This window comes from Pseudomonas sp. GW823-FHT03E05 (genome assembly GCF_058796855.1).
In genome coordinates this window covers 1-57,671 of the sequence record NZ_JBXAJB010000001.1, presented here as the reverse complement: position 1 = coordinate 57,671, position 57,671 = coordinate 1, and the positions used below count along the sequence as shown (strand labels likewise).

The 57,671-nt window shown below is 65.6% G+C and carries 32 protein-coding genes (1 of these 32 running past the window's edge); 15 read left to right on the top strand and 17 right to left on the bottom strand.

Annotation, left to right across the window (positions count from 1 at the left end; all coding sequences use genetic code 11):
* The 3 genes from AC1RCO_RS00160 to AC1RCO_RS00150 all read right to left on the bottom strand — a co-directional run.
* Nucleotides 1–119, bottom strand: partial view of a PepSY domain-containing protein gene (locus AC1RCO_RS00160; RefSeq protein ID WP_492617205.1) — the start only. It extends 1,360 nt beyond the left edge of the window; only the first 119 of its 1,479 coding nucleotides appear in the window; the start codon lies at nucleotides 117–119; the stop codon falls past the left edge of the window.
* Nucleotides 120–172: 53 nt separating this feature from the next.
* The gene (locus AC1RCO_RS00155; RefSeq protein ID WP_492617204.1) at nucleotides 173–2,341 is read right to left on the bottom strand and encodes a TonB-dependent receptor; all 2,169 of its coding nucleotides are present in this window, start codon (nucleotides 2,339–2,341) and stop codon (nucleotides 173–175) included.
* 118 nt (nucleotides 2,342–2,459) lie between these two features.
* The gene (locus AC1RCO_RS00150) at nucleotides 2,460–2,843 is read right to left on the bottom strand and encodes a DUF2946 family protein (RefSeq protein WP_053152829.1); all 384 of its coding nucleotides are present in this window, start codon (nucleotides 2,841–2,843) and stop codon (nucleotides 2,460–2,462) included.
* A 497-nt stretch (nucleotides 2,844–3,340) separates the two neighbouring features.
* Here AC1RCO_RS00150 and AC1RCO_RS00145 point away from each other — a divergent pair, with 497 nt between their 5' ends.
* Entirely contained in the window at nucleotides 3,341–12,028 is an 8,688-nt protein-coding gene (locus tag AC1RCO_RS00145; protein WP_492617203.1) for a glycoside hydrolase family 94 protein, read from the top strand.
* Between the two features lie 68 nt (nucleotides 12,029–12,096).
* A complete protein-coding gene (locus tag AC1RCO_RS00140; protein WP_011062348.1) occupies nucleotides 12,097–12,834 on the top strand; it encodes a Crp/Fnr family transcriptional regulator in 738 nt (245 codons plus the stop codon).
* A gap of 14 nt (nucleotides 12,835–12,848) precedes the next feature.
* On the opposite strand, the gene AC1RCO_RS00135 is transcribed toward AC1RCO_RS00140, so the two are convergent.
* The 3 genes from AC1RCO_RS00135 to AC1RCO_RS00125 form a co-directional block, all read right to left on the bottom strand.
* Nucleotides 12,849–13,760 carry a universal stress protein gene (locus AC1RCO_RS00135; RefSeq protein WP_011062349.1) on the bottom strand — a complete coding sequence of 304 codons (912 nt, stop codon included), beginning with the start codon at nucleotides 13,758–13,760 and terminating at the stop codon, nucleotides 12,849–12,851.
* Between the two features lie 92 nt (nucleotides 13,761–13,852).
* Nucleotides 13,853–14,926 carry an NAD(P)-dependent alcohol dehydrogenase gene (locus tag AC1RCO_RS00130; RefSeq protein WP_053152835.1) on the bottom strand — a complete coding sequence of 358 codons (1,074 nt, stop codon included), beginning with the start codon at nucleotides 14,924–14,926 and terminating at the stop codon, nucleotides 13,853–13,855.
* A 149-nt stretch (nucleotides 14,927–15,075) separates the two neighbouring features.
* Nucleotides 15,076–16,209, bottom strand: coding sequence for an MFS transporter (locus tag AC1RCO_RS00125; protein WP_065363183.1), 1,134 nt, complete (start codon nucleotides 16,207–16,209; stop codon nucleotides 15,076–15,078).
* 99 nt (nucleotides 16,210–16,308) lie between these two features.
* Here AC1RCO_RS00125 and AC1RCO_RS00120 point away from each other — a divergent pair, with 99 nt between their 5' ends.
* Complete coding sequence (locus AC1RCO_RS00120; RefSeq protein ID WP_019094669.1) at nucleotides 16,309–17,073, top strand: AraC family transcriptional regulator; 765 nt, start codon at nucleotides 16,309–16,311, stop codon at nucleotides 17,071–17,073.
* A gap of 352 nt (nucleotides 17,074–17,425) precedes the next feature.
* Here the strand turns inward: AC1RCO_RS00120 and AC1RCO_RS00115 are convergent, their stop codons facing one another.
* From AC1RCO_RS00115 to AC1RCO_RS00105, 3 genes are all read right to left on the bottom strand, one after another.
* Nucleotides 17,426–18,868 carry a mechanosensitive ion channel family protein gene (locus AC1RCO_RS00115; protein ID WP_019094668.1) on the bottom strand — a complete coding sequence of 481 codons (1,443 nt, stop codon included), beginning with the start codon at nucleotides 18,866–18,868 and terminating at the stop codon, nucleotides 17,426–17,428.
* 133 nt (nucleotides 18,869–19,001) lie between these two features.
* A complete protein-coding gene (ycaC, locus tag AC1RCO_RS00110) occupies nucleotides 19,002–19,628 on the bottom strand; it encodes an isochorismate family cysteine hydrolase YcaC (protein WP_011062354.1) in 627 nt (208 codons plus the stop codon).
* A gap of 146 nt (nucleotides 19,629–19,774) precedes the next feature.
* A complete protein-coding gene (locus tag AC1RCO_RS00105) occupies nucleotides 19,775–20,650 on the bottom strand; it encodes a pirin family protein (protein ID WP_011062355.1) in 876 nt (291 codons plus the stop codon).
* Between the two features lie 97 nt (nucleotides 20,651–20,747).
* Between AC1RCO_RS00105 and AC1RCO_RS00100 the strand changes: the two genes are divergently transcribed.
* Both AC1RCO_RS00100 and dkgB read left to right on the top strand, forming a co-directional pair.
* On the top strand, nucleotides 20,748–21,656 hold the full coding sequence (locus AC1RCO_RS00100) for a LysR substrate-binding domain-containing protein (RefSeq protein WP_026020155.1): 909 nt from the start codon (nucleotides 20,748–20,750) through the stop codon (nucleotides 21,654–21,656).
* Between the two features lie 221 nt (nucleotides 21,657–21,877).
* The gene (gene dkgB / locus AC1RCO_RS00095; RefSeq protein WP_065363181.1) at nucleotides 21,878–22,681 is read left to right on the top strand and encodes a 2,5-didehydrogluconate reductase DkgB; all 804 of its coding nucleotides are present in this window, start codon (nucleotides 21,878–21,880) and stop codon (nucleotides 22,679–22,681) included.
* Between the two features lie 76 nt (nucleotides 22,682–22,757).
* Here dkgB and AC1RCO_RS00090 read toward each other — a convergent pair whose 3' ends face one another.
* The 5 genes from AC1RCO_RS00090 to AC1RCO_RS00070 form a co-directional block, all read right to left on the bottom strand.
* Nucleotides 22,758–23,204, bottom strand: coding sequence for an ANTAR domain-containing protein (locus tag AC1RCO_RS00090; RefSeq protein WP_065363180.1), 447 nt, complete (start codon nucleotides 23,202–23,204; stop codon nucleotides 22,758–22,760).
* Between the two features lie 327 nt (nucleotides 23,205–23,531).
* Complete coding sequence (locus AC1RCO_RS00085; protein WP_015636409.1) at nucleotides 23,532–24,248, bottom strand: MgtC/SapB family protein; 717 nt, start codon at nucleotides 24,246–24,248, stop codon at nucleotides 23,532–23,534.
* A 204-nt stretch (nucleotides 24,249–24,452) separates the two neighbouring features.
* Nucleotides 24,453–27,218 carry a magnesium-translocating P-type ATPase gene (mgtA, locus tag AC1RCO_RS00080; RefSeq protein ID WP_019094664.1) on the bottom strand — a complete coding sequence of 922 codons (2,766 nt, stop codon included), beginning with the start codon at nucleotides 27,216–27,218 and terminating at the stop codon, nucleotides 24,453–24,455.
* A gap of 548 nt (nucleotides 27,219–27,766) precedes the next feature.
* Complete coding sequence (locus AC1RCO_RS00075; RefSeq protein WP_011062360.1) at nucleotides 27,767–29,104, bottom strand: lysine N(6)-hydroxylase/L-ornithine N(5)-oxygenase family protein; 1,338 nt, start codon at nucleotides 29,102–29,104, stop codon at nucleotides 27,767–27,769.
* Between the two features lie 149 nt (nucleotides 29,105–29,253).
* Nucleotides 29,254–29,736, bottom strand: a complete 483-nt coding sequence (locus AC1RCO_RS00070) for a sigma-70 family RNA polymerase sigma factor (RefSeq protein ID WP_026020154.1) — start codon at nucleotides 29,734–29,736, stop codon at nucleotides 29,254–29,256.
* Nucleotides 29,737–30,062: 326 nt separating this feature from the next.
* Here AC1RCO_RS00070 and AC1RCO_RS00065 point away from each other — a divergent pair, with 326 nt between their 5' ends.
* The 5 genes from AC1RCO_RS00065 to AC1RCO_RS00045 all read left to right on the top strand — a co-directional run bounded on the left by AC1RCO_RS00065 (nucleotide 30,063) and on the right by AC1RCO_RS00045 (nucleotide 35,464).
* Nucleotides 30,063–31,235, top strand: a complete 1,173-nt coding sequence (locus AC1RCO_RS00065) for an efflux RND transporter periplasmic adaptor subunit (RefSeq protein WP_015636412.1) — start codon at nucleotides 30,063–30,065, stop codon at nucleotides 31,233–31,235.
* Nucleotides 31,236–33,209, top strand: coding sequence for a MacB family efflux pump subunit (locus AC1RCO_RS00060; RefSeq protein WP_315869296.1), 1,974 nt, complete (start codon nucleotides 31,236–31,238; stop codon nucleotides 33,207–33,209).
* A 7-nt stretch (nucleotides 33,210–33,216) separates the two neighbouring features.
* A complete protein-coding gene (locus AC1RCO_RS00055; protein ID WP_492617202.1) occupies nucleotides 33,217–34,608 on the top strand; it encodes an efflux transporter outer membrane subunit in 1,392 nt (463 codons plus the stop codon).
* 100 nt (nucleotides 34,609–34,708) lie between these two features.
* A complete protein-coding gene (locus AC1RCO_RS00050; RefSeq protein WP_210483512.1) occupies nucleotides 34,709–35,008 on the top strand; it encodes a DUF3349 domain-containing protein in 300 nt (99 codons plus the stop codon).
* Between the two features lie 18 nt (nucleotides 35,009–35,026).
* Nucleotides 35,027–35,464: an SMI1/KNR4 family protein gene (locus AC1RCO_RS00045; RefSeq protein ID WP_404673954.1), complete on the top strand. Its 438-nt coding sequence runs from the start codon at nucleotides 35,027–35,029 to the stop codon at nucleotides 35,462–35,464.
* 10 nt (nucleotides 35,465–35,474) lie between these two features.
* On the opposite strand, the gene pvdP is transcribed toward AC1RCO_RS00045, so the two are convergent.
* The gene (gene pvdP / locus AC1RCO_RS00040; protein WP_015636417.1) at nucleotides 35,475–37,103 is read right to left on the bottom strand and encodes a pyoverdine maturation tyrosinase PvdP; all 1,629 of its coding nucleotides are present in this window, start codon (nucleotides 37,101–37,103) and stop codon (nucleotides 35,475–35,477) included.
* Nucleotides 37,104–37,310: 207 nt separating this feature from the next.
* On the opposite strand from pvdP, the gene pvdM reads away from it, so the two are divergent.
* Genes pvdM through pvdO form a run of 3 tightly spaced genes read left to right on the top strand, consistent with a single transcriptional unit; the run spans nucleotide 37,311 to nucleotide 40,942 of the window.
* Nucleotides 37,311–38,684 (top strand): pyoverdine-tailoring dipeptidase-like protein PvdM, encoded by a 1,374-nt coding sequence (gene pvdM, locus AC1RCO_RS00035; protein WP_492617201.1) that lies wholly within the window; start codon nucleotides 37,311–37,313, stop codon nucleotides 38,682–38,684.
* A gap of 21 nt (nucleotides 38,685–38,705) precedes the next feature.
* Nucleotides 38,706–40,001 (top strand): pyoverdine-tailoring periplasmic protein PvdN, encoded by a 1,296-nt coding sequence (gene pvdN / locus AC1RCO_RS00030; RefSeq protein WP_011062369.1) that lies wholly within the window; start codon nucleotides 38,706–38,708, stop codon nucleotides 39,999–40,001.
* Between the two features lie 47 nt (nucleotides 40,002–40,048).
* The gene (pvdO, locus tag AC1RCO_RS00025; protein WP_410036914.1) at nucleotides 40,049–40,942 is read left to right on the top strand and encodes a dihydropyoverdine dehydrogenase; all 894 of its coding nucleotides are present in this window, start codon (nucleotides 40,049–40,051) and stop codon (nucleotides 40,940–40,942) included.
* A gap of 54 nt (nucleotides 40,943–40,996) precedes the next feature.
* Here pvdO and AC1RCO_RS00020 read toward each other — a convergent pair whose 3' ends face one another.
* Nucleotides 40,997–41,860: a formyltransferase family protein gene (locus AC1RCO_RS00020; protein WP_019094655.1), complete on the bottom strand. Its 864-nt coding sequence runs from the start codon at nucleotides 41,858–41,860 to the stop codon at nucleotides 40,997–40,999.
* Nucleotides 41,861–42,060: 200 nt separating this feature from the next.
* Between AC1RCO_RS00020 and AC1RCO_RS00015 the strand changes: the two genes are divergently transcribed.
* Entirely contained in the window at nucleotides 42,061–43,713 is a 1,653-nt protein-coding gene (locus AC1RCO_RS00015; protein ID WP_019094654.1) for a cyclic peptide export ABC transporter, read from the top strand.
* A 95-nt stretch (nucleotides 43,714–43,808) separates the two neighbouring features.
* Complete coding sequence (locus AC1RCO_RS00010; RefSeq protein WP_015636423.1) at nucleotides 43,809–46,283, top strand: TonB-dependent siderophore receptor; 2,475 nt, start codon at nucleotides 43,809–43,811, stop codon at nucleotides 46,281–46,283.
* A 495-nt stretch (nucleotides 46,284–46,778) separates the two neighbouring features.
* On the opposite strand, the gene AC1RCO_RS00005 is transcribed toward AC1RCO_RS00010, so the two are convergent.
* Nucleotides 46,779–57,671: amino acid adenylation domain-containing protein (locus tag AC1RCO_RS00005; protein ID WP_492617200.1), on the bottom strand; the 10,893-nt coding region annotated here is incomplete at its 5' end.

Sequence of the window (57,671 nt, the reverse complement as noted above, 5' to 3'; positions counted from 1 at the left end):
GGGGTCAGCTTGGGGTAGCCGACATACAGCATCACCACCCCGGAGATAAACCACAGGGCCATGAACAGGCAGGCAACGATGCCCAGCCAACGGTGCCAGAGGTACAGGTAACGCTTCATCACGGGCAACTCGCAGATGCGCGGGGCGCCACCGGGCGCCCCGCTGGCTCAGGTTAAAAGCGCGTTTGCAGCGCCAGTTCGAAGGTCCGCGGCGCCCCCAGGTACAGCTGGCTCGGTGCGGTGGTGCGGGCGTAGACCTGATCGGTGAGGTTGCGCACCCGCCCGGTGATCCGCGTATCGGCGTTCACCTGATAGCCGACAAAGGCACCGAAGATCGTGTAGGCCGGCGCGTAGCGGCTGTTGGCCGCATTGGCGTACATCGAAGACACGTAGCGGGCGTCGCTGCCCACCTGCCAGGACGGCGCCAGGTCATAGGTCAGCCACAGGTTGCCGATCTTGTCCGGGGTATTGGTGGGCCTGTTGCCCTTGCGCGATACCGGGCGCCCGCCGACGTTTTCATAGAACTCGTCGTATTGGGCATCGACGTAGGCGAAGTTGCCTTCGGCTAGCAGCCTGGGCGTCACCCGCAGCGATGCCGCCAGTTCCACGCCCCGGGAAGACTGCTGCCCCACCGGCTGGCTGCTGCCGGGGTTGCTCGGGTCGGCGGTGGACAGGTTCTTGCGCTCGATGCGGTAGGCGGCCAGGGTCGCCGAGCCGCGGCCGTCGAGGAAATCGAACTTGCTGCCGACCTCCCACTGGTTGCCGGTGCTCAGGTCGAAGTCGCGCACCTGGCCATAGCTGGCGGTGGTCAGGATGCCCGCCGGCGGGTCGGCGGCGGTGCTGTATTGCACGTACACGTTGGCCGCCGGGGTCAGCTCGTAGACCAGCCCCAGGCGCCCGGTGGTCGGGCGGTACTTACGCTGGAAAAACGCCGGGTTGGCCTCGGTGACGGCGCGGTAGTTGGTCACCTGCAGGTCGATCTGGTCGTGGCGCAGGCCGCTGAGCAGGGACAGGCGCTCGCTCAGTTGCAGGCGGTTTTCCAGGAACAGGGCCCAGGTGTCCACCTGGTTGCGGCGGTTCTTGTCGAAGCCGCGCTGCATGCCGGGCAAGTCCCAGAAGCTGCCCGGGTCGAAATCGCCCGGATCAACGCCGGGCAGTGAGCCCGACACCGAGCGCGGGAAGTTGCTCATCACGTTGTGGCTGTAGTCGATGCCCGCCGACCATTGGCTGTCCAGGCCGAACAGCGTGTTGTGATGCAGCAGCTCGAAGCGGTTGCCGTTGAGCTCCTGGGCGTGGCGCTGGAGCAGGATGCCGGAACGCACCACCTGGCTGTTGTCGCTGTTGTAGGCGTAGGTCTCCAGGTTGCGGTATTCGCGGTCGGCGTTGTAGTGGTACAGGGTGTTGCGCAGCGAAGTACGGTCATCGACCTGATAGTCGATGATCGAGCGCAACCACTGCACCCGCTGTTCGTAACGGCCATCACGGACGTTGTAGTTCTCGAAGCGCCGGCTCTTGTCCACCTCCATCTTGCCCCCCAACGGGTTCAGCGCCGGGGTGCCCCAGTAGGGGCTGTCGACGCGCTCGTCCTGGTACTCGTAGGCCAGGGTGTGGGACAGCTGGTCGTTGAAATCCGTCAGCAGGGAGAAGGCCGTGGTCCAGGCGTCGCGCTGTTCACGGTCGACATAACCGTTGCTGGTGGTGTGGCTGAGGTCCAGGCGCGCGTAATGCCGCGGGCCGGCCCCCTCGTTCAGCGCGTGGTTGAAGCCGAAGGAGGTTTCAGTGCTGTCGTAGGAGCCATAGCTGACCCGCCCTTCATTGAACGACTCGGTGCGCGACGGCAGCTTGGTGATGTAGTTGATCGAACCGCCCACCGCGCCGGCGCCGTAGAGAAAGCTCGACGGCCCGCCGACGGCCTCGACCCGGTCGTAGATCCAGCTGTCCACCGGGCGCGCGGCGATGGAGTCGTACTGCACGCTGATGCCATTGAACAATTGGGTGATCTGCGCCCCGGAGAAGCCGCGATAGGACACGAAGCCCGGCACCCCGGGGGACGAGGCCGCGTTCATCCCCGGCACGCTGGCCAGGATGTCCTGGGTATTGGCGGCGCCACGCTGCTCGATCTGCTGGCGGTTGACCACACTGACCGAAGCCGGGGTTTCCCGGGGCGTCAGGCCCAGGCGCGAACCGGTGCTGCCCTGGGTATCGAGTTGCAGGCCGATCTTGCGTTCTTCGTCGGTGCTGATGCGCATCTGCGGCAACTCCAGCGGGGAGTCGGCCAGGGCATTGAACGACAGGGCGCAGCACAGCGCCGCGCAGTGGGGGGAGCGATTGAGGTGTTTCATGGACTCGGACTCGAAAAAAAATCATCGAACAGCGTCCGGCAACAGTCGCCGGAGCGACCGTGCAGCTAGTGCCGGAGGACGAGAAAGCGCGACCGCCGATGACGGTCGCCGGAGCGAGTCAGCCCAGAGGAGGTGCCCGGGGATTGAGCGCAGGCCAGCAAGAACGCGGCGGCGCCTTGCTGCGCTGCTCGCCCCCCAGCCGTGGCGGGCGTTGGCGGCGCAGCATCCAGCCCAGGCAAAACAGCAGCGCGATGCCCAGGCTCACGGCCGAGCACAATGGGCACATGAACGTGCTCAACCCACCGGCGGCGGCCTGATCGCTGAAGTCGCCGTCCAGGGCCGGGCCCGGGTTGCCCATGGCGGAACAGAATTGCCCGCCGACGCCATTGAGCTCCAGCCCGGCCATCTGCCCGTGGCCCAGGCCACAGACGAACACGTTGAACAGCACGCAGAAATACAGCGTCCAGGCAATGTGGGGGCGATGGGGGGAGGCATGGGTCATGGCGGCAAGATTAACAGTGAAAAAAGCGGCGGAAAATCACCCATGCAGGGCAAGCGAGACTCATGGGCCTGCCAGCGGTGAGGTTGTGGCGAGCTTTATAGCCGACTCCCGAAGAGTGCAGTGTCGGACCAGAACTAAAAAGAAGGCGCATCGCCTCACCTTCAAAGCAGCTCCCAGCCCATACGGTCCCTGTAGCCGCCGCAGGCTGCGAACGACTGCGATGCAGGCGCCGCTCTTGAGAGTGCTGAAGGTCCTGCGGCCCTTGTCGCAGCCTCGCAAGCTCGGCAGCGGTTACAAGCAGCGTCACCCTTCATCCTTATCGCCAGGCTATGTGCCCCAGCGCACAGACAACCCTCGCCTCTGCCCGGCAACCTCAAGGTTGCAGATTTTTGCCTGACACGCTCGTCGCGACGGTGCCTCGATTTGACCGCACGCCCCGCTCCCGGCCCTCCCTCGCACCCCGTGCCGAGGGACGGCTCTGTTATGCCAAGGAAAACATGGACAGTCATTGGACCCACGCATTCCTGAGGTTCTGGCGGCTGCCCGCCGCCCGATACGGCCAATGGAAGGCCTCGCGCAACAGCGTCGAATACCAGGCGCCGCTGCGCTCGGAGCTGTTCAGCACTGAACAGATGGCCCGCCACGGCACCCTGCTGGCGCAACAGCATCGCCTGAGCCCGAGCCGCACCCCGGACTGGCTGCTGGCCCGCCTGGCGGACAACGCCAGCGCCCTGGCCAGTTGCTGCAAGAGCCTGACCGCCGCCACCCACGCCTCACCCCGGGCCACCCCCGCCGCGGAATGGCTGCTGGACAACTACTACCTGCTGGAAGAACAGATCCGCATCACCCGCACCCACCTGCCCCGGGGCTACAGCCGGCAGTTGCCGCGCCTGGCCAACGGCCAGTCGGCGGGCCTGCCGCGGGTCTATGACATCGCCCTGGAAACCATTTCCCACGGCGACGGCCGGGTCGACACCGACAGCCTGGGGCGCTTCGTCGACAGCTACCAGAGCGTCACCCCGCTGATGCTCGGCGAGCTATGGGCAATCCCCATCATGCTGCGCCTGGCCCTGATCGAGAACCTGCGCCGGGTGGCCTTCCGGGTCATGGCCAACTGGAGCGAACGCAACCTGGCCAACGACTGGGCCGACCGCCTGATGGAAACCGCCGAGCAGGACGCCAAGAGCGTGGTGCTGGCGGTGGCCGACATGGCCCGCTCGGCACCGCCCATGACCGCCGCCTTCGTCGCCGAGCTGGCGCGTCGCCTGCAAGGACAGAACGCGGCCCTGGTGCTGCCCCTGGCCTGGATCGAGCAACTGCTGGGGGAAACCGGGCTGAACATCGAGCGCCTGGTGCAGCTCGACGCCCAGCAGCAGGCCGCCGACCAGGTCTCCATCAGCAACAGCATCTCCAGCTTGCGCCTGCTCTCGGCCAGCAACTGGCGCGAGTTCGTCGAGCTGATGAGCCGGGTCGAACAGGTACTGGAACAGGACCCCGCGGGGGTCTACCGACGCATGGATTTCGCCACCCGCGACCATTACCGCCATGTGCTCGAACGCCTGGCCCGGCACTGCCGCCACAGTGAAGAACAGGTGGCCCGCCAGTGCATCGAGCTGGCCCGCGCCCAGTACCGCGCCGAGGCGCCGGAAGCCGTGGCCGGCCACGTCGGTCACTACCTGATCGGCGCTGGCCGGCGCACCCTGGAACAGCAGATCGGCGCCCGAGTCCCCCTGGCTGAACGTGGCCGCCGCCTGCTGACCCAGGCGCCCCTGGGCTTTTTCCTGGTGCCGGTGATCCTGCTCTCGGCCCTGTTCGCCTGGCCCTTCCTCAGTGCCCTGTATCAGGAAGCGACTTCCGGCCACTACTGGCTGGGGCTGTTGGCGGTGCCGGCGCTGCTGCTCGCCAGCCGGCTGGCCATCGGCCTGATCAACGGCCTGGTGACCCTGACCGTGGCCCCCGGCATCCTGCCGCGCCTGGATTACAGCGAAGGCATTGCTCCCCGAGCCCGGACCCTGGTAGCAGTACCCTGCCTGATCGGCTGCACGGCGGATGTCGAGGAGCTGGTGGAAGGGCTGGAAGTGCGCTTCCTGGCAAACCGCGACGCCCAGCTGTATTTCGCCCTGCTCAGCGACTTTCTCGACGCCCCCAGCGAAACCCTGGACGCCGATGCCGGCCTGCTGATGCTGGCCCGGCAACGGATCGAGGCGCTGAACCTGAAGTACCCCGAAGAAGCCGTGGAGCGCTTCTACCTGCTGCACCGGCCACGCCTGTGGAACCCGGCGGAACATTGCTGGATGGGCCACGAACGCAAGCGCGGCAAGCTCGAAGACCTCAATGCCCTGCTGCGCGGCCGGGGTCGGGAGCGTTTTTCGCTGATCGTCGGCGATATCCAGGCACTGCCTGAAATCACCTACGTGATCACCCTGGACAGCGACACCCAGTTGCCCCGGGACGTGGCCCAGCAATGCGTGGGGGCCATGGACCACCCCCTGAACCGGCCCCTGGCCGACCCGTTGAGCGGGCGCATCGTCAGCGGCTACGGGATTCTCCAGCCGCGGGTCGGCATCAGCCTGTCGAGCACCGCCCGTTCGGCCTATGCCCGGCTGTTCGCCAGCGACGCCGGGATCGACCCCTATACCCGCGCCGTATCGGACGTCTATCAGGACCTGTTCCAGGAAGGCTCCTTCGTCGGCAAGGGCATCTATGCCGTAGACACCTTCGAGCAGACCCTGGGCGGGCGCTTCGCCGACAACCGGATCCTCAGCCATGACCTGATCGAGGGCTGCTACGCCCGCTCCGGGCTGCTCAGCGATGTGCAGCTGTTCGAGGAATACCCGGCCCGCTACAGCGCCGACGTCAAGCGCCGCCAGCGCTGGATCCGCGGTGACTGGCAACTGCTGCCGTGGCTCCTGCCCTGGTCGCCCAAGGCCGGTGGAGGCCTGGAAAGCAATCGCCTGAGCCCCCTGGCGCGCTGGAAGATCCTCGACAACCTGCGCCGCAGCCTGGAGCCCATGGCCCTGCTGGGCATGCTGCTGTGGGGCTGGCTGGGGGCCACCCACCCCGTGGCCTGGACCCTGGCGGTGCTGATTCTGCTGCTGGTGCTGCCGCTGTCGGCGGCCTTTCGCGAGCTGCTGGAAAAGACCCCGGATGTGCCCCTGCAACAACACCTGGTGGCCGCCTTGGGCACAGCCGGCCAGCACCTGTGCCGGGCGCTGCTGCCCCTGGCCTGGCTGCCCCATGAGGTGGCCTACAGCCTGGGTGCCCTGGGACGCGCGCTATGGCGCATGAGCATCAGCAAGGAGTATCGCCTGCAATGGCAACCGTCCCGGGAAGCCGAACGCGGCCCCGATGACAGCCTGCTGGAGCTCTACCGGCGGATGTGGGTCGGCCCGGCCCTGGCGTTGCTCCTGGCCGGGCTGTCGTGGCCGCGCCCACAGTTGCTGGTGGCCGTGCCCCTGCTGCTGGCCTGGCTGGCCGGCCCGGCCCTGGCCTGGTGGCTGAGCCGCCCCGCCAGCCAGGTGGCCTTCGTGCCCAACACGGGCCAGCGGCGTTTCCTGCAGAGCCTGGCCCGCCGCACCTGGGCCTTTTTCGACCAGTACGTCGGCCCCCAGGACAACTGGCTGGCCCCGGACAACCTGCAGGAGCAACCCCAGCAGCGGGTAGCCCATCGCACGTCCCCCACCAACCTGGGCCTGGCCCTGCTGGCGCACCTGGCGGCCCATGACTTCGGCTACCTGAGCAGCAGCCGGCTGCTGCAGCGCCTGGAACGGATGCTCGCCAGCATGGGCCGGCTGGAGCGCTATCGCGGGCACTTCTACAACTGGTACGACACCCAGAGCCTGGAGCCCTTGCCACCGCGCTATGTGTCCACGGTGGACAGCGGCAACCTGGCCGGGATGCTGCTGACCCTGCGCCCGGGCTTGCAGGGCCTGATGGACAGCCCGCCGTCCCCGGTGCAGATCGCCAACGGCCTGCTGGACTGCCTCGACGTGCTCCAGGACGCCCTCACCGCAGCGGGTCAGGACACCGCGGCCGTACTGCGCTGGCGCCTGGAAACCCGCGCCGTGCATGAACACCTGAGCCTGCATGCCGGGGTCAGCGCCGAGGGCCTGCTGGGCCTGTTGCAACGCATTGGCGAGAGCGCCGTCGACTCCCACGGCGAGGCATCCGATGACAGCGCCTTCTGGCACCAGGCGCTGACCGCGCAATGTCGCGACCTGCATGACGAATTGCTCTGGCGCACCCCACCGCCCATGGCCGACGGTCGCCGCTTCGGCCTCCTCAGTTGGCGCCAGCTGGCCGAGCTGGACACCGACTATTGGCTGCCCCGGCACCATGGGCGGATCGCCGCGCTACGGAAACTGGCGCTGGAACGCTGCACCGCGGTGAACCAGTTGCTGGAGCAAGTGACCGGCATGGCGCAGATGGATTTCTGCTTCCTCTACGACACCCGGCGCCATCTGCTGGTGATCGGCTACAACGCCGACGAGCACCGCCTGGATGCCGGCTACTACGACCTCTTGGCCTCGGAAGTGCGCCTGACCCATTTTGTCGCCATCGCCCAGGGGCAGTTGCCCCAGGAAAGCTGGTTTGCCCTCGGCCGCCTGCTCACCAGCAGCGCCGGTACCCCGGTGCTGCTGTCCTGGACCGGTTCGATGTTCGAATACCTGATGCCGATGCTGGTGATGCCCAGTTACCAGGGCACCCTGCTGGACCAGACCTGCCACGCCGCCGTGGCCCTGCAGATCGAGCACGGCCAGCAACTGGGCCTGCCCTGGGGCGTGTCCGAGTCGGGCTACAACACCCTCGACAGCCAGTTCAACTACCAGTACCGGGCGTTCGGCGTGCCGGGGCTGGGGCTCAAGCGTGGCCTCGGCGCGGAACGGGTAGTGGCGCCCTACGCCAGCGTCCTGGCGCTGATGGTGGCGCCCCAGGCAGCCTGCCAGAACCTGCAGCGCCTGGCCCAGTTGGGCCTGCAGGGCCGCTTCGGCCTCTATGAAGCCGTGGACTACACCGAGTCGCGCCTGCCCCGGGGCCAGAACCATGCCGTGGTGCAATCGTTCATGGCCCACCACCAGGGCATGAGCCTGCTGTCCCTGGCATGGCTGCTGCTGGACCAGCCCATGCAGCGGCGCTTCGAATCCGACCCGCAGTTCCAGGCCATCGCCCTGCTGTTGCAGGAACGAGTGCCGAAAACCGCCGCCCAGTACCTGCATGCCGCCGGTGCCCCGGCGGCCGACGAAGCCGCCCGGGCCCACGAGAACAAACTGCGGGTGTTCGCCGACCCGGACCGCAAGCGCCCGGCGGTGCAACTGCTTTCCAACGGCCACTACCACGTCATGCTCAGCAGCGCCGGCGGCGGCTACAGCCGCTGCAACGAGCTGGCGGTGACCCGCTGGCACGAAGACCCGACCCGCGATCACTGGGGCCAGTTCTGCTACCTGCGGGACGTGGCCAGCGGCACGTTCTGGTCCGCCGCCTACCAGCCGACCCGAGGCCGCCCTTCAAGCTTCGAGGCGATCTTCACCGACGCCCGGGCCGAATTCCGCGTGCGTGAACAGGACTTCGACAGCCACACGGAAATCGTCGTGTCCCCCGAAGACCCCATCGAGCTGCGCCGCCTGCACATCTGCAACCGCGCCCGGGTACGCCGCAGCATCGAGCTCACCAGCTACGCCGAAGTGGTGCTGGCCCCGGCTCCAAGCGATGCCGCCCACCCGGCCTTCAGCAACCTGTTCATCGAGACCGAGCTGCTGCCCGATTGGCAGGCCATCGTCTGCAGCCGCCGTCCACGTTCCCAGGAGCAGCCGGTGCCCTGGATGTGCCACCTGCTGGCGGCTCACGGCGTGGACATCGACGCGATTTCCTACGAAACCGACCGCGCGCGCTTTATCGGCCGTGGCCGCGACCTGGCCGCGCCCCAGGCCCTGGACCCACAGACCGAACGGCTCTCGGGCAGCGCCGGGCCGGTGCTCGACCCGATCGTGGCGATCCGCTGCCGGATCACCCTCGACCCCGGCCAGAGCGCCACCATCGACCTGGTGACCGGGGTCGCCGAAAGCCGTGAACACTGCCTGCAACTGATCCACAAATACCGCGACCGGCACCTGGCGGACCGGGTCTTCGACCTGGCCTGGACCCACAGCCAGGTGCTGTTGCGCCAGCTCAACGCGTCCCTGGCCGAGGCCCGGCTGTTCCAGCAGATGGCAGCTTCGCTGCTCTACGCCAACGCCACCCTGCGCGCCGACAACAGCCTGCTGCAGGCCAACCGGCGCAGCCAGTCCGGGCTCTGGGGCCAGGGCATTTCCGGCGACCTGCCGATCGTCCTGCTGCAAGTGGGCGACCTGGCCAACATTGCCCTGGTGCAGCAGTTGATCAAGGCCCACGCCTACTGGCGGCAAAAAGGCCTGGCGGTGGACCTGGTGATCTGGAACGAGGACCAGGCGGGTTACCGCCAGCAGCTCCAGGACCTGATCATGGGCCTGGTGACCTCCGGCAGCGAAGCCAGCCTGATCGACCGCCCGGGGGGCATCTTCGTGCGCCCGGCCCAGCAACTGTCCGGCGAGGACCGCACGCTGATGCTGGCGGTGGCGCGCCTGGTGGTCAGCGACAGCCGCGGCAGCCTCGCCGAGCAAGTCCACCGGCGCCGCGCCGACCCTTCGCTGCCGCGCCTGGAAGCGCCCCTGGTACGCCTGCCACCACCCGCCAGCCGAGCCAGCACCGCTGCAGCGCCAGAGCTGATCCTGGAAACCCCCTACGGCGGTTTCAGCAGCGACGGCCGTGAATACCTGATCACCCTCAACCCCGGGCAGCCGACGCCCGCGCCCTGGGCCAACGTGCTCGCCAACCCGCTGTTCGGCACGGTGATTTCGGAAACCGGCGGCGCCTACAGCTGGCGTGAGAACGCCCACGAATACCGCCTCAGCCCGTGGCACGACGACCCGGTCAGTGACCCCAGCGGCGAGGCCCTGTACCTGCGCGACGAAGACAGCGGGCGGGTCTGGTCGCCCACTCCCCAGCCCTGCCCCGGAAGCGGCAGCTACCGCACCCGCCACGGCTTCGGCTACAGCGTCTTCGAGCATGAAGAGGACGGCATCCACAGCGAGCTCACGGTTTATGTGGCGCTGCAGGCGCCGATCAAGTTCTCGCGGCTGAAGATCCGCAACCTCAGCGGTCGGCCACGGCGCTTGTCGGCCACCTGCTATGTGGAATGGGTGCTGGGAGAGTCCCGCAGCCGCTCGGCCATGCACGTGGTCAGCGAAAGCGACCCGGTGAGCGGCGCACTGTTCGCCCGCAACCCCTACAACATGGAGTTTTCCGGGCACGTGGCGTTTCTCGATACGGACGCCGAGGTCAGCAGCTTCACCGGCGATCGCAGTGAGTTCATCGGCCGCAACGGCAGCCTCGCGGCGCCGGCAGCCTTGACTCGGGGGCGCCTGTCCGGGCGCTCCGGTGCCGGTTTCGACCCCTGCGCGGCGATGCAGGTGAGCCTGGAACTGGAGGACGGCCAGAGCCGGGAGGTGCTGTTTCGCCTGGGGGCCGAAGTGGATGCCAAGGCCGCCACCCGCCGGGTCCTGCAGTACCGCGGCAGCCAGATGGCGCAGGCCGAGCTTGCGGCCGTGCACCAGCATTGGCAGCGCAGCCTCGGCGCGGTACAGGTGCGCACACCGGACCCGGCCATCGACGTCATGGCCAACGGCTGGCTGATGTACCAGACCATTGCCTGCCGCTTCTGGGCCCGCAGCGGTTTCTACCAGTCCGGCGGAGCCATCGGCTTTCGCGACCAGTTGCAGGACAGCATGGCGATGATCCACGCCGAGCCGGCCCTGGCCCGCGAGCACCTGTTGCTGTGCGCCGCCCACCAGTATCCCGAGGGCGACGTCCAGCACTGGTGGCACCCGCCACAGAATCGCGGGGTGCGCACCGGCTGCTCCGATGACTTCCTGTGGCTGCCCCTGGCCACCAGCCGCTATGTACAGATCACCGGCGACCACAGCGTGCTGGAGGTCGAAGTGGGTTACCTGGAAGGCCGCCTGCTCAATTCCGGGGAAGAGTCCTACTACGACCTGCCCCAGGCCAGCGGGCTGCGGGAAAGCCTCTACCTGCACTGCCGGCGCGCCATCGAGCACGGCCAGCGGCGCGGGGTCCACGGCTTGCCGCTAATGGGCACCGGGGACTGGAACGACGGCATGAACCGAGTCGGTGAACACGGCCTGGGGGAAAGCGTGTGGCTGGGCTTCTTCGGCCATGAAGTGCTGCAACGCTTTGCCGTCACCGCCGAGCAGCACCAGGACCCGGACTTCGCCCGAGAGTGCCGCGCCCAGGCCCTGGCCTTGCGCGCCGCCCTCGACAGCCAGGCCTGGGACGGCCAGTGGTATCGCCGCGCCTGGTTCGACGATGGCCAGATCCTGGGCAGCGCCAGCAACCAGGAGTGCCGCATCGACTCCATCGCCCAGAGCTGGTCGGTGCTGTCCGGCGCCGCCAGCGATGCCCGCCAGCACCAGGCCATGGCCTCCCTGGACCAGCACCTGGTGCGTCGCGACAGCGGCGTGGTGCTGCTGCTCGACCCACCTTTCGCCCACAGCTCCCTGGACCCGGGCTACATCAAGGGCTACGTGCCCGGGGTGCGGGAAAATGGCGGCCAGTACACTCATGCCGCGGTCTGGGCCAGCATGGCCTTCGCCCGCCTGGGGGACAGTGCCCGGGCCTGGGAGCTGCTGCACATGATCAACCCGGTAAGCCGGCGCAGTGCCGAACAGGTCGCCACCTACCGGGTCGAGCCCTACGTGATGGCCGCCGACGTCTATGGCGTGGCGCCCCACACCGGGCGCGGCGGCTGGAGCTGGTACACCGGTTCGGCGGGCTGGACTTACCGGCTGATCGTCGAGTCGCTGCTGGGCCTGCGCCGCGAAGGCCAGAGCCTGTACATCGAACCGGTGATCCCGGCGCATTGGCCGGGCTACAGCCTGGACTATCGGTTCGGCGAGACGCTCTACCGTATTGAAGTGCGGCAGAACCCCGGCGCCACCCTCAGCCTGAGCCTGGACGGCCGGCCGCTGGTGGGGCTGGCCATACCGCTGCTGGATGACGGCAGTACGCGCCGGGTGCTGCTCACCTGGCCCGCGGCCCTGCCCGCGCAGGCCGGGCATACCCCGACAGCGACCCATACGGAGCCGGCACCATGACAGACACCCGGCCACACCCTGGACTACCCTGAGTGAGCGCTGACGCCTTGCCATCCGGTGGTTCTGAGATGTTCGACAACCTTGGGCACGGGCCCAATCACTTGCTCAATGCACTGCCGGCGGCGGTGCAGGAGCGCCTGCTGCCCCACCTCAAGCCGGTGGCCCTGAGCCTGGGCCAGGTGCTCTACGAGTCCGGGGACATACCGCGCCACGTGTACTTCCCCACCGATGCAGTGGTGTCGCTGCTGTACCTGATGGAAAACGGCGCCTCGGCGGAAATCGCCGTGGTGGGCAACGAAGGGCTGGTGGGGGTGGCCCTGGTCATGGGCGGCGAAAGCACCACCAGCCGGGCCATCGTGCAGAGCGCCGGGCACGCCTTGCGCCTGCCCGGCCAGCGCCTCAAGGACGAGTTCAACCGCCACGGCGAAATGCTCCTGCTGATGCTGCGCTACACCCAGTCGCTGATCACCCAGATGGCCCAGACCGCGGTGTGCAACCGCCACCACTCCATCGACCAGCAACTGTGCCGCTGGCTGCTGCTGTCTTTGGACCGGCTGCCGGGCAACCAGCTGGTGATGACCCAGGAACTGATCGCCAACATGCTCGGGGTGCGTCGCGAAGGCGTGACCGAAGCCGCGGGCAAACTGCAGCGCCAGGGCATCATCGAATACAGCCGCGGCCGGATCAATGTGCTTGACCGGCCGCGGCTGGAACAGCACAGCTGCGAGTGCTATGGGGTGGTGCGCAAGGAAACCGAGCGCTTGCTGCCGTACCTGCCTGGCAGCAAGCGCGCCGATCCGGACTGAAACGGGCGTGGGTGTCAGGCCGCGCCAGACGCCTTCACCGCCAGGATGCTCCCCGGCATCGAGTACAAGGCGCGTTCGGTGGTGCTGCCGATCAAGCGGCCAAAGCCGGTGCGGTGCACCGTGCCCATCACCACCACGTCCACCAGGTATTCGTCGACGAACTGGGCGATGCCCGGCACCGGCGGGCCCATGATGAAGTGGCGGAATTCCTGGGGCACGTTGTGCTCATCCCCCAGGCGTTCGAATTCCTTGTGCAGGGAGTCGCGCAGCTCGTCCAGGCAGTTGACGCTCCAGGCGGTGGACGCCACCGGCGCCACGCCATCGAGCATCGGCATCAGGTCGTAGGCGTACAGCAGGTGCAACTGGGCGTCGCATTGCAGGGCCAGGGCGTGGGCGGTCTGGATGATCTGCGTATTGAGCCCGCGGATCTGGGTGTCGGACTGGGCCGGGTCCACCGCGGCGACAATCCGCCGGGGCAGCTTGTGCGGCGCGTCGTTGACCAGGTGCACCGGCACCGGCGCCTCGCGCAGCAGGTGGCAATCCAGCGGGGTGACGAACACGCGCTTGAGGGCCGACTCCAGGGTCACGTCCTTGATCAGCAGGTCAGGCCGGAACTCGTCGATGTAGGCGAGCATGTCCTTGAGCACCTGGGTGCTCCAGATCACCTGGGTGGTGACCTGCACGCCCTCCTCGGCCATCCACTGCGCTTCCACCTGCAACCAGCGCTCGTGGCGCTGCAGGTAGGCTTCGCGCTCGCTGTCTTCCAGGTGTTCTTCCCACAGGTAGGTGCGCGCCGGCGGTTCGACGAACACCAGGGCGTGCAGCGCCGCGCCGCTGGCCCGGGCCAGGGCAACGGCACGGCGCGCCGCGGGGGATTGGTGCTGCTGTGGATCGGCGATCAGCAACAGACGCTGGTACTGGCTCATGGTGCTCCTCCTTGGGCGATACGTGAGCTTGAGTGTGGAATGCCGTGCTGCCGGGCGCCTTGACCGGTATCAAGGGCGCCCGGTGGCACGGGTCATGGGGTGATGGCGATCTTCATCACGCCGTCGCGCTGGCTGGCGAACAGCTCGTAGGCGGCCTCGATATCGTCGAGCTTGAAGCGGTGGGTCACCAGCGGCTTGAGGTCCACCTGGCCACTGGCGACCACCTCCATCAGCCGGCGCATGCGTTCCTTGCCGCCCGGGCACAGGGTGCTGAGGATGCTCAGGTCGCCCAGGCCGGCGGCATAGGCATCCAGGGGAATGCGCAGGTCGCTGGAATAGACCCCCAGGCTCGACAGCTTGCCCCCCGGGCGCAGCACCCGCAGCGCCGACTCGAAGGTGCCCTGGGTGCCCAGGGCCTCGATCGACACATCGACCCCGCGACCGTCGGTGAGGTCCATGATCTGCTTGACCACGTCGCCCTGCTTGAAGTCCACCACATGGGTCGCCCCCAGCCCGCGCGCCACGCTCATGCGCGCGGCCACGGTGTCGACGCCAATGATGGTGGTGGCACCCTTGAGCCTGGCTCCGGCCACCGCGCACAGGCCGATGGGGCCCAGGGCGAACACCGCCACGCTGTCGCCGATGTTCACCTCGGCACGCTCGGCGCCGGAGAAACCGGTGGACATGATGTCCGGGCACATCAGCACTTCTTCATCGCTCAGGCCGTCGGGGATCGGGCACAGGTTGGCCAGGGCGTCCGGCACACGCACGTATTCGGCCTGGCAGCCATCGATGGTGTTGCCGAACTTCCAGCCGCCCGTGGCGCGGAAGCCGTGGCGGGTGTCCGGGCCATCCTGGGAGCCGCAGCCGCAGAGGCAGGCGTAGCTCTGGCCGCTGGGGGTGATGGCCCCGGCGATCACTCGCTGGCCCTCGTGGAAGCCGCGCACCTGGGAGCCCAGGCGCTCGATCACCCCCACCGGCTCGTGGCCGATGGTCAGGCCCTTGGCCACCGGGTATTCACCCCGCAGGATGTGCACGTCGGTGCCGCAGATGGTGGTGGTGGTGATCCGCACCAGGGCGTCCAGCGGACCGATTTCGGGGATGTCCTTGTCTTCCAGCACGATGCGGTTCTTCTCCACGAATACCGCTGCTTTCATCTTGGCCATGTTGCCGATCTCCATTGCCGGGAAGGGGTCTGCGCGAATCCGCAGGTCTGCTGACAGACTGCGCGGATACCCCGGGGAAGGGCTTGATCATGGTCAAACAATGGCCCCTTGGCGGCCGCTGGGGCGACCGTGTGTCGCAAACTCGCCCTTCAGCCCTGCTGCCGGCGCCGCACCAGGCACAACAACAGCGCCGCAACCCCGCACAGGCCCAGGGTCGGCCCCAGGGCCTGGCCCCAGCCCACCAGCAGCAACCCGGCGCCAATCAGCAGGTAGTAGAACAGGCCGAACCCGGCCCCGGCGCTGCCCAGCCGGTCGCTGTAGGCCGCCAGCGCCGAGCCGAGGATATTGGGGATGGCCAGGCCGAAGCCCAGCACCACGCCGAGCATGGGCAGCAGCAACCACAGGCTGTGCCCAAGCGCTGTCACCCCGAGGCCACCCAGGGTCACCGCCAGGGCCGCCAGCCGCAGCAGGGTGTCACCGGACCAGCCCCGCCCCAGCAGCCGACGATTGAGCCAGGCCCCCAGCCCCGAAGCCAGGGCCAGGCCCGCACCGCTGTAACCAAAGCCCTGCTCGCCCCACCCCAGGTCGCGAAACAGGAACGGCCCGAGGCTGTAGTAGCTGAGCAAGGCCACATTGAACAGCGCCACCAGCAGCGCCGAGCGCCAGATGCCCGGGTCCCTGAGCATCTGCCACAAGGTCCCGGCCAGGGGCGCCAGGTGCGGCGCCGGCGCACGGGTTTCCGGCAAGGCCCGGGCGCACCAGCCGAGCAAGGCCAGGGCCAGCACCAGCAACCCGGCCAGTGCGCCCTGGTAGCCCCAGGCCCGCACCAGCCCGGCGCCACTGAACAGGCCAATGGCCGGGCTGGCCGCCAGGAACATGCCCACCAGGGAAAACACCCGCACCAGTTCACTGCCGCGAAACAGGTCGCGCAGCAGGGTCTGGGTCACCACCGAGCCCGCCGCCACACCCAGGGCGGCGAGGGCCTGGCACAGCAACAGCGCGGTAAAACTCTGCACCTGCAATTGCAGCCCGATGGCCAGGACATACAGCGTCAGGCCACCCAGCAAGGCCGGGCGCCGGCCCCAAAGATCGCTCAAGCGCCCCCACAGCAGCACCCCCGGGGCAAACCCCAGGACAAACACCGAAAGGCTCTGGGCCGCTTGCGCGGGGGCCACGCCAAAGGCCCGGCCAAGATCGGCCAGGGCCGGGCTGTAGAGGGTCTGGGCGAGCTGCGGGAACATCAGCAGAGCCAGGGCCAGGGGCAGCAGGGAACGGGGATTCATCAGGCAGTGCTCGGCAAAAAAAACATGCCGGCGATTCTAGGCAGCGGCGCCTGGCGTATTATCGCAACCCTGCCAACAAACATCGGAAGTACGCCAATCATGGCCTGGCTCGAACCACAGGCACTCTTCGACCCCGACCGCTTCGACGCCCCCCTGCTGGGCATCGCCGCGACCCTCGGCGACCACGACTCCGGCCTGCACCGCCACCGCCGCGGGCAATTGCTGTACACCCGCCAGGGCTGCACGCGGATCACCCTGGACCATCGCCTGTGCCTGCTGCCGCCCTCGCGGGCGGCGTGGATTCCCCCGGGGGTCACGCACCGCGCGCAAATGCAGCAGAGCGTGGACTACCGTTCGCTGTACTTCAGCGCCGAACTGAGCCGGCGCCTGCCGGCCGAAGTGGCGGTGATCGAGGTCAGCCCGCTGCTCCAGGCCGTGCTGGAACCCATGGCCCAGGCCGCCTTCGACTGCGACTGGAGCCAGGGCCGCTACCCGCACCTGCTGGGCCTGTGCATCGAGGAAATCCGCCAGGCCCTGCACCAGCCCCTGTCGCTGCCCCTGCCCCGGGACAAACGCCTGCAACCGCTACTGGCGAACCTGGAGCAACTGCCGCCGCAATTGCAGGTACTGGCCACCCGGGTCGGCGCCAGCAGCCGCACCATCGGCCGGATCTTCCAGCGTGAAACCGGCCTGAGCTACCAGCAATGGCGCCAGCAGTGGCGGCTGATGCGCGCCATCGAACTGCTCGCCACAGGCCGCGGCATCGGCTACAGCGCCTGCGCACTGGGCTTTGCCAGCGACAGCATCTTCATCGCCTTCTTCAAGGCCATGACCGGCACCACGCCGCGGGCGTATTTCAAGTAAGGCCGCACGTTTCATTCCTGGGGGATGTGGCGAAAGCCCACCGCTACAGCACGGGTCGAGGTGGGGCTACGTTACGTGCCGCACGCACCCAGGCCCATGACCGCTATCGGGGAGCTTGAGGAGACCAATGCCGTCGCGGCCCAGCGCCTTGGCGAGGCAGGGCGGGAGATCGCCAGGCAAGGCCCTGCGGGCCTTTGCGCAGCTTCGCAGGCTCAGCAGCGGCTACAGGGCCAGTGCCGATCGGCGATTTTTGTAGCCGCTGCCGCAGGCTGCGAACGGCTACGCGCAGACGCGGCGATGCCAGGGGTATTGTCAGGCCAGGGCCGGGCCGGGGCTTGGGGTGGCCGGCGCCTCAGGTGCGGCTGCGCAGCCATTGCAGGAAACCCTTCCTGGGCACTGGCTTGGGCGCAGCCTGGGACAGGGTCTGGGCCATGTGCCGGCGAAAATCCAGGAGGTTCTTCATGGCCTCGTTGATGTCGTGGCGCGCATCCAGGCAGGGCTTGAGGAACTCGTTGTCGATGCGGTAGAGGCTGCAGAAGGTCTTGGCCGCAAACTGCGCCACTGTGGCTTGATCGGCCACCACGCCGGCTTCGCCGATGACCTCCCCCGGCCCCATGCGCCCAGCCTCGAAGGGCTTGCCGTCGCGTTGCATGGTCACCGAAACCACCCCGGATTCGATGATGAACAGGTGATCGCTGACCTCGCCCTGGGCCAGGATGGTCTCGCCGGCACGGTAGGTCTGCAGGTGCATGTTCTGGCTGAAGGTGTCCTTCTCATCCTGGCGCAGGGTGGAAAAGATGCTCGAGGCGTCCAGCAGTGCCCGGGGCCGCGACAGGGTCGCCGCCTGGGCCGGCTCGGCGGCGGACAGCAGGCCGATGCCGCTGGCCTGCAAATGGCGGAAGGCCAGGTCGAACAGCTGGTTGCGCACCTCGCGCTTGTGCCCCATGTCGGCGACAAAACCGCTGATCTCGTATTCCGCGCCACTGCTGCTGGTGCTCTTCATCGCCACGCTGGCCGCCGGGGTACTCAACAGCAGGCGGCAGCCCAGGGTGGCCCGTTCCAGGGCCTCGATGACTTTCTGCGGGCGCGCGTGGGGGCTGACCTGCACGCTCACCGACAGGCCATGAACATCCACCGGCCGGCTGAAATTGGTGATCTTGGCCTTGGACGCCAGGGAGTTGGGGATCACCACCATGCTGCCCTGGGAGGTCTGCAGCCGGGTGGCGCGCCAGTCGATGTCCAGCACCCGCCCCTCGGTGCCGTCGATGGCGATCCAGTCATCGATCTGGTAGGGCTTGGTGGTGTTGAGGACGATCCCGGAAAACAGGTCGCTGAGGGTGCTTTGCAGCGCCAGGCCGACGATGATCGCCAAGGCCCCGGAGGTGGCCAGCACGCCCTTGACCGGCAGTTCCAGCACATAGGCCAGGGCGGCGATGATGGCGATGAGGAAGATCACCGCGCCCATCAGGTCCTGCAGCAGGCGCCCGGTATGCCCCACCCGCTGCATCATCAGGGTGCCCAGCAACACCGTCAGGGTCCGCGCGCCAAACAGCCACCAGCCAATTTCCAGGCCGGTGGCGGCCAGGTGCAGGGGCACGTCGTCGGGCCAGGGCGCGGCCTGCATCGGGTTCATGCCCTGGTTGAACAGCATCAGGCTGTAGAGGGAAAAGATCAGCACCCGTACCGCCAGCTTCCAGTAGTCGCCACGGCTGCCGATCAGGCGCCAGAGCAGCATATCCAGGAACAGCAGGAACAGCGCGGCCAACAACGGATGATCGCTGAACAGGGAAGACATCGAGGCACTCCGGCATGACGAAGACGGCACGATCGCACGAAAGACGCAGGAGCAGGTATAGCTGGAAAAGCCCGGGGCGTGCGCCCCGGGCCGGGATCGGGCGACGGGCGCAGGGCCCGCCGCGACTCAGGGATTACTGGCCCTGGGTCAGGGTGTTGTAGCTGGTCATCAGGTTGCGGTAGTCGGGGATGTGGTTGGAGAACAGGGTGCCCAGGCCTTCGATGTCGTTGCGCCAGTCGCGGTGCAGCTCGCAGGCCAGGCCGAACCAGGTCATCAACTGGGCGCCGGCATTGGACATGCGGTTCCAGGCCGAATCGCGAGTCAGGGCATTGAAGGTGCCGGAAGCGTCGGTAACCACGAAGACTTCAAAGCCTTCTTCCAGGGCCGAGAGCGCCGGGAACGCCACGCACACTTCGGTAACCACGCCGGCGATGATCAGTTGCTTCTTGCCGGTAGCCTTGATCGCCTTGACAAAGTCCTCGTTGTCCCAGGCATTGATCTGGCCCGGGCGGGCGATGTACGGCGCATCGGGGAACAGCGCCTTGAGCTCCGGCACCAGCGGGCCGTTGGGGCCGGTTTCGAAACTGGTGGTGAGGATGGTCGGCAACTTGAAGTACTTGGCCAGGTCGGCCAGGGCCAGCACGTTGTTCTTGAAACGATCGGGCTCGATATCGCGGACCAGCGACAGCAGGCCGGCCTGGTGGTCTACCAGCAGAACGGCGGCGTTATCCTTGTCCAGACGCTTGTATGCAGTGGTCATGTGAAGTCCTCGCTAATGATCGATGCCGGAAGACCCGGCTTGGATGAAACCCGTGGCACGCTCCGCCGGGGTAACGGCGGGCGTCGGGGAGTAGCACGCGACTGGCAAAGCCTGGTGGCCAATGCCCGCCGCGCCAGTGCAACCGGTCAGTGACCGGTTGCGTCCATCTGGCCGAAGCGTCCCGATTGGAAATCGACGAAGGCCTGATGAATCTCTTCTTCGCTGTTCATCACGAACGGGCCGTGGCCGACGATGGGTTCGTCGATGGGCTCGCCGCTGAGCAACAGCACGATCGCGTCGTTGTTGGCCTCCAGGCTGATGTCCTGGCCGTCACGCTCCAGCAGCGCCAGCTGACCTTCGCGCACCAGCTCCTGGCCATTGACCTGCACCGTGCCGCGCAATACCACCAGGGCGCTGTTACGCCCCGAATGCAGGGGCAGGTCCAGGTGCTTGCCGGCTTGCAGGCGGATGTCCCAGACGTCGATCGGGGTGAAGGTCCGTGCGGGGCCCCGGTGGCCATCGAACTCGCCGGCGATCAGGCGCAGGCTGCCGGCATTGCCCGGCAGCGGGACCTGCGGGATGTCCGCCGCAACGATGGTCTGGTAACCGGGCGCCGCGAGCTTGTCCTTCGCCGGCAGGTTGACCCACAACTGGACCATTTCCAGGTTGCCGCCACGCCGGGCGAAGTCCGTGGAATGGAACTCCTCATGGAGGATCCCCGAGGCCGCGGTCATCCACTGCACATCGCCAGGGCCGATCTTGCCGCCGCTGCCGGTGGAATCCCGGTGTTCCACCTCGCCGTCATAGACGATGGTTACGGTTTCGAAACCGCGATGGGGGTGCTGGCCGACGCCGCGTCGGGCGCTGGTGGGGCTGAACTGCGCGGGGCCGGCGTGATCCAGCAGCAGGAACGGGCTGATGTGCTGGCCCAGGTTGTCGTAGGAAAACAGGGTACGGACCGGGAAGCCGTCACCGACCCAATGGGGCCGTGGACTGGTGTAGATGCCGATGATGTTTTTCATGTCGTCCTCCAGAACTATCTGATGGACACACCTTAAAACTCAGACCTTTGCCGCGCTAGACTGCAAAAATCACCCTTAGCGTTCTATTTGGAGAACGATCTTGGAAGATCTGAACACCCTCTACTACTTCACCCAGGTGGTGGAGCACCGTGGCTTTGCCGCCGCGGGACGGGCCCTGGACATGCCCAAGTCCAAGCTCAGCCGACGGATTTCCCAGTTGGAGGAACGCCTTGGAGTGCGCCTGATCCATCGCACCAGCCGCCACTGTTCGCTGACCGAGATCGGCCAGGAGTACTACCAGCGCTGCCTGGCCATGCGGGTGGAAGCCGAGGGCGCGGCGGAAGTCATAGAACGCAACCGCTCCGAACCCCAGGGGCTGGTACGCGTGGCTTGCCCCACGGCCCTGCTCAATTCCTGGGTGGGGCCGATGCTTACCCGCTTCATGCTCAAGTACCCCCTGGTGGAACTGTTCATCGAGAGCACCAACCGCCGGGTCGACCTGATCCACGAGGGCTTCGACATCGCCCTGCGGGTGCGCTTCCCGCCCCTGGAAAACACCGACCTGGTGATGAAGGTGCTGGGCAACAGCACCCAGTGCCTGGTGGGCCACCCGGATTTTCTCCAGCGCCTGTCGGGCCCGGCAACACCGGCCGACCTCAGCGGTTTGCCGAGCGTGCACTGGGGTGCGGCGCAACGTGAATATCAATGGCAATTGCTGGGCCCGGACGGCGCCGAGGCACTGATCCGCCACCGACCGCGGATGGTCACCGACGACCTGCTGGCGCTGCGCCATGCAGTGCTGGCGGGCATCGGCATCGCCCACCTGCCCAAGGTGGTGGTGCGTGAAGACCTGGAAGCCGGGCGACTGCTGGAACTGGTGCCCGACTGGGCGCCAAGGTGCGGCATCGTGCATGCGATCTTCCCCTCGCGCCGAGGGCTGCTGCCTTCGGTACGCAGCCTGATCGACTTTCTCGGGGAGGAATTCAGCCACAGCGACATGGCCTGAGGCTCAGAAGCAAGCGCCTGGAGCGGCCAGGCGGTGGCGGTTGGGCAGCCTCCCTGTGGGGTTCGTGCCTGGGTTGCACGATTCGCCGGCAAGCGGGTTCCTACAGGGGCAGGTGGATTCGTGAACGCGGGGCAATATTCCTTTGTGCCGGCGGCGGTTTTTCGCAGCGACGCAGGTACGGATACTGCCGGCCAATCCCACTGCAATGCCCGGAGTGACCCATGTCTGTACCCGCCTTTGGCCTCGGCACCTTCCGCCTTCAGGGCCAGGTGCTCATCGATTCCCTGAGCAGCGCCCTGGAACTGGGCTATCGCGCCATCGATACCGCGCAGATCTACGACAACGAAGCCGATGTCGGCGCCGCGGTGGCCGCCAGCGGCATTCCCCGCGACCAGCTGTTCATCACCAGCAAGATCTGGATCGCCAACCTGTCCCGGGAGCGCCTGATCCCCAGCCTCAAGGAAAGCCTGCACAAGCTGCGCACCGATTACCTGGACCTGACCCTGATCCACTGGCCCTCGCCAGACAACCAGGTGCCGGTGGCGGAGTTCATGCAGGCCCTGCTGGAAGCCAAGACCCAGGGCCTGACCCGGCAGATCGGCGTGTCCAACTTCAGCAATGCCTTGCTGCAGCAAGCCATTGATGCCGTCGGGGCCGAGCAGATCGCCAGCCACCAGGTGGAATTGCACCCCTACCTGCAGAACCGCAAGGTGGTGGAATTCGCCCGCAGCCAGGGCATTCACATCACCTCCTACATGACCCTGGCCTATGGCGAAGTGCTCAAGGACCCACTGATCCTGCAGATCGCCCAGGCACGCCAGGCCACCCCGGCCCAGGTGGTGCTGGCCTGGGCCATGCAGTCGGGCTATGCGGTGATCCCCTCCTCCACCCGCCGGGCCAACCTGCAAGGCAACCTCGCAGCCTGCGCCTTGACCCTGAGCCGCGCGGAGCTTGAGAGCATCGCCGGCCTGGAGCGCGGCCAACGCCTGACCAGCCCGGCAGGCATTGCCCCGCAATGGGACTGAAGCGCGAACGGCGCTGACAAAAACGCCAAACGGCATCCCTGGGGATGCCGTTTGGCGTGGGGTGCGCAAACCTCGGTCAGTTCGGGCTGCCCCAATGGCCATGCAATTGCGCCAGCCGCTGCCGGGAAGGCCCGGCGGCATCGGGCAATGGCGGGTCCACCCACAGCATCAGGCGCTTGATCGCCGCGCTGTCCGGCCATTCGGCCGGGCTGACATGCACCTTGCACCGCCGGCTGCCGGAAGTGGCGGCAAGATGCTGGCTGCCGTAGATCAGGGCTTGCTCGATATGCGGGTGGTCCAGGCAGAAAGCCAGCAGGTCGAAATCGCTGCGGACAGCCAGGTTGGCGTTGATGATCAGCAGGTCGAACGACTCGCAGGAATACTCCACCAGCGTCAGCAGTTCCTCCAGCCTGTGCACCGGGGCCACTCGGTAATAGTTCAGTTGATTCAGGGCTCTTTCGATCTGCATGCGACGAAAGTGCTGATCATCGGCAATCAATATGCGCAATGCTCTGTTGGACATTTTTCTGATCCTGCTGACAAGACTTCGGCACTGCGAATACCGGCCCTACTCCCGGGCCGCTGGAAGGCTAAGCCAGTGCGTGGAGGTTGGCTCTAGGAACAACCTGAAAGTCGCTGCCGAGGGCGCCCCGGCGGACGGCGCTCTACCCCGGCCGCCTGGCGCTCGCGGCGCGTCCTCCAGCCCCGCTGTGCAACCGTGCCCTACCATAACCACCGGCCACGGTTTTTAGCAGGGGCCAGCCCGCGGAAAAGTCTTGTTGTCCGGTAAGCCCCTTCCGAGAGAAGCCGAGCCGTATCTCATGCCTCCCCTGGCGGAGGCGAAAAATGCTCATTCGGTGGTGCTCGGGCTCCAGAACGCCTGCTGCACCCAGGGCGATGTGGACAGCCGGGCCACCAGCGCATCCAGTTCGTCACCGTCCACCGAGGTGGTCGCCAGGGTCGCCTCGATCTCCACATCCTCCGTACCGAAGGCGTGCACATCAACGTCGCTGGCGGGGTAGTTGCAGCGCGCCAGCTCCGCTTCCAGCAGGGCGAACACTGCCTTCTGCTTCGAACGGTGGGCGATCACGTAGACGATATTGGTGACCTCGGCGGACACCACGTCCAGGGGCTGGCGGTTGATGTTGTTGACGATGGGCCGCAGCAGGGTATTGGCGGCCAGCACGAACAGGGTGCCCAGCAGTGCCTCGAGGATCAGGTCGGCACCGGCGCAGGCCCCCACCGCAGCCGAGGCCCAGAGGGTGGCGGCGGTATTCAGCCCACGGACATTACCCTCCTCGCGCATGATCACCCCGGCGCCGAGAAAGCCGATGCCGGAGACCACGTAGGCCACCACCCGCACCGCCCCTTCGGCGCCCCCCAGGCGGTTGGCCATGTCGACGAAGATCGCGGCCCCCACCGCCACCAGCACATTGGTGCGCAAACCCGCGGTGCGCTGGCGGTACTGGCGTTCGAAGCCGATCAGGCCCCCGAGGATAAAGGCGGCGCTGAGGCTGACCAGGGTATCGATCAGCGAGTCCAGGTTGATGTTGTGCAGGGCTTGCATGGCGACTGTCCTTGAGCGAAGGGCATGAATGGCACCAGAGGACTCTAGCAGCGGTCCATGAACGTCTCATGGCCTGCCGTGATGCACGGCTGACCGTAGGAGCTGGCATGCCAGCGAAGAGGCCCGTAAGGACGCCTTAGCCCGCCGGGGAGCTTTCGCTGGCAAGAAAGCCTTCGCCAGCGAGCTGGCTCCTACAGGGCAGCATTACTGCCAGCCGAAGCGCCGCACGTAGAAGCCCTTCACCGCCTGGGTCAGGGCCATGTAGGCCAGCAGGATCAGCGGCAGGAACACGAAGTACAGCGACGGCAGCGCCTGCAGCTTGAAGTAGTGCGCCAGCGGGCCCATCGGCAGGAAGATCCCCACCGCCATGATGACGCCGGTCATCACCATCAACGGCATGGCCGCGCGGCTCTGCAAAAACGGAATCTTCGGCGTGCGGATCATGTGCACGATCAGGGTCTGGGTCAGCAGCCCCACCACGAACCAGCCGGACTGGAACAGGGTCTGGTGGTCCGGGGTATTGGCGTCGAACACGTACCACATCAGGGCAAAGGTGGTGATGTCGAAGATCGAGCTGATAGGCCCGAAGAACAGCATGAACCGCCCCACATCCGCCGGCTGCCAACGCTGGGGCTTTTTCAGCATTTCCTCATCGACGTTATCGAAGGGAATGGCGATCTGGGAAATGTCGTACAGCAGGTTCTGCACCAGCAGGTGCATCGGCAGCATCGGCAGGAACGGAATGAAGGCACTGGCCACCAGCACCGAGAACACGTTGCCGAAGTTCGAGCTGGCGGTCATCTTGATGTACTTGAGCATGTTGGCGAACGTCCGGCGCCCTTCCAGCACGCCCTCCTCCAGCACCATCAGGCTCTTTTCCAGGAGGATGATGTCCGCCGCTTCCTTGGCGATGTCCACCGCGCTGTCCACGGAAATGCCGATGTCGGCGGTGCGCAACGCCGGGGCGTCGTTGATGCCGTCGCCCATGAAGCCCACCACGTGGCCGTTGGCCTTGAGCAGGCGGACAATGCGCTCCTTGTGGGTCGGGGTCAGCTTGGCGAACACGTTGGTGGTTTCCACCGCCTGGGCCAGTTGCTCGTCGCTCATGCGCTCGATGTCGTTGCCCATCAGCAGGCCCTGCTGCTCCAGGCCCACTTCGCGGCAGATCTTCGCCGTCACCAGTTCGTTGTCACCGGTCAGCACTTTCACCGCCACGCCATGTTCGGCCAGGGCCTTGAGGGCCGGCGCGGTACTTTCCTTGGGCGGGTCGAGGAATGCCACGTAGCCGATCAGGGTCAGCTCGCACTCGTCCGCCAGGCTGTAGGTATCGCGCCCGTCGATCATCGGCCGCGCGGCCACCGCCACCACCCGCAGCCCCTCTTCGTTGAGGTCGGCGGTCACCTGGCGGATCCGCGCCAGCAGGCTCTCGGTCAGGGCTTCCTCGGCTTCGCCATGGCGTACGTTGCGGCACACCGCCAGCACTTCCTCCACCGCCCCCTTGCAGATCAGCAGGTGCGGCCGGTCCTGTTCCGCCACCACTACCGACATGCGCCGACGGGTGAAATCGAAGGGGATTTCATCGACCTTCTGGAATGCCGTGCCGACCTTGAGCTCGCGGTGCACCTCGACGTGCTCCAGTACCGCCACGTCCAGCAGGTTCTTCAGCCCGGTCTGGTAGTAGCTGTTGAGGTAGGCCATTTCCAGCACGTCGTCGGAATCCTCGCCCCAGACGTCCACGTGTCGCGCCAGGAAGATCTTGTCCTGGGTCAGGGTGCCGGTCTTGTCGGTGCACAGCACGTCCATGGCGCCGAAGTTCTGGATCGCGTCCAGGCGCTTGACGATGACCTTCTTGCGCGACAGGAACACCGCGCCCTTGGCCAGGGTCGAGGTGACGATCATCGGCAGCATTTCCGGGGTCAGGCCGACGGCAATCGACAGGGCGAACAGCAGCGCCTCCATCCAGTCGCCCTTGGTGAAGCCGTTGATGAACAGCACCAGGGGCGCCATGACGAACATGAAGCGGATCAGCAGCCAGCTGACCTTGTTGACCCCGCTCTGGAACGAGGTGGGCGCGCGGTCGGTGGCGCTGACACGCTGGGCCAGAGCGCCGAAATAAGTGCTGTTGCCGGTGGTCAGGATCACTGCCGTGGCGGAACCGGAGACCACGTTGGTGCCCATGAACAGGATGTTGTCCAGGTCCAGGGGGTTGCTGGTGTCGGCGTCCTGCTGGCGGGGGAATTTCTCCACCGGCATGGATTCGCCGGTCATGGCCGCCTGGCTGACGAACAAGTCCTTGGCGCTGAGCACCCGGCAGTCGGCGGGAATCATGTCGCCGGCCGAGAGCACGATCAGGTCGCCGGGCACCAGTTGCTTGATCGGCAACTCGATGCGCTGAGCGCCCTTGACCTCGGCGGCGGCCCCCAGCAGGCGGCCGAGCATCGGCGCGGCCTGGGGCGCCGACCCTGGGCGCATGACCGTGGCGGTGTTGCTGACCATGGCCTTGAGGGCATCGGCGGCCTTGTTCGACTTGGCCTCCTGCCAGAAGCGCAGCAGGGTCGAGAGCACCACCATGGAGAAGATCACCGTGGCCGCCTTCATGTCTTCGGTCAGCCAGGAAATCACCGCCAGCAGGGTCAGCAGCAGGTTGAATGGGTTCTTGTAGCAGTGCCACAGGTGGGTCCACCAGGGCAGCGCCTGCTCGTGCTCGACCTCGTTGAGGCCGTGACGCTCACGCAGGGCATCGGCCTCCTCGGTGCTCAGGCCGTCGGTGTGGCTGCCGAGCCGGTCGAGCAGTTGCGCGGCGTCGCTGTTGGCCGCGGCCACCAGGGTTTGCGCCAGGGTCGGCGGCACGTCGCGGCTGACGCTGGCATCGCTGAAACTTTCCAGCAGTGCCAGGCGGCGGAAGTGCCGGGCGAAATGCCGGGTCCGCAGGAAGCCGGCAAAGAACTCTTTCAACAGGGTGAGCTTCATGGTGATGACTCCTGCAGCAACGGCGTAGGGAAAACCGCAGGCAGGTACGATCGGGCGTTGCCGGAGGGTAATCCTCCATGCATGCCTGATCCGCAGGTCCTGGACCTGCGCGTCGATGCCACCACGACACGGCAGCCGGCCGGGTCGAAGGGGAAATAGAAGTCGCCAGGAAGTGGCGTCGGGAAGCGAACCACAGAAGTTCGCGATCGGGATGCCGCATCTCGCTGGACGGCGAGACAGCGGCAGGAAAAAGGCTGCGCGCTATCTTGCCGGGACTGCGCCGGTTACTGAAACCGGCCGACTCCTGTCACTCGAACAAGTACCCACACTGGGCCTCCACTGATTGAAAACGCGCGCAGCTTACGCCGCACTATTTGCAGAGTAAACCGGAGGGAAACCCTGGCAGAGGGAATCGAAAAGTTCTTCAGCCAAGGTTCAGGAATGCCTTCGCCGGCAAGCCGGCTCCTACAAAAAACACCCGGGATAGCCCCGAATGGCAGGAGCCGGCTTGCCGGCGAAGAGGTCCGCAAGAACGGAGGTGGCGCCGATCAGCTGGCGGTGGCCAGCAGCATGTCACGCACCGAACGGCTGTGACCGCGGCTCTTGCCGTGTTCGTAGAGCGAATCGGCAATCTCCTGGGCACGGATCGGCAGCACCGACAGCAAGGTGTCGCTCAGGCCATGGCTCGCCTGGCTGAAGCCCTGCATGTAGACGCCGGCCTTGCAGCGTTCGTCGGTCACCAGGCGGTAATTGCGGTCCACCTCGAAGTCACCCAGGTAGGCCTGCAGCGGCGCCAGCAGTTGACGATGCATCTGCCGCTCGTAGCCGGTGGCCAGCACCACCGCATCGTAGTGACGTACTTCGCGCTCGCCGCTGGCACTGTTGCGCAGGATCAGCTCGATGCCCAGGTCGGTAGCGGTGGCCTTCTCCACCGTGGTCATGGTGCGGAAGGTATGGCGCGCGATGCCGGAAACCTTCTGCCGGTAGAAAATCCCGTAGATGCGCTCGATCAGGTCGATGTCCACCACCGAGTAGTTGGTGTTCTGGTATTCGCTGACCAGGCGCTCGCGCTCACTGCCGGTCTGCTGGAACACCAGGTCGGTGAAGGCCGGGGAGAACACTTCGTTGACGAACGGGCTGTCATCCGCCGGCTTGAGCGCCGAACCGCGCATGATGATGTCGGCCTGCACCGAAGGGAAACTGTCGTTGAGGTCGATGAAGGCTTCTGCCGCGCTCTGCCCGCCGCCGATGATGGCGATGTTCATCGGTTTGCCACTGACACAGGGCTGGCTGGCCATGCGTTCCAGGTACTGGGAATGGTGGAACACCCGCGCATCGCCCTTGAGCCCCTTGAAGGTTTCCGGAACCCGCGCCGTGCCGCCGGCACTGACCACCACCGAACGGGTGGTGCGCACCAGTTCGCTGCCCTGGGCATCCCGGGAAATCACCCGCAACGCCTCGACCTGCTGGTTGTGCAGCACTGGCTCGATGGCCAGCACTTCTTCGCCGTAGCGGCTGTGTTCCTGGAAATGCCCGGCCACCCAGCGCAGGTAGTCGTTGAACTCCATGCGGCATGGATAGAAGGTGCCCAGGTTGATGAAGTCCACCAGGCGCCCGTGGTGCTTGAGGTAGTTGACGAAGGAATAGGGGCTGGTGGGGTTGCGCAGGGTCACCAGGTCCTTGAGGAAGGAAATCTGCAGTTCGCTCTGGGTTACCAGGGTGTTGCCGTGCCAGCGATAGTCAGCCTGCTTGTCGAGGAACAACGCGTCCAGCGGACCGTGCTCCTGCCCGCGCTCCTCCAGCGCAATGGCCAGCGCCAGGTTCGAGGGGCCGAAACCGATACCGATCAAATCGTGAACGTGGGCCGATGCAATTGCCTGTGTCATTTCCAGTGTCCTCTGGATAAACCGCCTCAACGCGGGGGATAAAGTGTCACGGTGACCCGACTGGCCCATGCAGGACAGCAGATCGTCTGTTGAGTAGGGACGAGGACAATGAAAAAAAATTTAACTAAATACGTCTCAACGGCAACGCGTTATTGAGCATCCCACTGGCGCAGGCGCGACCGGCAATGCTTCATGGCATTGACGATGTGTTTCTCCACCAGGCTGCGGGAAATCCCCAGCTGTTCGGCGATCTGCGGGTGGGACAGGCCTTCGAGCTTGCGCAGCAGGAAGCTCTCGCGACACAGCCGGGGCAGCTCGGCCAGGGCCCGTTGCAGCATTTCCAGGCGCTGGCCGTGATCCAGGCTGGTCTGCGGCGAAGGGTTGAAGTAACGCTCTTCGTTGTCCAGCACCTCCAGGGGCTCGGACTGGCGCAAGGCATTGCGCCGATGGCCGTCGATCACCAGGTTCAGGGCCGTGCGATAGAGAAACGCCCGCGGCTGCTCGATGGGGGTATCGCTGGAGCGCTCCAGGACCCGCACATAAGCGTCATGCACCACATCCTCGGCCACCTGGCGATTGCCCAGCTTGGCGTTGAGGAAGCACATCAGCTCGCGATAGTAGTTTTCCAACAGGGCTCCCGAGCGCCCACTGGGGCGGTTCTGTCCTTGAGCAAGTCCGGCCATGGCCGATTGCACCCGGTAATTCGTGATGGCTGTTTAGTAGCGGCGTAATTTATAGTAATTCTCATATAGATTTAAAGTAGCGCAGCACCGCGGTGGGTTTATTTTCAGTGTTCCGACAGCTGTAACGCCATGTGTCGGCAGTTAAATTCCCCCCCCGGCATCTCGTTTACCTGACAGCTCCCCGTCTCTGCCGTTCCTGCGGCAGCCGCAAGCCTGGCTGCCCCTTGTGCAGCTGGCCGTTGTGACGGGCCGATATCCCCTGGCCGGAACCCTGCATGAAACGTCCTCGCCCTACCCGACGCGCCCTGCTTGCCGCACTGTGTGTGATCCCCGTTGTTGCCATCGCTGCCTGGAAGTTCATCCCGGCAGGCCGTGACCAGTTCACCACCGTGCAAGTGAGCCGCGGCGATATAGAAAGCAGCGTCACCGCCCTGGGCACCTTGCAGCCACGACGCTACGTGGATGTGGGCGCCCAGGCGTCCGGGCAGATCCGCAAGATCCACGTCGAATCCGGTGATCAGGTCAAGGAAGGCCAGTTGCTGGTGGAGATCGACCCCTCCACCCAACAGGCAAAACTCGACGCCAGCCGTTTCTCCATCGAGAACCTGCAGGCCCAGTTGCAGGAGCAGTACGCCCAGAACCAGCTGGCCCGGCAGAAGTACCAGCGCCAGCAGAACCTGGCGGCCGGCGGCGCCACCCGCGAGGAAGACGTACAGACCGCCCAGGCCGAACTCAAGGCCACCCAGGCGCGGATCGACATGTACAAGGCGCAGATCCGCCAGGCCCAGGCCAGCCTGCGCAGCGACCAGGCCGAACTGGGCTACACGCGCATCTATGCGCCCATGTCCGGCACCGTGGTCGCGGTGGACGCCCGCGAAGGCCAGACCCTCAACGCCCAGCAGCAGACCCCGTTGATCCTGCGTATCGCCAAGCTGTCGCCCATGACCGTCTGGGCCGAAGTCTCGGAAGCCGATATCGGCCACGTCAAACCCGGCATGCACGCCTACTTCACCACCCTGAGCGGCGGCAACCGGCGCTGGACCAGCACTGTGCGGCAGATCCTGCCGATCCCGCCCAAGCCCCTCAACGAATCCAGCCAGGGCAGCGGCAGCCCCAACAGCACCAGCAAGAGCGGCAGCGGCCGGGTGGTGCTCTACACCGTGCTGCTGGACGTGGACAACGCCGACAACGCCCTGATGGCGGAAATGACCACCCAGGTGTTCTTCGTCGCCAATCAGGCAAAAAATGTGCTCACCGCCCCCATCGCCGCCCTGCACGGCAGTACCGAGCCGGACCTGCAGATGGCTCGGGTAGTGGCCAAGAACGGCTCGATCGACGAACGCAAGGTCCGGGTCGGCATCAGCGACCGCCTGCGCATCCAGATCCTCGACGGCTTGAACGAAGGTGATCATCTGCTGATCGGCCCGGCCAACAGCAGCGGGGGTTGAATGCAGACGCCTCTGATCGACCTCAGGAACATCCGCAAATCCTACGGCGGCGGCGACAGCCCGCAGGTCGATGTCCTGCGGGGCATCGACCTGTCGATCCACGCCGGCGAGTTCGTCGCCATCGTCGGCGCCTCGGGCTCCGGCAAGTCGACGCTGATGAACATCCTCGGCTGCCTGGATCGCCCGACCTCGGGCGAGTACCTGTTCGCCGGGGAGAACGTGGCTCACCTGGACAGCGACGAACTGGCCTGGCTGCGCCGCGAGGCCTTCGGCTTCGTATTCCAGGGCTACCACCTGATCCCTTCCGGCTCGGCCCAGGAAAACGTCGAGATGCCGGCCATCTACGCCGGCACCCCGGCCGCCGAACGCCACGCCCGCGCCGCCGCCCTGCTGGACCGCCTGGGCCTGGCCAGCCGCAGCGGCAACCGCCCGCATCAATTGTCCGGTGGCCAGCAGCAACGGGTATCCATCGCCCGCGCCCTGATGAACGGCGGCCACATCATCCTCGCCGACGAACCCACCGGCGCCCTGGACAGCCACAGCGGCGCCGAAGTCATGGCCCTGCTGGACGAACTGGCCAGCCAGGGCCACGTGGTGATCCTCATCACCCACGACCGCGAAGTGGCGGCCCGGGCCAAGCGCATCATAGAGATCCGCGACGGCGAGATCATCAGCGACACCGCCACCAGCGATCCCTCAGTACAACTGAGCGCCAACGCCGGCGCCCTGCAAGCCGTGGACCTGCGCCAGCGCCTGGCCGACGGCAGCGAGCCCACCGGTGCCTGGAAAGGCGAACTGCTGGAAGCCATACAGGCCGCCTGGCGGGTGATGTGGATCAACCGCTTCCGCACCGCCCTGACCCTGCTGGGGATCATCATCGGCGTGGCCTCGGTGGTGGTGATGCTGGCGGTGGGCGAAGGCAGCAAGCGCCAGGTGATGGCGCAGATGGGGGCGTTTGGCTCGAACATCATTTACCTGAGCGGCTACTCGCCCAACCCGCGCACCCCGGAAGGCATCGTCACCCTGGATGACGTCGCCGCCCTGGCCAACCTGCCCCAGGTGAAACGGATCATGGCGGTCAACGGCGCCAAGGCCGGGGTGCGTTTCGGCAACGCCGACTACATGAGCTACGTGGGCGGCAACGACACCAACTTCCCGGAAATCTTCAACTGGCCCGTGGCCCAGGGCAGCTACTTCAGCGAGGCCGACGAACGCTCGGCGGCGGCAGTGGCGGTGATTGGCCACAAGGTCCGGGAAAAGCTCCTCAAGGACGTGGCCAACCCCATCGGCCAGTACATCCTCATCGAAAACGTGCCGTTCCAGGTGGTCGGCGTACTCTCGGAAAAAGGCGCCAGCTCCGGCGACAGCGACAGTGACGACCGCATCGCCGTGCCCTACTCCGCCGCCAGCATCCGCCTGTTCGGCGACCACAACCCGCAATACGTGGCGATCGCCGCCGCCGATGCCAGCCGGGTCAAGCAGACCGAACAGGAGATCGATGAACTGATGCTGCGCATGCACGGCGGCAAGCGCGATTTCGAACTGACCAACAACGCCGCGATGATCCAGGCCGAGGCCCGGACCCAGAACACCCTGTCGCTGATGCTCGGCGCCATCGCCGCGATCTCGCTGCTGGTGGGCGGCATCGGGGTGATGAACATCATGCTCATGACCGTGCGCGAACGCACCCGGGAAATCGGTATCCGCATGGCCACCGGTGCCCGCCAGCGCGACATCCTGCGCCAGTTCCTCACTGAAGCAGTGATGCTTTCGGTGGTCGGCGGCCTGGCCGGCATCGGCGTGGCCCTGATCATCGGTGGCATCCTGATTCTCAGCGAGGTGGCGGTGGCCTTCTCCCTGGCCGCAGTGCTCGGCGCCTTCGCCTGCGCCCTGGTCACCGGCGTCATCTTCGGCTTCATGCCGGCCCGCAAAGCTGCCCGGCTCGACCCGGTCACGGCCCTTACCAGTGAATGATCGATCTATGAAAGTGCACCTGACCCTCCTGGCCGCCAGCGTCTTGCTGGCGGCCTGCAGCAGCCCGGCGCCGCGCCCGGAAAGCGGCCTGCAAGCACCGGCGTCCTGGCACTCTCCCGCCAGCCAGGGCGACCGGCAGCAAGACCTGCGCTGGTGGACCCGTTTCGGCAGCCCGGAGCTGGACCAACTGATCGCCGAAGCCCGGGCCGGCAGCCACGACCTGGCCGCCGCCATGGCCCGGGCCCACCAGGCCCAGGCCAGTGCCATCGTCGCCGGGGCACCGCTGCTGCCCAGCGTCAATGGCACCTTCAACGCCAGCCGCAGAAAACAGTTGCGGGGCAACGACTCCAGCCAGCTCGATTCCAGCAGCAACAGCAAGGTCACGAACTCGTTCGACACGGGCCTGAGCGCCACCTATGAAGTCGACTTCTGGGGCGGCCGCCGCGCCGCCTACGACAGCGCCCTGCTCGGGGTCCAGGCCAGCGAGTTCGACCAGGCCACCGTTGAGCTGACCCTGCTCAGCGGCGTGGCCAACAGCTATGCCCAGGTCCTGTCCCTGCGCGAACAGAGCCGTATCGCCGAACTCAACCTGGCCAATGCGCAGAAGGTGTTGCAACTGGTGCAGACCCGCTATGACTCCGGCTCGGCCACCGCCCTGGAACTGGCCCAGCAGAAAAGCCTGGTGGCCGCCCAGCAACGCCAGGTGCCCCTGGTACAACAGCAGGCCGAAGAGGCGCAGATCACCCTCGCCACCCTGCTGGGCCGGCCGGTACAGAGCCTGAAACTGAACGACCAGCCCTTTGCCCAATTGAACTGGCCGACCATCGATGCCGGGGTGCCCAGCGAACTGCTGACCCGCCGTCCCGATATCGCCGGTGCCGAGGCCCGGCTGGCGGCGGCCCAGGCCGATGTCAAAGTGGCGCGGGCGGCAATGCTGCCGACCCTGACCCTGACCGCCAACCTGGGTTCGAACGCCGACAAGCTGGGCAATGTCTTGCGCAATCCCTTCTACAACCTCACCTCCGGGCTGGCGGCGCCGATCTTCAACAACGGGCGCCTGAGCGCCGAACGGGACAGGGCCACAGCGCGCCAGCAAGAGCTGCTGGAGACTTATCGCGGGGCGATCATCAATGGTTTTGCCGATGTGGAAAAAGCCCTCAATAGCATTCGCGGACTGGACCAGCAGCGCCAGTGGCAGAGCGAAGAGCTGAACCAGGCGCAGCGCGCCTTCGAGATCGCCCAGAGCCGCTATCAGGCCGGCGCCGAAGACCTGCTGACCGTCCTGGAAACCCAGCGCACCCTGTACACCGCCCAGGACCAGAACGTGCAACTGCGGCTGTCGCGCCTGCAGTCGAGCATTGCCCTGTACAAGGCCCTGGGGGGCGGCTGGAGCCACTGACACGGCGGGAGTGGCCGGCCCGTTCACTCCCGCGCCCGGCGCAGCGGTCGAGCGTGAAATCGCTTAGAATCCCCTCCCGCCCCACCGCCAACAGAACCCCATGTCCCTCGAAAATGTGCCGCACGACCCACTGGCAGACCTGCTGGCCCTGCTGCGCAAGGTCTACCCCAACGGGCTCGACAACCGCGACTACAAGCGCCTTCTGGTGCTGCTGTACCCGCACTTGTGCGACCGCAATCTGGCACAGTTGATGGCGCAGCTCACCCACAGGGACGCGGACCTCATTCTCAACGACCTCTACGCCGCCGTGACCGGCCAGCCGCCGCCCGCCGCAGAGCTGCAAGCGTTGCAGGCGCTACTGGAGCGGCACGGCGCCCGGGCCATCCTGACGGACGACTGACTGCGCAAGGAGCAAACAATGAACGTCGAGGACTTCAAGCAACTGCTGGACGAGCGCAAGCGCAGCCATCCGATCTGGTTCGAACTGCCGTCGGACCGCCTTGCCAGCCAAACCCAAATCCTGGAGGCGCAGCAGGCCTTGGGGCTGCAACTGCCAGCCGACTACACCTGGTTCCTCAAGGAGTGCGGCGGCGGCTACTTTGCCCTGGCCATGCTCTACTCACTGGACAGCAGCAGTGATTTCCACCTGGTGCAGATCAACCGGGCGCACCCGGCCATCACCGGCCGTCACCTGCTGTTTTCAGAGAACGGTTGTGGTGACTTCTACGGGTTCAGGATCGAGAGCCGGCACTGCCTGGCGCCGGTCGAGTTTTTCGACCACAGCTGCGGGCAATGGCAAACCAGCCGATACAACGGGCTCTTGAGCTTCCTCGCCGAAGTGGCTCTGAGCAACTGAATCCCCCGCCTCAGAGCTTCAAGTGCTGGGCATACCAGGGCCGGCGCGGCGCCCGCTTGAGCAGGTCCGGCACCTCTTCGTCGCGGCTCAGGGCGATGCGCAAGGCCAGCTTCATGACCTCCTGATCCATCTCCAGGGACATTTCTCCCGGGGCATTGCCCAGGGGGCCGCAGCCATGGGTCGAGGCCCCCAGCCACGGGTCGTCGATCTCGACCCAACGCCCGGGGGCGAACCAGGGCACGCCATTGACCTCACGGCGCAACACTTCGCCGGGGTGGTAGCGCTCGTGGGCCCGGAACCAGTCGTCGATCCGGTCATCGATCCAGCCATGGAATTTCCAGAACATGGGGTGCACGTGGGACGAGAAGGGATCGCCGAGAAAGTCATTCTGCGGCTGGTACCAGCGCCCGGCGAAGTCCGAGGACAGGCGCGCTTCCATCACCGGCATGCCGTTGGAAGGATCGCGGGCGACATCCGCCCAGCGCATGTGCAGCCAGTCGTGCAGGCCCAGCTCGACCTCGGACCCGAACTGGCCCAGGGTCAGGCGGCTGAGGTACTCGGGGTCCTGGTACTGCGACTCCCAGACCTGGAAGTTGCCATAGAACGCCGCATCACTTTTCAGCCCGTGCAGCCATTGGGTGAACTCTTCATCATCGTCGGCCACCCAGGCCGGTGGCACCGAACAGCCGTCGTGGTTTTCGTAATAGCGGATAAAGGCCTGCCGGTCCTGCTCAAGACGGGCACAGGGCTGCGGCAACTGCTGCCAGGACACCAGGTCCGGCTGCAACGAGCGGGCGTGCAGCAACATGTGCCGGTGCATGAACAGAAAATCGATGCCCGAGGCATTGCGGTGCTTGCGCCGCCCACGGGCGTCACGTTCATGCTTGACCGGGCCCGGCTGCCAGCCGAGCCCCCGCAGGCTGTTGCGCTTGTCCTTGGGCAGGGTGTGCCAACGGTCCCGCGAAGCGTGCCAGAGCTGATGGAACAGGCGGTGCTGCGGCGATACCAGCCACGCCAGCAAGGCGGGGCTCAGCCCGCTCTGGTCCCGGGCGGCAGGAAAGACTCGCTTGCGCGCCACAAAACGCGCCGCGGATACCGGCGCCAGTGGCGACGCCTGCAGCGACTGCAGGCTGCCACTGAGGGTGCCGCTGCCGGCATTGCCCCAACTGGCCCAGACCTCATCGAGCACCACCTGGCATTCATGGCTGGGGGCACCGGCGATGCGGCCACCGGCAAACAAGCGCCAGCGCAACCTGGCGGCGTCCACCGACGCCAGGTCGCCCTGCACCATGAACTCCACCGGGCCGTCGCCTCGCAGGCTCTGCGCACGCCCCAGGAGGCCACGCAAGCCGCGCCCGGTGGGGCCGGCATCCAGTAACAACTCACAACCTTTACGAGGCAGGGATTGCGGTCCGTTGGCGTCGAGAAACTCGATATCCCAGATGCCCCGCAGGTGATCGGCAAGGCGCACGCCAGGGTCCAGGGCCACCTCCAGCTTGGCTTCCCCGGGGGTGATCTCCTGCTCTTCCTTGCGGCGAACATCCTGACGCAGCAACTCCTTCTGGGTGTAGAACGCCACAGGGATAGCCGCTCCCGTTACCGCCAGACCGGTCAAAAATCCTCTTCTCGAAAACCTCATCGCTCTACCTTTATCCAGTGGCGCGTCACGCATCTAGCTAGAACGTTGGATTTGCAGGGAAATTTACCGGCCAGCGATTGCCGCGACGCTAAATTTGCTCTCGGCCAGCTCGTTTATCGCGGATAGATGTGCACAAAAGGTCGGACCCGGCAGCACTGAACCCCAGGGCCCGACCCCGTCATCAGCCCGCCTGCGACTGGGATAGCAATGATCAAAATATCTGGTAAGAAAACCCTCTATCTGAGCCTGCTGATACTTATCATCGCCGCCCTCGGCGTCGGTGCCGGCGCGGCCTGGCACTACTACTGGAAGGATCGGGTGTCCTACCCCAACGAGATCGTCAAGCACGCCAACGACCTGCAAGAACGCATCATCTCCTTCGACAGCCACATCACCGTGCCCCTGGATTTCGGCACCGAAGGCAGCGAAGCGGACAAGGACACCTCTCGCCAGTTCGATCTGGTCAAGGCCGGTCGCGGCCGCATGTCCGGCGCCGCCCTGAGCATCCTGGCCTGGCCGGAAATGTGGAACGGCGCCAACGCGCCGCACCGCCCCACCGCTGGCTTCGTCGAGGAAGCCCGCCACCAGCGCGAGACCCGTTACCGGATCATCCAGGGCATGGTGCGTGACTTCCCCAACCAGGCCGCCATCGCCTACACCCCCGCCGACCTGCGCCGCATTGCCTCCGAAGGCAAGGTGGCGGTGGTGATCAGCCTGCTCAATGCCTACGCCATGGGCGACGACCTGGACCAGCTGGACCAGTGGGCCGCACGGGGCATGCGCCTGTTCGGCTTCAGCTATGTGGGTAACAACGACTGGGCCGACTCGTCGCGCCCGCTGCCCTTCTTCAATGACACCCGGGACGCCCTCGGCGGCCTCTCGCCCGTCGGCAAGCAGGCGGTGCAGCGGCTCAATGACCTGGGGGTGGTGATCGACGTCTCGCAGATGTCGAGCAAGGCCCTGGACGACGTTGCGAGCCTGACCCGGGCACCGGTGGTGGCTTCCCACTCCGCCCCCAGGGCGCTGGTGGATATCCCGCGCAACCTCAGCGACCAGGAAATGCAACAGATCAAGGCCACCGGCGGGGTGATCCAGGTCGTGGGCTTCTCCACCTACCTGCGCCCCCTCAGCCAGCCGACCCTGGACAAGCTCAATGCCTTGCGCAAGCGCTTCGACCTCGGGCCACTGCAAAGCCTGGAGAACGCACTGATGCCCGGCGACGCCGTGATCACCATCTGGCCGGAACAGCGCTTTGGCGAATACGCCAGCTCCCTGTACGGCATCCTCGATGAGGAACCCAAGGCCAGCCTCAAGGACTATGTCGACGCCATCGATTACACGGTGAAGAAAGTCGGCATCGACCACGTCGGCATCAGCTCGGACTTCAACGAGGGCGGTGGCGTCAATGGCTGGATGAGCGTGGCGGACAACCGCAACGTCACCGCCGAGCTGATCCAGCGTGGCTACAGCGATATCGAGATCGCCAAGCTCTGGGGCGAGAACTATCTGCGCGTCTGGGAACAGGTGCAGAAACTGGCCAAGCCTGCAAAACCCGCCCCTCAACCCGCCATCGCCGGCTAACCCATGACCACGAGCCTTCCTGTGACCAACCGTCGGACATTCCTCAAACAAGCAGGCCTGTTGGCCGCCGCCCTGCCCCTGGGCAACCTCGCCATCAGCCAGGCCCGGGCCGACAGTGCCACCGCCAGTGCTTCGCAGTGGACCCAATTGCGCCAGTTGTTCGACCTCGACCCGGACTACGTGCACCTGGCCAATTTCCTCATCACCTCGCACCCGAGGCCGGTGCGCGAGGCCATCGAAAAATACCGCGCAGTGCTCGACCGCAACCCGGCCATGGCCATGGACTACGACACCCAGTACACCTGGAAGCGCGAGGCCCAGGTGCGCGAAAGTGTCGGCCGCTACCTGCAGATCAAGCCCGGCCAGGTGGCCCTGACCGGCAGCACCACCGAAGGCCTGGCCCTGATGTATGGCGGCATCCACGTGCGCCCCGGACAGGAGATCCTGACCACGGTTCACGAGCACTACTCGACCCGCAACGCGCTGAAGTACCGCACCCAGCGCGACGGCACCCAGGTGCGCACCATCGAACTGTTCAAGTCGCCCCACCGGATGTCCACCGACGAAGTGCTGGGCAACATCGACCGCAACATCCGCGCCAACACCCGCGTACTGGGCATGACCTGGGTGCAGTCGGGCAGCGGCGTGAAACTGCCGATCGGCGAGATCGGCAAGCTGGTGGACCAGCACAACCGCAATCGCGATGAGCACGAGCGGATTCTCTACTGCGTCGATGGTGTGCACGGGCTGGGGGTGGAGGACATCACCTTTGCCGACCTGAACTGCGACTTCTTCGTCGCCGGCACCCACAAATGGATGTTCGGCCCGCGCGGCACCGGGATCTTCTGCTCACGTTCGGAACAACTCGAACACCTGACGCCGATGGTGGCGACCTTCTCCGAAAACCAGAACTTCGCCACCACCATGACCCCCGGTGGCTACCACAGCTTCGAGCACCGCTGGGCTGTGGACCAGGCTTTCGACCTGCACATGCAGCTGGGCAAGGCCAACATCCAGTCGCGCATCCATGAACTCAACAGCTACCTCAAGCAGCGCCTGCAGGAGCACCCGGGCATCGAACTGGTCACGCCCCTGAGCCCGGAGCACTCCGCCGGCTTCACCTTCTTCCGCGGCCAGAACCTGGACACCGACGCCACCGCCGCCTGGCTGATCGAGAACCGCATCCTGGTGGACGCGGTGGACCGCGATGCCGGGCCGGTAGTGCGCATGGCCCCCGGCCTGCTCAACAGCGAGGCGGATATCGACCGGACCATGGACCTGCTGGGCAAGCGCCTGCGCAGCAGCAAGACCGCCTGAGCCGTTGCCACGCCCCCTGAACTCACATTGCACAAGGCTATTGACTGATGAAACCCATCGCCTATTCCTCCTTGGCCGCCCTGGCCGGTTGCCTGATCAGCCTCAACGCACACGCGGTAGAACCGCCCAAGCCCGGCAGCGTGTTCAAGGACTGCAAGAACTGCCCGGAAATGGTGGTCCTGCCGGCCGGCAGCTTTGTCATGGGTACCCCGGAAGACGAAGTGGGCCGCGAGCCCGATGAAGGCCCGCAGCACACCGTGACCTTCAAGAACGCCTTCGCCATGAGCCGCTTCCATGTCACTGCCGCCGAGCTTGATGCCTACATCCGCGAAACCGGTACCGTGATCAAGGACGGCGACGACCGCCCCGGCCGCCTGTGCCAGGCCAGCAAACCACGCTATGAACAGGGGCCGCGCCAGCCGGCGGTCTGCGTCGACTACGCCGACGTGCAGGCCTATACCCAGTGGCTGTCGAAGAAAACCGGCAAGCACTACCGGATGGTCAGCGAGGCGGAACGCGAATACGCCGCACGCGCCGGCAGCACCGGTTCCTTCCCCTTCCCTTTCGATGAAGAAGGCCAGTACCAGATCACCAAGCACGCCAACACCTACGGCCCCAAGGACGGCTTCAGTTTCACCGCCCCGGTGGGCAGCTATCCGCCCAATGCCTTCGGCATGTATGACATGCACGGCAACGTCTATGAATGGGTCGCCGACTGCTGGCACCCCGACTACGTGGGCGCGCCTGCCGATGGCCGGGCCTGGATGGAAGAGTCGGAAGGGGTGTGCCTGGATGCCCAGATTCGCGGCAACGACTGGGGCGAGGCACCGGTATTCTCGCGTTCGGGCAACCGCAACAGCCGCAAGCGCGAAGTGCGCGGGGACTGGCTGAGCTTCCGGGTCGTGCGTGAGCTGGAACAGCCCGGCGCCAGCCACAAGTAGACACCCCGATGAACAGCGGCCCGGGGCAACAACCGCACCGGGCCACTGGCAGTATCAGGCGACGTCCCGGGCCTTGCCGGCCTGAGCCTGGCGAAGGTTCTCCAGCATCAGCCACAGGCCCTGGCGCAAGGCCGGGAACAGGCTGTTGTTGAAGTTGTTCCAACGCAGTTCGAGGATGGTGTCCTCGGGGCCGATTTCGGTGTTGAGCACGTCATGCAGCACCTCGCCGGAGTCGATACCGTTGTCCACGTAGTGGAACGACGCCCCGGTCAGGTATAGCGGCGCGGTCGGCTCGGTTTCCTTCGTCGCCCAATCCACTACTTTCTGCCCACGGGCGCCGTACAGGGCATTCCAGGTGGCATAGGCCCCGCGACGCTCATAGGGCGATTCGATGCGGGTGATGCCCGGGTGGATGTTCATGATCCGCCGGGCGAAAGGCGCTCCCGGGCGCACCAGTTCATCGAGGATCACCAGCAGGCCATCGAGCACCACGATATCGGCTTTGAGCTCCACCAGAGTGTCGTGCAGGCGGCGTTCGAAATCCTGCTTGCCGGCGATGTGTTCGGCACTGCCGCGGGGATGGCGGCGATAGGTGGACGGCACGCTCAGCAGCAAGTCGTTGACCCGCTTGCCCTGCACTTCCAGGTCCGCCGGGTACAGCCACTGGCGGCCCGGCTGGTAGGCAAAGCCGTAGTCACTGACCAACTGCTGGTCCCGTGGCGACTGCTCGTCATCGTCGTAGACCACGCCCACCAGTTCATAGGCCTCGCCCAGGGGCGTCTGGTTCAGCGTCTGGACCAGAAATTCCAGCACCGATTTCATGTAGCGCTCGTGGTCCTTGTAAGCCACCGCCTGCCCGGCCTTGTCGGCGGCGGCATTTCGCAGGGACCAGACATACACCAGATTCTTCTTTGTCATTTGCTCGCTCTCGCTCAATGGTTCAGGCACTGCGTCGATACACGTGCGCCCACAGAACAAGAACGAACCACAGGCAGGGCAATTTATCCGCAGTGCCCGCCGGGCTGGCATGCCGAGCTAAATACTGGCGTCGGCGCTTCGTTTGTCAGGGGTAAGGGTCTGCGTGCTACGACCCTCTATCCACTCTCTGGGAAGTACTTATGACCGACCCCAAGCGCGGCGCCTTCAACGGTCTGCTCGCATTGCTCAGGCCCTTTCGCACCATCGTGGTGATCTCCGTTGCCCTGGGCATGGCCGGCGGCCTGGCCATCACCCTGTTGCTGGCCACCATCAACAACGCCCTGCACTCGGCGACCGGCATGACCCAGGGCGTGGTCCTGACTTTCGCCGCCCTGTGCGTGCTGGCCCTGATCAGTTCCATCGTCTCGGACATCGGCACCAACTATGTGGGACAACGGATCATTGCCGCCCTGCGCAAGGACCTGGGTGAAAAAGTACTCTCGGCGCCCATCACCCAGATCGAGCGCTATCGCTCCCACCGCCTGATCCCGGTACTGACCCACGACGTCGACACCATCAGCGACTTCTCTTTCGCCTTCACTCCCCTGGCCATCGCCACCACCGTCACCCTGGGCTGCCTGGGCTACCTGGCGTACCTCTCGGTGCCGATGTTCCTGATGATGGTGGTGGCCATCATCATCGGCACCAGTGTGCAGCTGGTGGCCGGCGGCAAGGGCATCAAGGGCTTCGATGAGGCTCGCGACCATGAGGACGAGCTGCAGCGCTACTACAACGCAATCGCCTCCGGTGCCAAGGAACTGCGTATCCACCGGCCCCGACGCTTTCGCATGAATACCCAGCGCATCCAGAAAACCGCGGATCGCATCAGCGATATCCAGGTGCGCTCGGTGAACATCTACATCCTGGCCAAGAGCTTCGGCTCGATGCTGTTCTTCGTGGTCATCGGCCTGGCCCTGGCCATGCAGGCCTACTACCCGAACCCGGACCCCGCGGTGATCACCGGTTTCGTGCTGGTGCTGCTGTACATGAAGGGCCCGCTGGAACACGTGGTCGGCTACCTGCCCATCGTCGGCAAGGCCAAGATCGCCTTCGCCCGGATCAGCGAACTGTCCGAACGCTTCTCTTCTCCCGAGCCGCACCTGCTGATGGACGACAGCGAAGCGCCGCAAGCGGTGGTGCACAGCCTGGAACTGCGCGAGGTGCGCTACAGCCCGCCGCCGGTGGAAGGCAGCGAACCGTTCCACCTGGGCCCGATCAACCTGAACATCAAGCAGGGCGACATCGTCTTCATCGTCGGCGAGAACGGCTGCGGCAAGACCACCCTGATCAAGCTGTTGCTGGGCCTGTACCAGCCCCAGTCCGGGGAGATCCGTCTCAATGGCGAAGCGGTGACCGACCGGGCCCGGGATGACTACCGGCAGCTGTTCACCACGGTATTTGCCGACTACTACCTGTTCGACGACCTGGTCCAGGGCAATGCCGGCAAGTCGCTGGACGTCGCCACCCAGTACCTGAACCGCCTGGAAATCGCCCACAAGGTCAGCGTCAAGGATGGCGCCTTCACCACCACCGACCTGTCCACCGGCCAGCGCAAGCGCCTGGCCCTGGTCAATGCCTGGCTGGAAGAGCGCCCGGTGCTGGTGTTCGACGAATGGGCCGCCGACCAGGACCCGGCCTTCCGGCGGATTTTCTACACCGAGCTGCTGCCCGATCTCAAGCGCCTGGGCAAGACCATCATCGTGATCAGCCACGACGATCGCTACTTCGACATTGCCGACCAGTTGGTGCGCATGAAGGCCGGACGAGTCCTGACTGAACTGCAACCGGCGTGATTGTTTCCGGTTTATGGCAGCTGATGCGTCATACAGACAGAACTGAGAATTAATACCATTAACAGTCACTACATCTGCCGGATCTATAAGAGCATATGAGCATGCCCGCACAACACCGACTGACCCCTTTGACGAAAGCGCTGCTTCGCCAGGCCTTCTCGCCAAAACTGGCTTCCCGCACCCTGGGCCTGGCCCTGACCCTGCCACTGATGGCTCAGGTCCAGGCCCAGGAAATCCATTTCAACATCGTCTCGCAGTCCATGTCTGCGGCCCTGCAGGAGTTCGGGCGCCAGGCCAATATGCAGGTGCTCTACAACCCTGACGATGTGCAAGGCAAGCGCAGCAACGCCCTCAGCGGCAGCTATTCGCCGGAGCGGGCCATCGCGGCCATGCTCAATGGCACGGGGGTGGCCTACACCCTCAAGGACAACTCGGTCACTATCCGCAACCATGGTGGCAACGGCTCGCTGGAACTGGGGACCAGCACCATCAGCGGCCAGGGCCTGGGCACCACCACCGAGGACACAGGTTCCTACACCACCGGGGCCATGCAGACCGCCAGCAAGCTGTCGCTGACGGCCCGGGAAACCCCGCAGTCGGTCACGGTCATCACCCGCCAGCGCATGGATGACCAGAACATGAGGTCCCTGGAGGATGTGCTCAAGGCCACCCCCGGCATTTCCATCACCAAGGACGGTCCGCAGCGGCCGACCTTCTACTCCCGTGGTTTTGCCGTCGAAAACCTGATGACCGACGGCTTGCCCAACGATTTGACCCACTACCTGAGCCGGGACATGAACTCCTCGGCTGACATGGCGATCTTCGACCATGTGGAAGTGGTGCGTGGCGCCACCGGGATGATGCAGGGCGCAGGTAACCCGTCGGCAGCGATCAACATGGTGCGCAAGCGCCCCACCGCCACACCGCGGGTCACCGTCACCGGCAGCGCCGGCAGCTGGGACGACTACCGCACCGAGATCGACGCCTCCAACGCCCTCAACGAAAGCGGCACCCTGCGCGGCCGGGTGGTCGCCGCCTATCAGAGCAAGGGCAGCTTCCAGGACTTCGTCAGCAGTGAACGCAACGTGTTCTACGGCATCACCGAGGCCGACCTGAACGAAGACACCACCTTCACTTTTGGCGTCTCCAACCAGAGCGGCAGAAACAACACTTCCTGGGGTGGCCTGCCGGTTGCAGCCGACGGCAGCGACCTGCACCTCAAGCGCTCGACCTACCTGGGCAGCAAGTGGGAGTACTGGGATCAGAACAACACCACGGCGTTCAGCCGCCTGGAGTATCGCTTCGCCAACAGCTGGAAAATGCTCCTGTCCGCCAGCAAGAGCTGGTCGGACCTGAACATGCTCGGCTCCATTCCGGAACGCATGGGCGCCAACTACGATGAGTTCGGCCAGAACATCGGTCGCTACGACTACGAAGACCAGCAAAACAGCTACGACGGTTACGTCACCGGTCCCTTCTCCCTGTTCGGGCGTACCCATGAACTGGTGGTGGGCGCCAGCCGGCGCGACTTGACGTTCAAGGGCAAGGGCCTGCCCATCGACCTTGAGACCCACACCAACATCTACAAGCCCAGCGGCATTCCCAAGCCAGACATGAGTGCCAACCCCTGGACACAACGCCGTACCAGCCAGCTGGAAGGCACCTACGTCACCACCCGTCTGAGCATCACCGATGACCTGAAGCTGATCCTTGGCGGGCGCCTGGACTGGTACGACTACGACGTGACCACCACCTGGAACGGCAAAGCCTCCGCCTCCAGCCTGCCGAACAAAGTGACACGGCACCTGACCCGCTATGCCGGAGCCATCTATGACCTGGACCAGAACCACTCGGTCTATGTCAGCTACACCGATATCTTCAAGCCACAGACCGAACTCGACACCTCCAACGGCGCGCTCAAGCCCATCGAAGGCAAGAACTACGAACTGGGCATCAAGGGCGAGTACTTCGACGGCAAACTCAATGCCAGTGCGGCGATCTTCCGCATCGACCAGGAAAACCGTGCCAAGGTACTCAACCCCAACCAGTGCAACCCGGTGGGAAGCACCTGCTACGAAGCCGCGGGCCAGGTGCGCAGCGAAGGTATCGAACTGGAAATCAACGGCACCCTGGCCCCGGGCTGGGAACTGGGGGCGGGCTACACCTATGCCTCGGTCAAGTACACCAAGGACTCCAATGAAGCCAACGTCGGCCGCCTGTTCGACACCGACATCCCGCGCAGCGTGTTCAAGGCCTTCACCACCTACCAACTGCCCGGCGACCTGAACCGCTGGACCATCGGGGGCGGGATCTATGGCCAGAACACCATCTACAACAAGGGCACCAACGACTACCTGAGCACCTTCGACTACCGCATCGAACAGAAGTCCTACGCCCTGGTGGACCTGATGACCAGCTACAAGGCCTCGGAAAATGTGAACATTCGCCTCAACGTCAACAACCTCTTCGACAAGCGCTACTACCAGAGCATCGGCACCAATACCGACTACGGCACCAGCCTCTACGGCGACCCGCGCAACGCCATGGTCACGGTCAGCTGGTCTCTGTGAATCACGTCCTCCCCCTGTAGGAGCCGGCTTGCCGGCGAAGGCGCCCTTGAGACTCGCGCACCTTCGCTGGCAAGCCAAATCCTGCAACGCGATGAATTCCCCTCCCCTCCCACATCCCCTTCCGTAGGAACCGGCTTGCCGAAGAAGGCGCCCGCAAGTCATGCAGCGCCCCGGGTGACGTCTTCGCTGGCAAGCCAGCTCCTACAACAGTCGGATACACGGTGCAGATCCCCGTAGGAGCCGGCTTGCCGGCGAAGAGGCCCGCAAGTCATGCAGCGCCCCGGGTGACGCCTACGCTGGCAAGCCAGCTCCTACAGCAGTCAGATGCACGGTGCAGATCCCCGTAGGAGCCGGCTTGCCGGCGAAGGCGCCCTTAAGACCTGCGCACGTTCGCTGGCAAGCCAGCTCCTACAGAGCGAGGGCGAGCCGTTGATTTGCTTATGACGAAAACGACAAAGGCCTGGACCGTTGCCGGTCCAGGCCTTTGTCGGTGTCTCAGTTCAAGCAGGTCAGCAACTGCTCTGTGAAGCTCTCCAGCAAGGCTCGGCTGTCCACCATGGCTTCATGGCGGGCTTCGATATGATATGAAGCGGCTATCTCGCCACCCTGCACCTCGCGACCCATGGCCTGCTCCATGACCTGGATCCGCTCCGGGGTGTAGTCACTGGACCACCATAGCCGCGGCGCAACCCGCAGGGGGCGATAGGCATAGGCCGCAGACAAGGCGCTCAAGTCATTGAACACCGCGCTGACCAGCGAGGCGTCGAACTCGGCCTTGAACAGCCCCACCACCCAATCCAGCTCGCCGGGAGCCAGGGGGATATTGCCAGCCACCCAGCCATGGATGCTCTGCCAATCGAGCTCGGCTTCGCGCCTCAAGCGGCTCTCGATCATCCCTGCACTGCCCGGGAACTGCTGGCAGAGCTTGTCGATGATCGCCTGCCACTCGGACTCGGCCGTCACAGTGACTGGCATCTCCTGCGTCTGGATCTGATCGTCCCCGGCGCCCTGAGGCGGTGTCGGGTCGAGCAGGCCGAGGAAACGCACCGTCTCTCCCGCCACCTCCAGTTCGCTGGCCACGTCCATGGCAATGGACCCGCCCAGGGACCAGCCTGCCAGGTAGTAAGGACCTGTCGGCTGCACCTGGCGGATGCTGGCGACATAGCGCTCGATCATGGCCTGCCATGAAACCTCGCTCCAGTCGGTTTGCAGGTAGGCCTGGTGCAGCACGCCATACACCGCGCAACGGTCGCGCAACTGCGCCGCCAACGGCAGGTAGCCATACACGCTGCCCCCCGCCGGGTGGAAGCAGAACAGCGGCTGGCCGGAGCCGCCCAGGGCGATGACATTCTGTGCACTGTCGGGCTGACCGGCTGCGATCACACCAGCCAGTTGCCCCACGGTCGGCGCCGTGAACAGCGCATTGATGCTCAGTTGCACAGCCAGTGCCTGGTTGATGGCGCCGATCAGGCGCAAGGCATCCAGGGAGTGCCCACCCAACTCGAAGAAGTTGTCGTCCAGGCCCACCTGATCGACGCCCAGCACCTGGCTCCAGAGGGCGGCGATCTGCTGTTCCAGCTCGCTCTGTGGAGCGATGTAGGCCTGCTGCAACAGGCTGGCATCGGCCTTGGGCAGGGCCTTGCGGTCCAGCTTGCCATTGGGGCTCAACGGCAGCGCTTCGAGGAACAGCAGGTGCGCCGGCAGCATGTAGTCCGGCAGCACCTCCTTGAGGGCCGCTTTCAATTGCTCGCGCAGTTGCGCCTGGGCCTGCGGCGTATCGGCCGCCACCTGCGCGGCTGGCACTACATAAGCCACCAGTTGTGGCCCGCTCGCGCCGTCCTGGGCCAGTACAAGCGCCTCGCGTACTGGCGTCAGCTCCAGCAGCCGCGCTTCGATCTCGCCCATTTCGATACGGAAACCGCGGATCTTCACCTGGTGGTCGATGCGCCCGGCGTATTCGATCACGCCTTCGGTGTCATAGCGGGCCAGATCGCCGGAGCGATACAGGCGCCCACCATCGCTGCTGAACGGATCGGGAATGAAACGCTCGGCAGTCAGGCCTGGGCGGTCGTGGTAACCCCGGGCCAGCAGGTCGCCACCGATCATCAGCTCGCCCATCACACCGTTGAGCGGCAGGTTGCCGCTGCTGTCCAGCAGGTAGATGGAACGGCCCGGCAGGGCCTTGCCCAGTGGAATCACCGCCGGCAGCGGCTCGGTCCCCTTCAGGTAGGCACCGCAGTCATGGGCCGTGGCACTCACGGTGGCCTCGGTGGGCCCGTAGGTGTTGAGCAGGCAGGCGTGTTTCAGGCCGGCCTGCTTCCAGGCGGCCACGCCTTCCGCCGGCATGGCCTCGCCCCCCAGGTTGAGCTGACGCAGGCGGCCAAAGTCCCGCGGCCCCTTGGCGGCGAAGTCCTTGCCCAGCATGAACCAGTAGGCGGTGCTCAAGTCGACGATGCTGATGCCTTGCTCGATCAGCTCGCGGTAGAAGGTTTCGCTGTCCCACAGCGCCTTGCCGCGGATCACCACCGAAGCACCACGGATCAGCGCCGGGTACAGCTGTTCGACAAAGGCATCGAAGTTGAAGGTGGAGAACTGCAAGCCACGGTCCGCAGCCGTCATGTTGAAATGGCTGGCGGTGGCCCGTGCGTGCTGGCTCAGGGCGTTGTGGGTAATACCTACGCCCTTGGGCCGGCCGGTGGAGCCGGAGGTGTACATCACATAGGCCAGGTTTTCCGCGCTGCTGCGCTCAGGCGGGTTGCCCTGCGCCATACCGGCCAGCCAGACGGGAGCCTGGTCCAGGCACAGGTACGGCACCGCGAGGCCATCCTGCAAACGCTCCAGCAGCGGCGACTGGGTCAGCAGCAACTGGATGCCGCTGTCCTGCATCATGTAGTGCAGGCGCTCCTGGGGGTACTCGGGGTCCAGCGGCACGTAGGCGCCACCGGCCTTGAGCACCGCCAGCAGGCCGACAATCATGTCCAGCCCGCGCTCCACGGCAATGCCCACCCGCACATCCGGGCCTACACCCTGCTCGATCAGCTTATGGGCCAACTGGTTGGCCCGCTGGTTGAACTGGCCATAGCTCAGTTGCTGGCCGGCGCACAGCAGCGCCACGGCATCCGGAGTGCGCGCGGCCTGGGCTTCGATCAACTGGTGGATATTCAAGTCCCGGCCCACTTGCCCGGCCGCCCGGCGGGACTCCTGTTCAACGACCGTCCGTTGCCCGTCGCTGAGCAGCGAAAGATCCCCCAGGCACTGCCCGGGGTTGCCGATCATGGCCAGCAGCAGCTGTTGCAGGCCCTCGGCCAACTGCTGGATCGCGGCGCCACTGAAGTGCTGGCACGAATAGCTGTAGTCGAATGACAAGCGTTCAGCGACAAACACCGACAGGGTCAGCGGATAGTTGGTCTGCTCATGATTGCCTACCGCGCCAAATTGCAACTGTGCCGGCGAGCCTTTCTCCAGGGCTTCGGACACCGGGTAGTTCTCGAACACCAGGATGTTGTCGAACAGTGCCTCGCCCCCAAGGCCGGCCCAGCGTTGCACGTCATACAGCGGCGTGTGTTCAAAATCGCGCAGGGCCAGGTTGCGCTCCTGCACGGCCTGCAACCAGTCGCTGACCGACAACTGCGGAAGTGGCGCGGCCACCACCGGCAAGGTGTTGATGAACAGGCCGATCTGCTGCTCCACGCCCTTGAGTTCCGCCGGCCGGCCGGACACCGTGGCGCCGAACACCACCGTGTCCTGCCCGGTGCAGCGTTGCAGCAGCAACAGCCAGGCGGCCTGCACCAGGGTGTTGACCGTGACCTTCTGCTGGCGGGCAAACTCGCCCAGGCTGCGGGTCTGGGCCTCGTCGAGGGTGCAGCCATGGCTGCCATGGCCCTCCTCCAGCGGCGCTCGTGCACCGGCAGCAATGGCCTGGGCCAGACGGGTCGGCTCATCCAGCCCCTGCAGTTGCTGTTTCCAGAAATGCTCACTGAGGGTTGCGTCCTGGCGTTGCAGCCAGGCGATGTAGTCGCGGTAGCGCCCGGTCAGGTGCTGCGGCAATTGACCGGCATAACGTTGCAGTACTTCACCGAGCAACTGCGAGTTGCTCCAACCGTCCATCAGGATGTGGTGGTTGGTGTAGATCAGGTGGTAACGCTGCTCGCCAGTGCGCACCAGGGTCAGGCGCAGCAGGGGCGCAGCGGCCAGATCGAAGCCCCGTTGACGCTCGGTCGCCGCCAGGGTGTCCAGGGCTTGCGGGGCCTGCTGCGTCGAGCGCCAGTCGTGCTCGACACACTCCAGGCTGACCTGCTTGTACACCACCTGGATCGGCGCCGGCAGTTCGCCCTGCCAGAGGAAACCGCTGCGCAGGATGTCATGACGCTCGATGGTTGCCTGCCAGGCCTGGCGGAAGCGCTCGGGATCGAGCCCGTCCACATCCACTCGTAGCTGGTTGATGTAGTCGCCACCCTCCTCTTGATACAGGGTGTGGAATAGCATGCCTTGCTGCATCGGCGACAGCGGATAAAGGTCCTCCACCTGTGCCAAGGCCAGCGGCAAGCGGTCCAGCTGTTGCTGGCTCAGGCCGGCCAGCGGGAAGTCCGATGGCGTGGCGCCACGGTGCTCGGGCTGGCTGCAATGCTCGATCAGCGCCTTGAGTTCCCGGGCGTAGTCATCCGCCAGGTGCTCGATGGTGGCGGTATCGAACATCGCCCGGCTGAAGTTCCAGCCCAGGCTCAGCTCACCGCCATAGACCTGGCCATTGAGAGTCAACCAGTTGCCCAGGGGGGCGTGCAGGCTCTGGTCGTCGCCCTTGGCCTCATTGGCCGGGGCAAACCATGCCTGCTGGTCATCGAAACTGCCGTCGAACTGGCCCAGGTAGTTGAAGGTGATGCGTGGTACCGCCAGTGCGGCGAGGGCTGCCTGTGCTTGAGCATCCCCCAGGTAGCGCAAGGCACCGAAGCCGATGCCCTTGTTCGGCACCGCCCGCAGCTGTTCCTTGATGAACTTGATCGAGTCGGCCAGGGCCGGCTGCGGCGTCAGCTTCACCGGAAACACGCTGGTGAACCAGCCCACGGTGCGGCTCAGGTCGATGCTGTCGAACAGCTCTTCTCGGCCGTGGCCTTCCAGCTGCACCAGGGCGCTGCTGTCGCCGGTCCAGCGGGTGATGACCCGGGCCAGGGCGGTAAGCAGCAGATCGTTGATCTGGGTGCGATAGGCTGCCGGTGCGTCCTGCAACAGGCGTTGGGTATCACCCTTGCTCAGCCGGGTTTCGACACTGCTCGCGTGCTGGTTCTGCAACCCGTCGTGGCCGTGGTCGCAAGGCAGGTTCGATTCGACACCCTGCAACTGTGCCTGCCAGTAACCCAGCTCCTGCTGCAGCGCCGCGCTGCTGGCATAGGCCTGCAACTGCCCGGCCCAGGCCTGGGTCGAGCTGGACTTGGCCGGCAGTGCCTGGCCGCCCAGCAAGGCTTGCAGATCCTCCAGGAGAATCCGCCAGGACACCCCATCCACCACCAGGTGATGAACGATCAGCAACAGGCGCTGGCTCTGGTCGGCCAGGGTGAACAGCACGGCCCGCAGCAACGGGCCCTCCTGCAGGTTGAGACTGCTCTGGGCCTGCTCGGCAAACTGCTGCAACGCCTGGGCGTCGGCAACATTGGCCTGCCACAGCAGTTGCACCGGCTCCTCGGCATCGGCAAAGGCTGCACGCCACGTGCCCTGATGTTCGGTAAAGCGCAGGCGCAAGGCATCGTGCTGCACCGTCAGGGCCTGCAATGCGCTTTCCAGGGGCTGGGCTTGCAGCGCCTGTAGCGGCTTGAGCAGCACCGACTGGTTCCAGTGATGCCGTTCCGGCACCGGGGTGTCGAAGAACCACTGCTGGATCGGCAGCAGCGGCATTTGCCCACGCACCGGGCCCTGGTCGATCTGCAAACCGCCCTCGCCCTGCTCCGCCACCGTGGCCAGCCCTTGCACCGTCTGGTGCTGGAACAGGTCCTTGGGGGTGAAGCGGATACCGGCCTGCCGCGCCCGGCTGACCACCTGGATCGAGATGATCGAGTCGCCACCCAGTTCGAAGAAGTTGTCGGTGACGCCCACCTGCTCAAGCTTCAGCACATCGGCCCAGATCGCCGCGATCTGTTGTTCCAGCGGGTTCTGCGGCGCGACGTAGGTCTGCTGCATCAGCTGCGCATCGACTTTCGGCAGCGACTTGCGGTCCAGCTTGCCGTTCGGCGTCAGCGGCAGTGCTTCGAGGAACAGCAGGTAGGTCGGCACCATGTAGTCCGGCAGGCTTTCCCGCAGGCGCGCCTTGATGCTCTCGCGCAACTGCGCCTGGCGCTCGTTGCTCAACGCCACGTCAGCGTCCACCGGCACGATATAACCCACCAGTTGCTGGCCGCTCGGCCCTGGCTGGGCGATCACCGCCACTTCCAGCACCGGGTCCTGTTCCAGCAGACGCGCTTCGATCTCGCCCAGCTCGATACGGAAACCCCGCACCTTCACCTGATGGTCGACACGGCCTACGTACTCCACCAAGCCATCGGTGCGATAGCGGGTCAGGTCGCCGCTGCGGTACAACCGGGCACCGGTGGTGCTGTAAGGATCGGGGATAAAGCGTTCCGCCGTCAGCCCCGGACGATCCAGGTAACCCCGAGCCACGCCCAGGCCACCCAGGTACAACTCACCCGCCACGCCAACCGGCAACAGGTTGAGGTTGGCATCGGCCACATAGGCACTGCGATTGCCAACGATATTGCCGATAGGCGCGTAGGCCGCGTCGCACGGATCGCCCGCCTTGGCCTTCCAGATCAAAGGAGTCACCACGGTTTCAGTCGGGCCGTAGCCGTTGAAGATGTACTTGGGCCGCAGCACTCGCCACGCCAGATCGTAACTGGCCTGGGGCACTGCATCGCCACCAAAGCAGTACACCCGCACCGCCGGCGGGTTGCCGTCACGCTCGGCGTGTACCGCCAGTTGCTGCAGGTACACCGGCGGGAACACACCCACGGTGACGCCGTAGCGGTGCATCTGTTCGTAGGTGAATTCCGGCGACCACAAACTATCGTCGCGAATCAGCACGCTGGCACCGTAGATCAGCGGGTGCATCCAGCCTTCGTGGGAACCGTCGAAGGCGAAGGACATGAAGTGCAACTCGCAATCCGCCGGGCTCATTTCATAACGTTCGCCGGTGGCCAGGCTGTGCATGGCCAGCGGGCCGTGGGACACCGCCACGCCCTTGGGCAAGCCGGTGGACCCGGAGGTGTAGATCACGTAGGCGAGGTTTTCCTCGGCCAGGTCTACCTCTGGGCTGGTCACCGGATAGGCCGCAAAATCGGCCGCGCCTTCGACGCTGAGGGTCGGCAGCCCCTCAGGAATCGGCAAGCGATCCAGCAGATGGTTCTGGGTCAGCAGCAGCCAAGCGCCGCTGTCCTGCATCATGTAGCGCAGACGGTCCTGGGGGTATTCGATATCCAGCGGCACATAGACCCCGCCGGCCTTGAGCACGGCCAGGAAGGCCACCATGATTTCCGCGCAACGCGGCATGGCGATGGCCACCCGCACTTCCGGGCCAACGCCCAGTTCGATCAACTTGTGCGCCAGCTGGTTGGCTTGAGTATCCAGCTCGCGATAGCTCAGGCGCTGCTCGGCGAAGAACACCGCCGGGGCATCCGGCGCCTTGGCCGCCTGATCGGCAAACAGCTGGTGAACAAAACGCTCGGTCGGGTAGACCACATCGGTGTGGTCCCAATCCTGGCGGATACGGTGCTGCTCGTCCTGCGTCAGTAATGGCAACTCACCCAGGCCGGTTTGCGCATGCTCCATCAGGCTCAGCAACAGGCCCTGCAAGTGCCCGCCCAACTGCACCATCGAAGGCTCGGAGAAGGATTCACGGGCATAGATGAACTCGAACGACAGGCTCGCCCCCAGGTTGACCGCGACCGTCAGGGGGTAGTTGGTCTGTTCGTGGTTACCCACAGCGCCAAAGCGCAGTTGCGCCGGAGCACCTTTTTCCAGGGCTTCGGACACCGGGTAGTTCTCGAACACCAGGATGTTGTCGAACAGCGCATCCCCGCCCAGCCCGGCCCAGCGCTGCACTTCGTACAGCGGCGTGTACTCATAGTCGCGCAGCGCCAGGTTGCGGTTCTGCACTGCCTGCAACCACTGGCTCACGGTCATGTCCGGGCGTGGCGTGGCCACCACCGGCAAGGTGTTGATGAACAAGCCCACCTGCTGCTCTATGCCCTTGAGCTCCGCGGGGCGCCCCGCCACCGTGGCGCCGAACACCACGCTGTCCTGCCCGGTGCAACGTTGCAGCAACAGCAGCCACGCCGCCTGCACCAGGGTATTGACCGTGACCTTCTGCTGCCGGGCAAATTCGCCAAGCCGTGCCGTCTGTGCCAGGTCCAGCTCGCGATGATGCTTGCCGTGGCCGGTGCCGGCCGCAATGTCCGCGACCCGGGACAGCGCCTGGGTCAGGCGGGTCGGTTCATCCAGCGTCTGCAGTTGTTCTTTCCAGAAGCTTTCACAGGCCTGGGCATCCTGGCGTTGCAGCCAGGCGATGTAGTCCCGGTAGCGGCCCGCAGCGTGGCTGGGCAACTGACCGGCATAACGTTGCAGTACTTCGCCGAGCAACTGCGAGTTGCTCCAGCCGTCCATCAGGATGTGATGGTTGGTGTAGATCAGGTGGTAGCGCTGCTCGTCGATACGCACCAGGGTCAGGCGCAACAACGGCACGGCATCCAGCTCGAAGCCACGCTGGCGCTCGGCGGTGGCCAGGGTATCCAGGGCTTCCTGCTGCTGCGGCTGGCCGCGCCAGTCATGTTCGGTGCAGTCCAGGGCAATATGCTTGTGCACCACTTGCAGCGGCGTCGACACCTCGCCCTGCCAGATAAAGCCGGTGCGCAGGATGTCATGCCGATCGATGGCCGCCTGCCAGGCCTGCTGGAAGCGCAGCGGATCAAGGCCGTCCACGTCTACCCGCAGTTGATTGATGTAGTCGCCCGCCGCCTGCTCGTAGAGGGTATGAAACAGCATGCCCTGCTGCATCGGCGACAGGGGGTAGAGGTCTTCGACCGAGGCCATCGCCACCGGCAGGCGATCCAGTTGCTGCTGGTTCAGGCCCGCCAGTGGGAAGTCCGACGGGGTCGCGCCCGCCAGCTCTGGTGTGCAGCAATGCGCCACCAGCGCCTTGAGCTCCTCGGTATAGTCGTCGGCCAGCCGCTGCACGGTGGCGGTATCGAACATCTGCTGGCTGAAGGTCCAGTTCAGGCTCAACTCGCCGCCATAGACCTGGCCATCCAGGCTCAGCCAGTTGCTCAGCGGGGCCAGTGGGCTCTGGTCGTCGCCCTTGGCTTCACCGCTGGGTTTGAACAGGGAGTCCTGCTCGTCGAAACTGCCGTCGAACTGGCCCAGGTAGTTGAAGGTGATACGCGGCACGGCCAAGGCTGCCAGGGCCTGCTGCGCCTGAGCATCCCCCAGGTAACGCAGGGCGCCAAAGCCGATGCCCTTGTTCGGTACCGCCCGCAGTTGTTCCTTGATGAACTTGATCGAATCAGCCAGGGACGCCTGGGGCGTGAGCTTCACCGGGAACATGCTGGTGAACCAGCCCACGGTGCGGGTCAGGTCGATGCTGTCGAACAGGTCTTCGCGGCCGTGGCCTTCCAGTTGCACCAGGGCACTGGCTTCGCCGGTCCAGCGGGTGATGACCCGGGCCAGGGCGGTGAGCAGCAAATCATTGATCTGGGTGCGGTAGGCCGCCGGGGCATCCTGCAGCAGGCGCTGGGTACGGGCCTTGTCCAGGCGTGAACTCAGGCTGCTGGCGTGCTGGTTCTGCAACTCGGTCACCGGGCGATCCAGCGGCAGGTTCGACTCGACGCCCTGCAACTGGGCCTGCCAGTACTTGAGTTCTTCCTGCAGCGCCGCACCTTGGGCATAGGCCTGCATCTGCTCGGCCCAGGCCTGGGTCGAGCTGGTCTTGGCCGGCAATGCCAGGGGCTGGCCGGCGCTGAGTTGAGCGTGGGCCCGTTGCAGATCCTCCAGCAGGATCCGCCAGGACACCCCGTCCACCACCAGGTGGTGAATCACCAGCAACAGGCGCTGGCTGCCGTCCTCCAGGCTGAACAGCACGGCCCGCAGCAGCGGCCCGTCCTGCAGGTTCAGGCTGCGCTGCGCCTCGATCGCCGACTGTTCCATGGCCTGGGCGCCATCCACTGCGACCTGCCAGAGCAGCTCCGGCCGCTGGCCGGCATCGGCAAAACGCGCCGACCAGCCATCCGCCTCCTGGCTGAACTGCAAGCGCAAGGCGTCATGCTGCACCCACAGGGCCTGCAAGGCGTTCTCTACCACCTCGGCGCGCAGCGGCTGGGCCGGCTTGAGCAGCACTGACTGGTTCCAGTGATGGCGTTCGCTCATGGGCAGCTCGAAGAACCACTGCTGCACCGGCAGCAGCGCAGTTGCGCCACGCACCGGGCCCTGGTCGATCTGCACCCCGCCCTCGCCCTGCTCGGCCACTGCCGCCAGCCCCTGTACCGTCTGGTACTGGAACAGATCCCGCGGGGTGAAGCGGATACCGGCCTGCCGCGCGCGGCTGACCACCTGGATCGAGATGATCGAATCACCGCCCAGTTCGAAGAAGTTGTCGGTGGCACCGACCTGCTCAAGCTTCAGCACATCGGCCCAGATCGCCGCGATCTGCTGCTCCAGTTCGCTCTGCGGCGCCACATAGACCTGCTGCATCTGCTGGGCGTCGACCTTGGGCAGGGCCTTGCGATCGAGCTTGCCGTTGGGGGTCAGCGGCAACGCTTCGAGGAACAGCAGGTAGGCCGGCACCATGTAGTCCGGCACGTGTTCCTTGAGTGCCGTCTTGAGGCTGTCGCGCAGGGCGGCCTGGGCCTCGACGGTCGGGGTGGCCTCGCTCGGCACGATATAGGCCACCAGTTGCTGGCCGTTCTCGCCGTCATGGGCCAGGACGAAGGCTTCACGCACCGCCGCCTGCTGCACCAGCCGCGCCTCGATTTCACCCAGCTCGATACGGAAACCGCGGATCTTCACCTGATGGTCGATGCGGCCGATGTACTCGATCACCCCATCGGTGCGGTAACGGGTCAGGTCGCCGGTGCGGTACACCCGGCCACCGTCGCTGGAAAACGGATTGGGTACGAACTTCTCGGCGGTCAGCCCTGGGCGCGCCAGGTAGCCTCGGGTCACCCCGGCGCCGGCCAGATACAGCTCGCCGGCACTGCCCACCGGCACCGGTTGCAGGTCCGGGCTGAGGATGTAGCTCTGGGTATTGCTGATGGCCCGGCCGATATTGGCCTGGCCGCCGGCCTCGCGCCGGGTGTAGGTCGAGTAGGTGGTGTCTTCCGAAGGGCCGTACAGGTCGTAGACATGCACCAGCCCGGG

What these genes read in the sequence shown, in the direction of transcription:
- AC1RCO_RS00120 (WP_019094669.1), top strand. Translation starts at nt 16,309, where the DNA reads ATGGCCTGGCTCGAACCACAGGCACTCTTCGACCCCGACCGCTTCGAC.
- AC1RCO_RS00060 (WP_315869296.1), top strand. Translation starts at nt 31,236, where the DNA reads ATGCAGACGCCTCTGATCGACCTCAGGAACATCCGCAAATCCTACGGC.
- ycaC (WP_011062354.1), bottom strand. Translation starts at nt 19,628, where the DNA reads ATGACCACTGCATACAAGCGTCTGGACAAGGATAACGCCGCCGTTCTG.
- AC1RCO_RS00130 (WP_053152835.1), bottom strand. Translation starts at nt 14,926, where the DNA reads ATGGCCAAGATGAAAGCAGCGGTATTCGTGGAGAAGAACCGCATCGTG.
- pvdO (WP_410036914.1), top strand. Translation starts at nt 40,049, where the DNA reads ATGAAACCCATCGCCTATTCCTCCTTGGCCGCCCTGGCCGGTTGCCTG.
- AC1RCO_RS00075 (WP_011062360.1), bottom strand. Translation starts at nt 29,104, where the DNA reads ATGACACAGGCAATTGCATCGGCCCACGTTCACGATTTGATCGGTATC.
- AC1RCO_RS00050 (WP_210483512.1), top strand. Translation starts at nt 34,709, where the DNA reads ATGTCCCTCGAAAATGTGCCGCACGACCCACTGGCAGACCTGCTGGCC.
- AC1RCO_RS00085 (WP_015636409.1), bottom strand. Translation starts at nt 24,248, where the DNA reads ATGCAAGCCCTGCACAACATCAACCTGGACTCGCTGATCGATACCCTG.
- AC1RCO_RS00135 (WP_011062349.1), bottom strand. Translation starts at nt 13,760, where the DNA reads ATGAGCCAGTACCAGCGTCTGTTGCTGATCGCCGATCCACAGCAGCAC.
- AC1RCO_RS00105 (WP_011062355.1), bottom strand. Translation starts at nt 20,650, where the DNA reads ATGAAAAACATCATCGGCATCTACACCAGTCCACGGCCCCATTGGGTC.
- AC1RCO_RS00125 (WP_065363183.1), bottom strand. Translation starts at nt 16,209, where the DNA reads ATGAATCCCCGTTCCCTGCTGCCCCTGGCCCTGGCTCTGCTGATGTTC.
- AC1RCO_RS00155 (WP_492617204.1), bottom strand. Translation starts at nt 2,341, where the DNA reads ATGAAACACCTCAATCGCTCCCCCCACTGCGCGGCGCTGTGCTGCGCC.
- AC1RCO_RS00045 (WP_404673954.1), top strand. Translation starts at nt 35,027, where the DNA reads ATGAACGTCGAGGACTTCAAGCAACTGCTGGACGAGCGCAAGCGCAGC.
- AC1RCO_RS00115 (WP_019094668.1), bottom strand. Translation starts at nt 18,868, where the DNA reads ATGTCTTCCCTGTTCAGCGATCATCCGTTGTTGGCCGCGCTGTTCCTG.
- AC1RCO_RS00015 (WP_019094654.1), top strand. Translation starts at nt 42,061, where the DNA reads ATGACCGACCCCAAGCGCGGCGCCTTCAACGGTCTGCTCGCATTGCTC.
- AC1RCO_RS00145 (WP_492617203.1), top strand. Translation starts at nt 3,341, where the DNA reads ATGGACAGTCATTGGACCCACGCATTCCTGAGGTTCTGGCGGCTGCCC.
- AC1RCO_RS00055 (WP_492617202.1), top strand. Translation starts at nt 33,217, where the DNA reads ATGAAAGTGCACCTGACCCTCCTGGCCGCCAGCGTCTTGCTGGCGGCC.
- pvdP (WP_015636417.1), bottom strand. Translation starts at nt 37,103, where the DNA reads ATGAGGTTTTCGAGAAGAGGATTTTTGACCGGTCTGGCGGTAACGGGA.
- AC1RCO_RS00020 (WP_019094655.1), bottom strand. Translation starts at nt 41,860, where the DNA reads ATGACAAAGAAGAATCTGGTGTATGTCTGGTCCCTGCGAAATGCCGCC.
- AC1RCO_RS00150 (WP_053152829.1), bottom strand. Translation starts at nt 2,843, where the DNA reads ATGACCCATGCCTCCCCCCATCGCCCCCACATTGCCTGGACGCTGTAT.
- AC1RCO_RS00140 (WP_011062348.1), top strand. Translation starts at nt 12,097, where the DNA reads ATGTTCGACAACCTTGGGCACGGGCCCAATCACTTGCTCAATGCACTG.
- mgtA (WP_019094664.1), bottom strand. Translation starts at nt 27,218, where the DNA reads ATGAAGCTCACCCTGTTGAAAGAGTTCTTTGCCGGCTTCCTGCGGACC.
- pvdM (WP_492617201.1), top strand. Translation starts at nt 37,311, where the DNA reads ATGATCAAAATATCTGGTAAGAAAACCCTCTATCTGAGCCTGCTGATA.
- AC1RCO_RS00090 (WP_065363180.1), bottom strand. Translation starts at nt 23,204, where the DNA reads ATGTCCAACAGAGCATTGCGCATATTGATTGCCGATGATCAGCACTTT.
- dkgB (WP_065363181.1), top strand. Translation starts at nt 21,878, where the DNA reads ATGTCTGTACCCGCCTTTGGCCTCGGCACCTTCCGCCTTCAGGGCCAG.
- AC1RCO_RS00010 (WP_015636423.1), top strand. Translation starts at nt 43,809, where the DNA reads ATGAGCATGCCCGCACAACACCGACTGACCCCTTTGACGAAAGCGCTG.
- AC1RCO_RS00065 (WP_015636412.1), top strand. Translation starts at nt 30,063, where the DNA reads ATGAAACGTCCTCGCCCTACCCGACGCGCCCTGCTTGCCGCACTGTGT.